This window comes from Microbacterium sp. AC035 (assembly GCF_979258485.1).
In genome coordinates this window covers 1417537-1472986 of sequence record NZ_OZ409858.1, presented here as the reverse complement: position 1 = coordinate 1472986, position 55450 = coordinate 1417537, and the positions used below count along the sequence as shown (strand labels likewise).

Genomic DNA, 55450 nt, shown 5'->3' with positions numbered 1-55450 from the left:
CGGCATCGACGATGACCGTCCGGCCGGTTGCGAGCTCGGAGGCGGATGCCGCCCCGACGATCGCGACGATGCCCTTCTCACGGGCGAGGATCGCCGTGTGCGAGGTCGGCCCGCCGTCGAACGTGACCAGGGCGAGCACCTGATCGAGGTTCAGCAGCGCGGTGTCCGCCGGGGCGAGGTCTCGCGCCACCAGCACGAACGGATGCCCCGGATCGGGGACTCCGGGTGCATCGACGCCGCGAAGACGCGCGAGCACCCGCTGAGCGATGTCATCGAGGTCGGCAGCGCGCTCGCCGAGGTAGCCGCCGACGGCTTCGAGCGTCGCGCGGAAACCGGCGAACGCGTCGTGCACAGCCCACTCGGCTGTGGCGCCGTCGTCGATGCGCGTGTCGACTTCGTCCTGCAGCGTCGGGTCCTCGGCGATCATCGCCTGCGCCTCGAGCACCTCCTGCGCCGAGCCGCCGGCAGCCTCACCGCGCGCGGTGAGCTCCTGGGCGACCGCGGCGACGGCCTCACGCACTCGTGTGCGCTCGGTGTCCGCGCCCTGGGTGCTGGGGGTGTTCTCGGGAGCGGGCAGCGACTCGGTCATCCGGACGACGACGCCCTGGGCGACCCCGAGACCGATCCCGACTCCTCTGAGCTCGCTCACGCGCCGGCGTCCTGGTCATGGTCGGTCGTGAGCAGCTCGGTGAGCGTGTCGAGCACGCTCTCGGCACTGTCGCCTTCGGCGGTCAGCGTGACGTAGTCGCCGTGCTCGATCGCGAGCGCGATGACGCCGAGGATGCTGGCCGCGTTGACCGCTTTGCCCGAGTCCTTGGCGATGGTCACGGGGATTCCCGAGTCCTTGGCCGCCTGAGCGAAGAGCTTCGCCGGACGGGCGTGCAGTCCGTGTGATGAGCCGATCCGGACGGTGCGAGAGACGGTCATGATGTTCCTTTCGGGGTGTTCCTGATATCGGCGATGATCGAGCGGGCGAGCGCCAGCGTGCGGGTACCGTCCCGATCAGCGAAGACGTCGTCGGGGAGCACCGCCACGCGAGCGGATGCGGCCAGTCGGATCGCCTCGAAGCGATCGGCGAGGTGCGGACCGACGAGGATCAGATCGTGGTCGCTGCCGGCGACGGACTGCTCCATGCCTGCGGCGGCGTCCCAGTCGAGGCCGGCCTCGGAGGCCGCCCGTCGGAGTCGTTGCGCGACGAACGTGCTCGACGCACCGGCGCCGCACACCACGAGGATCTTCATCGATGCTCACCTTTCCTGAGAACAGTCTGGGAAGAGTCGGCGGCGGTCGCCAACAGGTTCCTTTCCGCCCCTGCGGAACATCGGTTTCGGAGCGGCGCCCTCACCTTCCTGACATCATGGAAGTCACGTCAGGACAGTGCGGTCGGCACGGAGGAGGGAGCATCATGTCGCGACAGCGTCAGGACCAGCTCCTGTCATCCTTGCTCCGGCAGGAGAAGTGGGTGACGGCCGCGAATCTCGCCGATCAGCTGGGCGTCACACCTCGCAGCATCCGCTCGTACGTCGCCGCCCTGAACGCGAGGACCGGTGAAGCGGATGCCGTCGAGTCCGGCCCCGCCGGATACCGTGCCGGGCCGGGGGCGCGGCAGGCGCTGCGCGCCCGTCAGAACGGCGAGTCCGCTCCGCGGGACCGCCTGCACGGGCTCGTGCGCACCCTGCTCGATGTGCCGGACGGCGTCGACGTCTTCGCCACGGCGGATGCCCTCCACGTGAGCGAAGCCACGCTCGAAGCGGATCTCGCCCGTGTTCGCACGCTGCTCGACGGCACCGATCTCACCCTCGAGAGAGACCGTGAGATCGTGCGGCTACGCGGCAACGAGGCGGCCCAGCGCCGTCTGCTGTCGCGATTGGCTCACGACGAGATGGACGCCGCGTCGTTCCATCCCGAGACCTTCCGCCGGGCGCTCGCCGGGGGAATCATCGCCGCCGATGCCGTCGGACCCTTCAAGTCCGAGCTGGTGCGCGAGCTCGGCGAGCAGGGCTACTACGTCAACGAGCTCGCGATCTCCGATGTCCTTCTGCACATCGCGATCGCCGCCGAGAGGGTGGCGGCCGGCCACGCGCTCGAAGAAGGGCCCGCCGGTGCCCGCGAGGAGATCCCGCGGGTCGGCGCCGTGATCGCCCGTCTCGCCCAGCAGCACTTCTCCGTCGCGCTGGGAGACGGCGACAGCGGCCATCTCGCATCCCTCGTGCTCACCCGCATCGTGGCGCCGGGAGAGGACGCCGCGGGTGATGTCGCCCGCAGCGGCGTGGACCCACGGGTGGAGGCAGCCGTCCGTGCCGAGATCGCGAGGGCCGCGGACGACTTCCAAGTCGACCTGGTCGATGAGACCTTCGTCCTGCGTCTCGCCCTGCACGTGCAGAATCTGATGCGACGAGCCGAGGAGAGCGCGCTCACCCGCAACCCGCTGACGCGTTCGCTCAAGACCTCGTACCCGATGATCTTCGAGGTCGCCGTCTCGATCGCCAGCGGCCTGCACGATCGTCTCGGCACGCCTATCCACGACGACGAGATCGCCTACATCGCCATGCACGTCGGCGGACGTCTCGAGCGCAGCCGCAAGGCCGAGTCGATCCTCACTGCGACCATCGTGTGTCCCGGCTACTACGAGCTCCACGAGCTGCTCCGGTCGAGCGTCGACCGTTCGCTGGGATCGGCGATCGAGGTGACGAGTGTCATCACGAAGGTCGACCCGGATTGGGCGTCGTTCGACACAGATCTCGTGCTCAGCACGATCGAACCGGGAGCGGCCGGGGATCGCTTCGTGCGCATCCAGCCGTTCCTCACGGACGCCGATGTCGATCGGATCCAGCAGGCTGCCGCGCGTGTCAGGCGCGGCAGACGCCTGACCAGGCTCCGCGCCGAGCTCGCGCGCTACTTCGTCGCCGATGCGTTCCTCTACCCGCTGCCGGATGAGGGGGAGGAGTCGATCATCCGGCGACTGGGCGGACTGCTCGTGGATGCCGGTCTCATCGGCGACGACTACGTCGACAACACCATCCTCCGCGAACGGATGTCGTCGACGGCGTTCACCGATGCTCTCGCGGTGCCCCACGCGCTCCAGATGACCGCGACGCGCACCGCGATCGCGATCGGCGTCGCAGACGGATCGGCGGCCTGGGGCGAGGGACGGGTGCAGGTGGTCGCCCTCGCAGCGTTCAGCGAGAGCGACCGTGCCGCATTCCAGACGGTGTTCGAGCAGCTCGTCGAGGTGTTCAGCGAACGCGACAGCGTGCAGCGCATCCTCCGTCGAGGCACGACCTTCGAGGCGTTCCTCGACGAGCTCGTCGCCGTCATCGACGGCTGAGGGCCGGCTCAGCCCCGAGGATCCAGCACACCGGCCAGGGTGTCGAGCACGAATTCGGCATCCGCCGACTCCGCGGTCTCGAGCACCACCGCATCGCCGGGCGCGAGTCCGAGGTCCATCAGCGCGAGAACGCTGCTGAGGTCCACGATCGCGCCCGACGACGTGCGCAGGGTCACGGCGTGCGGGTGCGCCTGCACGAGACGCACGAGCTCGGCGACGGGGCGCGCATGCACCCCGTTGTGGGCGCTGATCACGACATGTCTTCTCGGCATGCGGCCTACGAGCGTTCTTCCAGGAGCACGCGCACCGCGGCCTCGAGCTCGCCGACCGTCGCGCTCGCCCGCTCAGCGGAGTCGGCGGTGGCGTCGATGTAGACCTTGAGCTTCGGCTCGGTGCCGCTCGGACGCACGATGATGCGCGAGCCGTCCGCGAGCCGGTACCGCAGCACATCTCCCGAAGGCTGCCCCTCACCGGCGCGCAGCAGATCCTCGGCAGAGGTGATGGTGTGGCCGCCGAGTTGCTGCGGTGGAAGCGTGCGCAGCGAGAGCATCACACTGCCGATGACCGACAGGTCCTGCACGCGCACGGACACCTGCCCGCTGGCGAAGTGGCCGTAGGTGTCGCCCAGCTCGGACAGCAGGTCGGCGAGAGACTTTCCGCGCTCATGGGCTTCGGCCGCGAGACCGAGCACCGCGACGGCTGCTGAGATGCCGTCCTTGTCTCGCACTGTCTCCGGGTTCACGAGGTAACCGAGGGCCTCCTCGAATCCGAACACGATGCCGGGAGCCCGGGAGATCCACTTGAAGCCCGTGAGGGTCTCGTGGAAGTCGAGACCGTGGTGCGCGGCGACGGCGCCGAGGCCGGGGGAGGAGACGAGCGAGCAGGCCAGCGAGGCGCCCGGAGTGCCCGCAGCCTTCCGCGCGGCGCGCGCGCCGAGCAGGAGTCCGACCTCGTTGCCGGTGAGGCGACGCCATCCGCTCTCGGAGGACGCATCGGGGATCGCCACGGCGAGTCGGTCGGCGTCCGGATCGTTCGCGATGATGAAGTCCGCCTGCACACGACGCGCGCGAGCGAACGACAGGTCCATCGCCCCGGGCTCCTCGGGGTTGGGGAACGACACGGTGCGGAACGTCGCGTCGGGCTTCAGCTGCTCCTCGACGACCATCGGCTGCGGGTAGCCGGCGGCCGATACGATCTTCGACAGCGTCTCCCATCCGACTCCGTGCATCGCGGTGTAGACCCACCGCAGGTCGCGCCCTCCCGCAGGCGCCGGAGCCACCGCGGCGGTCGCGGCCACATACGCCTCGACCACGTCCTCGCCCGCCGTCTCGTAGCCGGCGGAGCGAGGCAGGGTCGAGACATCATCCGCGTCGGCGATCCGCTGGATGTGCGCAGCGATCTCGGCATCGGCGGGTGCGACGATCTGCGAACCCTGGTCGGCGCCACCCAGATAGACCTTGTAGCCGTTGTCGTTCGGGGGGTTGTGTGAGGCGGTGACCATGACACCCGCATCCGCACCGAGGTGCCGCACCGCGAAGGCGAGCACCGGCGTCGGCAGCAGTCTCGGGAGCAGGATGGCGCGCAGTCCTGCTCCGGCGAAGAGCTCGGCGGAGTCGGTCGCGAACACCCGGGAGTTGCGGCGCCCGTCGTAGCCGACGATCACGGTCGGCGTGCGCCCGTGCGACTTCTCGCGCAGGAAGGCGGCGAAGCCGGCGGCGGCCTGCGCGACGAGAACGCGGTTCATGCGGTTGCTGCCGGCCCCGAGTGCTCCGCGAAGCCCTGCGGTGCCGAAAGCGAGTCGGGTGCTGAAGCGGTCGTCGAGATCGGCTGCTGCCGCCTCGTCACCGGCCGCGGCGCGAGTGATGACCGCGGCGAGTTCGTCGCGGGTCTCGTGATCGGGGTCCTGTCTCATCCAGGCGCGCGCCTGCGCCAGGCGCTCGTCGTTCACAGCGCCTCGACCACTCGGGCCAGCAGTGCCGAGATCACCGGTTCGGCCTCACGGCCGGCCTCGATGACCTCCGCGTGGCTGAGCGGTGTCTTCTGGATGCCGGCGGCGAGATTGGTGATGAGCGAGAAGCCGAGGATCTCCATGCCGGCCTCACGTGCGGCGATGGCCTCGAGCGCGGTCGACATGCCGACGATGTTGCCGCCGATGTGCTTGGCCATCTGCACCTCGGCCGGCGTCTCGTAGTGCGGCCCGCGGAACTGGGTGTACACGCCTTCGTCGAGGGTCGGGTCGACGCTGCGAGCGATGTCACGCAGGCGCTTCGCATAGAGATCGGTCAGGTCGATGAAGGTGGCGCCCTCGAGCGGGGAGTCGGCCGTGAGGTTGATGTGGTCGCTGATCAGCACGGGCTGGCCGGGGGTCCAGGTCTCGCGGACGCCGCCGGCGCCGTTCGTGAGGACCATGATCTTCGCCCCCGTGGCAGCGGCGGTGCGGACCGAGTGCACGACCCGACGGACGCCGTGGCCCTCGTAGTAGTGGGTGCGGGCGCCGATGACGAGCACGTTCTTGCCATCGGGGGTGCGGATGCTGCGCAGAGTGCCCACGTGCCCTTCGAGAGCGGGCTTCGAGAAGCCGGTCACTTCGGTGGCGGGGATGGTCGCGATGGTCTCGCCGATGATGTCGGCGGCCTTGCCCCAGCCGCTGCCGAGGGTCAGGGCGATGTCGTGCTTCTCGACTCCGGTCAGGCGCGCGATGTCGGCGGCTGCGTCGGCTGCGACCTCGAACGGGTTCGCATTCGGGTCGTCGAGGGGGTTGCTGTGTGTTTCAGACATGGATCCACTCTAGGAAGGTGCAGGCTCCGGGGCCAGGATTGCGGAAGAATGGAGATCATGTCTTCCACCCCTTTTGAGCGCACTCAGCGCGTCGCCGTCCTCGGTGGCGGTCCCGGCGGTTACGAAGCGGCCCTCGCGGCCGCTCAGCTCGGAGCCGAGGTGACCCTGGTCGAGCGCGTCGGCGTGGGTGGAGCGGCAGTGCTCACCGACGTCGTCCCCTCGAAGAGCCTGATCGCGACGGCCGATGCGGCCATCGCGATCTCCGAGGCATCCGATCTGGGCGTGCAGTTCTACGCGAAGGGCGAGCACGGCAAGCCGCTGAAGCCCGAGATCGCGATCAACCTCGCCGCGGTCAACAAGCGCCTCATCGCCCTCGCCGGACAGCAGTCCGAGGACATGCGCTCCGCACTGCTCGAAGCCGGCGTGCGGATCCTGTCCGGACACGGACGCCTCGAGGGGCCGAACGCGATCATCGTCTCGACCGGTCACGGCGGCACGGATTTCGACCGCATCGAGGCCGACACGATCATCGTCGCCGTCGGTGCGTCGCCGCGCGAGCTGGATTCGGCCAAGCCCGACGGCAAGCGGATCCTCACGTGGACGCAGCTGTACGACATGAAGGCTCTCCCCGAGCACCTGATCGTCGTCGGGTCCGGTGTGACCGGTGCCGAGTTCGCCTCCGCCTACATGAACCTCGGCGCCAAGGTCACTCTGGTGTCCAGCCGCGACCAGGTGCTTCCGGGCGAGGATCAGGATGCGGCGCGCGTGCTCGAGAAGGTCTTCAAGCGCGGCGGCATGACGGTGCTGTCCAAGGCTCGCGCCGAGAAGGTCGAGGTCACGAAGGACGGTGTGACGGCGACGCTGTCGGATGGCCGCACGGTCGACGGCAGCCACTGCCTCATGGCCGTCGGCTCGATACCCAACACCGCGGGCATCGGCCTCGAGGATGCGGGAGTCGAACTCGACGAGAGCGGACACGTCCGCGTCAACCGCGTGGCTCGTACCTCGGTGCCGAACGTCTACGCCGTCGGCGACTGCACGAACTTCTTCCCGCTCGCATCGGTCGCGTCGATGCAGGGCCGCACGGCCGTGTTCCACGCGCTGGGCGACATCGTGATCCCGCTCGAGCTGATCAAGATCACCTCGAACATCTTCACCGCTCCCGAGATCGCCACGGTCGGCTACTCGGAGAAGGACGTCGAAGACGGCGTGGCCGACGGGCTCGTCTACAAGCTGCCGCTCGCCGCGAACCCGCGCGCGAAGATGATGGGCATCAAGGACGGCTTCGTGAAGCTGATCGCACGCAAGGGCTCGGGCACCGTGATCGGCGGAGTGATCGTCGGACCGAAGGCATCCGAGCTGATCTACCCGATCGCCGTCGCGGTCGAGCGACGCCTGACCGTCGATCAGGTCTCCCGCGTCTTCGCGGCGTACCCGTCGCTGTCGAGCAGCATCACCGATGCGAGCCGTGCGATGCACCTCGTCAACGCGAAGATCTCCTGACGCTGACGAAGGCCATGCTCTCCGCTCATCCACTCCTGCTGCTCGTCGTCGTGGGAAGGGACCGGTGACGGACCTCAGCGAATTGCCGCCGCTGCAGGAGTGGCCGTCGCCGTGGGGTGCACGTCGACCCCGACGACGTGTCGGCATGCTCTGGGTCGGCCTCGCCCTCATCGCGGCCGCAGCTGCCATGATCGGCTTCTCGGGTGGTGCCGCTGGCCCGCTGTGGTCGGGTGCGTTCGTCGGCCTGTTCGGAATCACGGCGTTGGCGGTCGCGGGGCGCAGCCCGTTCGTCGACGGGCGCGCGCGGCTGGTCGACGCGGCGACACTGACGCGCGGGCGGATGGCGAGTCCCGATGCGCGCATGCACTTCGTGCCGGAGCGGCGGCCGGGCGTCGTCACCTTGACGCTGTGTATCGTGTGGGCCGTCGTCTTCACGGCTGCGACGGTCGTGGCGGTCGGAATCGGGCTGACCGGCCGTCCCGAGGCCTTCCTCGGAGTGGCGGTGCTCGCGGCGGCCGCCGCGCTGTTCGTCTACACGGCCGTGCGCGCGACCGTCACGCAATACCGCGCCGATTCCTTCGGGCGTCGACCGCTGGGCATGGGCATCGGCCAAGACGGGGTGCTCCTGATGCGTGTCACCGAGACCCTGTACGTGCCGTGGAGCGCGATCCGCCGCGTGGAGCCGGACACGACCGAGCCGCGACGCGGCATGGACGAGCTCCCGCTCATCAGACTCCGCGTGGATCCGAGTCGCGTGACCGCATCCGACGGGATGCGTGTTCCCGGCACGGTCACCGTGGCCCCGGCGATGCTGAAGACGCACCCGCAGGTCGTCTGGTCGGCGTTGCGTGAGTTCCACGATTCGCCGGCGGCACGCGCTGCTCTCGGCACCTCGGCAGGGCAGCGGATGTTCGACGAATGGTGCGCCTCCGCCCCTGCGGACTGAAGGAATGGCGAAGGCCCCCGCCTCGAGGCGGGGGCCTTCGCCATGACTCTCTGCGGTCAGCTGATCGTGAGCAGCTGGTGCCCGGCCGAGACCGTCGCGCCGGCTACCGCGCTGATGTTGCTGATCGTGCCGTCCTTGTGCGCCTGCAGCGGCTGCTCCATCTTCATCGCCTCGAGGACCACGACCAGGTCGCCCTTGACGACCTCCTGGCCCTCCTCGACGGCGATCTTCACGACGGTGGCCTGCATCGGCGACTTCACGGCGTCGCCCGACGCGCCGGCGCTGACCGAGGTCGCGTGGCTGCGGCGAGACGGCGGAACTGCGGCGGGGCGTCCGGCTGTACCGGCCGCGACCGCGACACGGTCCGGAAGGCTGACCTCGAGGCGCTTGCCGCCGACCTCGACGACGACTGTGTGGCGGTTCTCCGACGCTGCGGGCGACTCGAGCTCGCCGTCCCAGGCGGGGATGTCGTTCTCGAACTCGGTCTCGATCCAGCGCGTGAAGATGCCGAACTCGCCGTTCTCCGCGGTGAAGGCTGGGTCGCGGACGACCTTGCGGTGGAAGGGGATCACGGTCGGGAGTCCTGCGACCTCGAACTCGTCGAGAGCACGGCGTGACCGCTCGAGAGCCTCGGCGCGGTCCTTGCCCGTGACGATGATCTTCGCGAGCAGCGAGTCGAACGCTCCAGACACCGAGTCACCGGCGGTGACACCGGAGTCGAGCCGGATGCCGGGGCCGCCGAAGGTCTTGAAGACGTGGATCGGGCCCGGCTGGGGGAGGAAACCGCGACCGGGGTCCTCGCCGTTGATGCGGAACTCGATCGAGTGGCCGGTCGGCTTCGGGTCGTCGTAGTCGATGGTGCCTCCGGCGGCGATGCGGAACTGCTCGCGCACCAGGTCGATGCCGGTGACCTCTTCGGAGACGGGGTGCTCGACCTGCAGGCGGGTGTTTACCTCGAGGAACGAGACGGTGCCGTCGGCGCCGATCAGGAACTCGCAGGTGCCGGCGCCGACGTAGCCGACCTCCTTGAGGATGGCCTTCGACGCCGAGTACAGCAGGTCGTTCTGCTCGTCCGTGAGGAATGGCGCAGGCGCCTCCTCGACGAGCTTCTGGTGACGGCGCTGCAGAGAGCAGTCGCGGGTCGAGATGACGACGACATTGCCCTCGGCATCCGCCAGGCACTGGGTCTCGACGTGGCGGGGCCTGTCGAGGTACTTCTCGACGAAGCACTCTCCGCGACCGAAGGCCGCGACGGCCTCGCGGGTCGCGGACTCGAACAGCTCGGCGACCTCGTCGAGTTCGCGGGCGACCTTGAGGCCGCGTCCGCCGCCGCCGTACGCGGCCTTGATCGCGATCGGCAGGCCGAACTCCTTCGCGAAGGCGACGACCTCGTCGGCGCCGGCCACGGGGCCGGGGGTCCCGGGGGCGAGCGGGGCGCCCACCTTCTCGGCGACGTGACGGGCTGTCACCTTGTCTCCGAGCGCCTCGATGGCCTCGGGGGAGGGGCCGATCCAGGTCATTCCCGCACCGATGACTGCTCGGGCGAACTCGGCGTTCTCGGCGAGGAAGCCGTAACCCGGGTGCACGGCATCTGCGCCGGCACGGCGGGCGATCGAGAGGATCTTCTCGATCTGCAGGTAGGTCTCGGCGCTCGTCGCTCCGCCGAGGGCGTACGCCTCGTCGGCAAGACGTGTGTGCAGAGCGTCGCGATCCTGGTCGGCGTACACGGCGACGGAGGCGATCCCGGAGTCACGAGCGGCACGGATGATGCGGACGGCGATCTCGCCGCGGTTGGCGATGAGCACCTTGGCGATATCAGGCATGGTTGCCAGCCTAGCGAGAAGGCAGGCGTTCGCTTTGACGACTCTCCACAAGAAAGAGGCAGAAACGTCGAAGAGACCCTACGACCAGAGGTCGGTCCAGGTGACTCCGAGGTCCGCAGCGAGTCGGCGCACGGTCGACAGCGACATCCCGACCACCGTCGACGGGTCTCCGTCGACGCGTGTGATGAACGCTCCACCGAGGCTGTCCACCGTGAACGCGCCGGCGACGAGCAGGGGCTCGCCCGAGGCGACGTAGGCGGCGATCTCGGCATCGGTGATGTCCTCGGCGAATGTCACCGACGCCTCTGCGGTCGCGGTGGCCTCGACCGGTGCTGCGCCCGGCGAGACGCGGAAGATCGAGTGGCCCGAGTGCAGGATGCCGGTGGCTCCGCGCATCTCCTGCCAGCGCCTCGTCGCCTCCTCCGCCGTGTAGGGCTTGCCGTAGACGCGGCCGCCGAGCTCGAACATGGAGTCTCCGCCGACCACGATGCCGTCGAACGATCCGTCCTCGGCGAGCCGGTGCGCGACATCAGCGGCCTTCGCGCGAGCGAGCAGGAGCACGAGCTCCGCCGGCGCGAGCTCGGTGCCGCGTTCCGCCGAGGCGGCTGCTGCGACCGCATCCTCATCCACGTCGGGCGACTGGGTCAGCGGTTCGATGCCGGCCTGACGCAGCAGCATGAGACGGGCGGGAGAGGTCGAGGCGAGGCAGACGCGCATGTTCACCACCGTATCCTCGAAGAATGACTTCCTCCCCAGTCCTGCTCGATCTGGACATCACCGGCATCGCGCACGGCGGCACGTTCATCGCCCGACACGAAGGTCGGGTCGTCTTCGTCTCCGACGCCATCCCCGGCGAGCGTGTCCGCGCGCGCCTGAGCGAGGATTCGACGGGGGACTCGAAGAGCTTCTGGCGTGCTGAGACCGTCGAGGTGCTCGACGCCTCGCCGCACCGCCGTCCGCACATCTGGGCAGAGGCCGATGTCTCTCGCGCCCCGGAGGAGCGGCCGGGCGGTGCAGACCTGGGACACATCGATCTTGCTCACCAGCGCGTCCTCAAGCGTCAGGTCCTGACCGAGGCGTTCGATCGGTTCGCCGGGCCCGGACTCGAGGCCCCCGAGATCGAAGCCGTCGACTCGACCGACGGCACGGGCTGGCGCACGAGGGTCACGCTGCACGTCGACGACGAAGGCCGAGTCGGACCCTATGCCGCGCGCAGCCACCGGGTGATCCCCGTCAGCTCTCACCCGCTCGCCCGCCCCGCGATCGCGCAGGCGGCTCTGCGCCTCGCCGGCGGCGAGACCGGCAGCGTCGACCTGATCGAACCCGGCGACGGCGAGGTGCGGGTCATCCGGCGTGAGCGTCTCGAGGAGCGCCCGGCCCGAGGACAAGGCCGACGCCCCGCGCCCGAGGTCGTCTACGAACAGGTGGGCGATCGACGGTTCCAGGTCGACGCCGGCGGCTTCTGGCAGGTGCACCCCCGCGCCGCATCGGTGCTCGACGGGGCCGTCTACGGCATCCTCGACGGCCATGTCGACCCCGAGAAGAAGCACTTCGATCTGTACGGAGGCGTGGGCCTCTTCGCCGCATCGCTCGCCGATCTCGGCGGCACCGACATCGTCACGGTCGAGTCCAGCAGGCGCGCGACGGCTCACGCCCAGCAGAACCTCGCTCCGCTCGACGTCAGCGCCGTCACCGCACGCGTCGACCGCTATCTGGCAGGTGTCCCCGCCGGCACGAGCGCGGGCGCCGTGGTCCTCGATCCGCCGCGTGCGGGCGCAGGCCGCGCGGTGGTCGACGCTCTCGACGCGCTCGCCCCCGATGCCATCGCCTACGTCGCGTGCGACCCGGTCGCCCTCGCCCGCGACCTCGGCACGTTCCGTGCGCACGGGTGGAACGTGGGGACTCTGCGAGGCTTTGACCTGTTCCCGCACTCGCATCACTTCGAGGTCGTCGCGCTGCTCACGCGGTGACCGATGATCTCGAGACGCTGACTACTCAGTAGGCTGGGCGGATGAGCAGGGTCGCACTCATCGACGATCACGAGTCCGTCCGCCTCGGTCTCGAGGCGGCGTGCGCTCGTGACGGAGCGCAGACCGTGGTCTTCTCCGGCAGCACCGTCGTGTCATATCTCGAGTGGAGGTCGGCGACGTCAGCGCAGCCGGCCGACGTCGTGGTTCTCGACCTGACGCTCGGCGACGGCACCACGGTGACCGAGAACGTCCGCTCGCTGGTCGCAGACGGCGCGAGCGTGGTGATCCACAGCGTCGCCGATCGACCGGCGGCTGTGCGCGAGGCGCTGGCGGCCGGCGCTGCGGGCGTCGTGAGCAAATCCTTGGCGCTCGACGACGTGCTCGACGCCATCCGCACTGTCGCTCAGGGCGAGGCGCTCAACAACGTCGAGTGGGCGAGCGCCGTCGACGGAGATCGTGACTTCGCCGATGCGCAGCTGTCGACCCGTGAGCGCGAGGTCCTGCGGCTTTATGCCACAGGCCTGCCGCTGAAGGCGGTGGCCGAGAGACTCGGCGTCGCGTACTCGACCGCGAAGGAGAACATCACGCGGATCCGGGTCAAGTACGTCGAGGTCGGGAGACCGGCCCCGACGAAGGTCGACCTTCTGCGTCGCGCGATGGAGGATGGGATCGTCGCCGCAGACGGGGCGCCGAGTGGCCGCTGATCCGCTCAGCATCCGCGAGGCCTGGAGCAAGATCCCCTCTCCCGGCAGTGTGGAGACCGAGTTCGAGCGCTTCACGGGCAAGCGCATGGAACGCATCCTCGCGACCGTCGTCGCGATCGGATCGGGTGTTCTCGGAGCGCAGGCGCTGATCGCCGGCGTCACGACCACAGCCGGGTCGGATGCCGCACGGATCACGATGCTGCTCGTGGTCTTCATCCCGCTGATCGTGATGCTCATCGCCTGCATCATCGGCCGAGGTGTCAGGACCGCATCGGGAGCGTTCGCGATCGTCTACACGCTCGCGCTGGGGGCGTGGCCGAGTTTCGTCGAGCCGGTGGGCGAGGCTGCCGACCAGCCCTGGATCTTCTTCCTCGTGAATGTGGGCGTCGTGGCCGCGATGCTCGCATTTCCGCTATGGCTGCAGTTCGTGTGGGCCCTCTGCCTGCCCTTCGTCTACGGCTACGTCCGGCTCGTCGAGGGCGACTTCTCCCGCGACTTCTGGGTGACGACGGCCTTCGACGTGTCGTTCACGCTGATTCTCGGCTTCGTCATCATCGCGCTGGGCTGGATGTTCCGCTCGGTCGCCGCGGGCGTCGACGAGGCTCGCGCGCGTGCGGTCGCCTCGTATTCGGGGGCGGCGGCGGCAGCCGCGGCGGAGGAGGAACGGGCGGCGATGTCTGCCCTCATGCACGACAGCGTTCTCGCGGCATTGATCGCCGCCGAGCGTGCCGAAGGCGAACGGGCGCAGGACCTGGCCGTGGGCATGGCCCGCGAGGCTCTCACGCGTCTGGCTAACACGGAGGCGGCGGTCGCTGAGGAGGGGAGCGACGAACCGGTGGGTGCGGCGCAGATCGTCGTGGAGCTGCGCCGAGCACTCTCGGAGCTCGGAGCCGATGCGCTCGTCGAGGAGCGCGGCGGGATCGGCCTGATCCCCGGACGTGCCGCGCGAGCACTCGTGCTCGCTGCCAGACAGGCGCTCGGCAATGCCGTCACCCACGCGAGCGGGCGCGGGCTGCACATCCTCGTGGAGGGCCGAGGCGATGAGGGCATCGCCGTGACGATCTCGGACACCGGTCCGGGGTTCGATCTTCGGGCGATCGGTGCGGATCGCCTCGGCATCAGGGCCTCGATCTTCGCGCGCATGGCCGGGGTGGCCGGTACCGCGGAGATCGACTCGAGTGAGTGCGGCACCACCGTGACTCTGGGCTGGGAGCGTCCATGAACCGCACTGTGCGCAGTGTCGCGACCTCACTCGCTGTCGGCTTCGCGATGTACTTCGCGGCCAGAGGCGTCTGGTGGATCGAGCAGCCCTCCGCGCCCCTGATGATGGTCGCGGCGATCGCCCTGTATCTCGTCGTCGTCAACGTCGCGATCCTCTGGGACTCGGCGATCTCCGTGCGGATGCCTCTCTGGGCGGCGCTGGCGACCCTGGTCTCGAGCATCCTGATCCCGGTGCTCGCGACGTTGTCTCTCGATCCGCTCACGCGCACGGCCCCTTTCGCGACCTGGTACATCGGCGCGCTCGGCCTGATGGGTGTGGTGTGCATCGTGCGGCGTCGTTTTGTGATCGGCTGGCTGGTGGTGGCCATCCTCGTGGCCACCTCGTCGGCGTATCTGGGTTTCTTCGTCGCGCTGTCGCTCGGCCTCGTGGGTTCCCTCATGTGGGTCGTGATCGCTCATCTGCTGGTGATCTTCTGGGACAGGGCCGTGCGCGACACCGAGCGTCTCGCGGGGATCCAGCAGGCGGTCTCCGCGTGGCATGCGACCCAGCAGGTGCGTCAGAAGGAGCGCCGACTGCGCACGCAGTTCGCGCTCGCGGTCGCCGGGCCCGTCCTCAGCCGGACGGTCGCATCACGCGGCTCGCTGAATGAGGAGGAGCGTCTGCAGGCGCGCCTCGCAGAGGGACGCCTGCGCGACGAGTTGCGCGGCGCCGATCTGCTCAACGACGCCGTGCGGGATGCGATCGAGGACGCGCGTCGGCGGGGTGCCGTGGTCACGGTCTTCGACGAAGGTGGCCTGGCCGATGTCGACGAGGGGAGGCGTGCGGCGATCCGTGACGAGCTCGCACGGGTGCTGCGCGACGCCGATGCGGAGCGATGGATCATCCGCGCGGCTCAGGATCCTCGCATCGCCGTGACCGTGGTCGGTCGGGCCGGCGCAGGCGGGCAGAGCGACGATGACGCCGTCGATGTGTGGCACGAGATCCCGCGGGACGCGCCCGAAGCCTGATGAGTGACCCTGCCCTCGGCTCTGGCCGGGGGAGGAGGTCAGAGTCGAGGTCAGACAGAGTGGGCGAGGGGCGGCGATACCGCCAGCCCCCCGCCAAGCGGACCAGTTACCCGAAAACCGTCCGCTGGTGGCCGGTCTGCGTCTATCTACCCTGGGACAGAGAGACCAGCCGAACGCTGAGCGTCTTACTTAGTTTCTCGGTTATTCAAGTCGTTGTCTGTAGGTACTTTGGGGGACACGGATTCGACCCCGGTGCGAGATGATGGGGCATGGGATCGCGCCGAGGAACAAATCTCCCCCGTATGGGTGACTTCAATCAGTCGGTGATCCTCGAGGCCATCCGTCGATCCGGCGAAGGGCTCAGTCGGATCGAACTCGTCGAAGCGACGGGTCTCTCGGCGCAGACGATCACGAACATCACCCGGCGTCTTCTCGACGAGGGGCTCATCGCCGAAGCCGGGCGCACCATCAACGGACCGGGTAAGCCGCGGGTCACACTGCGGCTGGTGGCGGAGAGCCGTTTCTCGGTCGGCGTGCATCTCGACCCGGCTGTGATCACGTTCGTGCTGCTGAACATGACCGGTGCGGTGGTCGGTCGCCGGGTGGTGCGCACGCAGCACAGCGATCCGAGTCGCATCGTCGAGACGATGGCTCAGACGATCGATGTCCTGATCGATGAAGCGGGTATCGATCGCGCCCTGGTCGCGGGGGTCGGCGTCGCTGCTCCTGGTCCGCTCGACGCCGCGCGGGGCACCGTGATCGACCCTCCGAAGCTCGACGGGTGGCATCGTGTTCCGCTGCGCTCGGTGCTCGCGGCGGCGACGGGTTTCGAGGTCACGCTGGAGAAGGACACCACCGCCGCCGCGGTGGGGGAGCTGTGGACCGGCGATGCGTCGGCTGAGGCGTCGTTCCTGTTCGTCTACCTCGGTACGGGGCTGGGAGCGGCCGCCGCGCGAGAGGGGAGCGTGGTCGCGGGCAGCACTCACAACTTCGGAGAGATCGGCCACATCATGGTCGACCCCGACGGGCCGCCCTGCGACTGCGGCTCGCGAGGATGCGTCGAGGTGGTGTGCACGCCGCAGGCGATCGTCGAGCAGGCCGAGGCGTCCGGGGTGTTCGGGGACGACCCGGAGAGCGTCGGCGCGACCGGGGTCGACGAAAGGTTCAGGCGTCTGTGTGAGCGGGCCTCAGCAGGCGAGAAGCCTGCGCTCGAGGTGCTGCGTCGTTCTGCAGGCCACCTCGCGGTGCTGATCTCGGTGCTCACGAATGTGCTCGACGTCGATCGGGTCGTCCTCGGGGGCCCGTTCTGGGGACCGCTCTCGGACATCTATCTGCGCGAGATCCCCGAGCCGTTGCATCGGCGGAGTGCGACGCACGCCGTTCGCACGCTGAGCGTCGACGGCGCCCTCATCGGCGACGACGTCGGAGCGGTGGGCGCAGCCTGCGTCGTGCTCGACGCGGTTCTCACACCCCGGGCCTCGGACCTGTACCTCGAGGATTGAGCGTTCGTAATTCACATACCGGTATATCGGTTAGGCCCCGGAGTGATATCTCCAATCGATGTACTATCGAAGAGATGCGCCATCTGGGGTTACAAGGTGCCAGGGGCGACGGCCCCGCATCAATCGGAGGGTCGTCTGCGTGGCCCGGTAGCTGGGGGGCTCCGGGTCTCGCAGGCACTCCGTGCCCTCCGCATTCAGCGTGAGAAGCGGCCCCACGGGATGTCGCGTTGCAGCGGACGTCGCAGCGGTCGCTGAGTGCGAGCCCAGGCGGAGACGCGGGGCTCGTCGGCCACGGCCTCGGAGGCCTCCTGCGAGTAGGCGTCGCTGACCACCGCGATCAGCGCGGCGAGCTCCTCTTCGGTCGCCGCGCCCCGAGTGATCTCCATCGTCGGCAGCTGGTGCTCCTCCGACGTCGCGTCCTGCGTCGCGCGCACGGTCACAGCGGGATGTTCCCGTGCTTCTTGGGCGGCAGCTCAGCGCGCTTCCCGCGGAGCGCACGGAGAGCCTTGGCGATCGATACGCGGGTGTTCGCCGGTTCGATGATCCCGTCGATCTCGCCGCGCTCGGCGGCGAGGAAGGGCGAGGTCACACTGTAGGTGTATTCGTTGGCGAGGCGAGTGCGGACTGCGGCCACGTCTTCGCCGGCCTCTTCGGCGCGCTTGATCTCACCACGGTAGAGGATGTTGACCGCGCCCTGACCGCCCATCACAGCGATCTCCGCCGTCGGCCAGGCGAGGTTGACATCCGCGCCGAGCTGCTTCGAGCCCATCACGATGTAGGCACCGCCATAGGCCTTGCGGAGGATGACCGTGACCAGCGGAACCGTCGCCTCGGCGTACGCGTAGATGAGCTTGGCGCCACGACGGATCACGCCCGTCCACTCCTGGTCGGTGCCCGGCAGGTATCCGGGCACGTCGACGAGCGTGACGATCGGGATCGAGAAGGCGTCGCAGAAGCGCACGAACCGACTGGCCTTCTCGCCCGCCTCGATGTTCAGGGTTCCCGCCATCTGAGACGGCTGGTTGGCGATGATGCCCACGGAGCGTCCCTCGACGCGGCCGAAGCCGATCACGATGTTCGGCGCGAAGAGCGGCTGGACCTCGATGAAGTCTCCTGCGTCGACGACGTGCTCGATGACCGTGTGGATGTCGTACGGCTGGTTGGCGGAGTCGGGGATGATCGTGTTCAGAGCGCGGTCGGCATCTGTGGTCTCCCACTCGAAGCCGCTCTCGTAGGCCGGAATCTCCGCCATGTTGTTGTCGGGGAGGAACCCGAGCAGCGTGCGGGCGTAGTCGATCGCGTCGTCCTCGTCTTCGGCGAGGTAATGGGCGACGCCAGAGCGGGTGTTGTGCGTGAGGGCTCCTCCGAGCTCCTCCATGCCGACATCCTCGCCGGTGACCGTCTTGATCACGTCGGGGCCGGTGACGAACATCTGGCTGGTCTTGTCGACCATGATCACGAAGTCCGTCAGCGCCGGGCCGTAGACGGCGCCACCGGCGGCCGGACCCATGATCAGCGAGATCTGCGGGATGACGCCGGATGAACGGGTGTTCAGACGGAAGATCTCGCCGTACTTGCTGAGCGCGAGCACGCCTTCCTGGATGCGGGCTCCGCCCGAATCGAGAATGCCGATGATCGGCATCCCGCCGGAGAGTGCGAACTCCATGATCTTGATGATCTTGTCGCCCGACACCTCTCCCAGAGAGCCGCCGAACGTGGTGAAGTCCTGCGAGTAGACCGCGACCGTGCGGCCGTGGATCGTGCCGACTCCCGTGACGACCGAGTCGCCGTAGGGGCGGTTCCGATCCATCCCGAATGCTGTGGTGCGGTGGCGCACGTACTCGTCGAACTCGACGAAACTCCCCGGATCGACGAGCAGTTCGATGCGCTCGCGGGCGGTCATCTTGCCCTTGGCGTGCTGCTTCTCCTGCGCGACCTTCTCAGCGTCGACAACGGCTTCGTTGTAGCGAGCGCGGAGGTCTGCGATCCTGCCGGCGGTGGTCGAGAGTTCGGGCTTGTCCGTCACGGATTCCACCCTATCGTCGGGTCGGGCCCGTCCGTTGGATGCTCGCCACAACGGGTCGGCGGATCCTTTGGCGGCTGTCGTGCAGTCGACGGTGCCGGTCGCGGGTGACGAGCGGAGTCAGTCCTGGGCGACGTCAGACGCGACGGACCCGAGCTCGCCCGGTAGGTCGTGAGTTCCCGTCGTGCTTATCTCGCCGTCACCGGACTTGCGGTGTCGTCCCACGGATGCGATCCGCCGCCCCGCCCAGCCGACTCCGCGCACTGCCGACCCGGCGGCGCCCGCCACGGCACCTCCGACGAACTGCGCGCCGTGCAGCATCCTCAGTTCGAGCTTCTCCGCGCCGTCGACCGGTTCGAGCTCGAGGGGGAAGTCCATCGGGGCTGCGCCGAAGGCGTGATGCGACGTCGTGAGAACCCGGCGTCCGAGGATGTGGTTGCCGGCGCCGCCCACTGCGGCACCCACTCCGAACGGGAGGGCCTTGCCGATGAAGGATGCCCCGCCCTTCGCCGCGAACTGCTTCACGAAGCGGGTCTTGAGCTGATCGACCAGAGGTCCGACGGCGGCCCGCGGGAGCGACTTGGTCACCGTCTCGCCCCAGTACGACGATCGCGTGCCTCCGCGGCCCGACGCCTGTCCTGCCAGCTGTCCGACGAGCGCCACGCCCTCTTTGCCGAGCATCAGGGTCATGACGAGCGCCCGGGCCCTGTCGGGGTTGGACACGGCGATCCCGTGGACCTCGGCGACCGATTGCGCGAACAGTGCTGTCGATTCGACGAACCCCACGGTCTCCACCCCCGAGAGGGCCAGGGTGATGCCTGTGCCGATGCCGGGAACCACGGCGGTCGCGCCGACTGCTGCGCCGCCGGTCGTGACAGCGGCGAGGTAGCGCCGTTCGAGGATGCGCACGATCTGCTCTGGAGACGCCTGAGGGTTCCTCAGGCGGATGCTGCGGATGTGCGCCAGCACGAGAGGGCGCTGGATGGCGAGGACACGGTCGAGCCCTCGGACCATGAGCGGGTGCTCCGCCGAGCCCACCGGTGGCACCCCCTTGTCCCACGCGGCGTCGTCGGGGAGGGAGTGGATCTTGTGCACCTTGGGGGCCATGACTCGATCCTAGGAAACCAGGCCGCGAAAACGCCGAAAGCCCGGCACCCTTGACGGGGCCGGGCTTTCGTGAAACGAGATCAGACGAACAGGTTCGCCCGCTCGAGGTCTTCGGCGAAGTCGACCTCGACCGCGTAGAGGTCGGAGACGTCCATCGGCTCGAGCAGCAGGCCGTCTTCGGCGATCGCGAGTTCGAGGCCGCGCTCGAAGTAGTCCTGGTCCTCGACGCGCTGCAGCTGGCGCATGAACGCCTTCTTGTTCGCGGACGAGATGTAGTTGATGCCCACGGCCTCGCCGAGTCCGCCCTTGACGGTCTTCGAGAGCTCGTTGATGAAGCCCTCGGCCGTGACCGTGTACTTCACCTCTTCGTCGCTCACCTTCGAGGTGTTCACCGTGACGAACGACTGGTCGCGCTCGATGTACGCGGCCGCACGGCCGAGGATCATCGGGTCGAAGACGACGTCGCCGTTCATCCAGAGCACGCCGGACTTGCCCGTGGCGCCGAGGGCGCGCAGCAGGCTCTTCGAGGTGTTGGTCTCGTCGTAGCGCTCGTTGTGCACGTAGTTGACGTTCGGGAACGCCTCGATGATGGTCTCGGCGCGGTATCCGACGACGGACGTGATGCGGGCGTCCGAGCCGAAGGCGGCGCGGATGTTGTCGTGCTGCTGGCGCATGATCGTGCGGCCGTCGCTCAGCTCCGTGAGCGGCTTCGGCAGCGCGCGGCCCAGGCGAGAGCCCATGCCTGCTGCGAGGATGACGGTCTGAAGAGTCACGAGTGCTCCTAAATGAAGTATGTGTTCACGGTCGGTTCACCGACCAGACACTTCGTCGTGCCGAGAGTCATGCTAGCGATCAAGCCTGGGAAGCCACGGGGGTTGACGTCGCTGTTGCCAATTCGTGATCCAGTACACACCCAACACTCAGATTCGTCCAGATCCGGGCGAGAAGAGGTGAGTAAGGCGATCCTATGGGCGATTTGTTGCGGCGACCCGAAGAAAGTCGGCACCCGTTGATACCGTAGGACGGTGACTCCTTCTTCCCCCGACGACCGCACCGATCAGGTGGCTGACGCCGCGCCCGCCGCCCCGAAGAAGACCCCCGCTCGCAAGACGCCCGCTCCTCGCGAGACGCCCGTCAAGAAGCCGGGCGGCAGACGAGCTCCGTCGAAGGCTGCGGCCGACAAAGCGGCTGCGACCGTCGAAGTGGTGGCTGAGCCCGCACTGAAGATCGACCGGAGCGCCGAGAGCGCCGGCCCGCGATCCGCAGCACCGAAGAAGACGACCGCGGCCGCGGCGCGCGCAGCCGCCGCCAAGAACTCGACACGCGACACGACGGGTCGTGCAGCCGCAGCGAAGTCCGCTGCGGCGCGATCCGCTGCGACCAAGACGACGGCCGCGAAGACTGCGGCTGCCAAGACCGCGGCTGCAGCCGCATCGAGCGCGTCGGCATCGAAGACCGCTGCTGCAAAGGCCGCGGCGGCCAAGGCCACGGCGGAGAAGAGCGCCGCGACGAAGTCCGCTGCGCGCACGTCGGCTGCGAGAGCCGCGGCCGCGAAGGCGGCTGCGACGAAGGCAGCTGCGGCGAAGGCGGCGGCGGCGAAGGCGGCGGCAACCGACGCAGAGGAAGACGCACAGGAGACTGCCTCGGTCGAGGCCGTCGTCGCGGATGCCGAAGCGCGCGAGTTCGACGCCGACGCGTCGGGCGCGACGGACGAGGCTGCCGAAGAGAGTCCGCAGGTCGCGATCGGGACACCGATCGAGCAGCAGCCGCCGACGACCGAGTCGGACGTATCCTCAGACGCACCCGCCGTCGGGAGCGACGCCGCGGAGCCGGTGGCACCCGTCGAGTCGTCGTCGGAGACGCGCGCCGCGGACGAAGCGCCCAGCGATCCCGCCCTTGACACCGCGCCGGTGGAAGACACCACCCCGCTCGAAGACACCACGGCAGATGTCGCGGCGGATGAGGCGCAGGTCGCCGAACCCACCGAGGAGGCGTCCGTCGACGGGATCGCCACCTCCGAATCGGTCGACGCGGTGTCCGATTCGGACGAGACGGATGAGGCCGTCGGCGGTGTCGAGGCGGCATCCGGCTCGGAGGCCATCCGCATCCGCGGCCTCGTGAAGAGCTTCGGCGACCACACTGCTGTCAACGGCATCGATCTCACGGTGCCCGCGGGGTCGTTCTACGGCATCGTCGGCCCCAACGGGGCGGGCAAGACGACGACGCTCTCGATCGTCGCGGGCCTGCTGCGCGCCGACGCGGGCGACATCTCGATCTGCGGCATCGACCAATCGGCGAAGCCGCTCGCCGCGAAGCGCATGATGGGTGTGCTGCCCGACCGTCTTCGCACGTTCGACCGGCTCACCGGGCGGCAGCTCCTCTATTACTACGGGCTCCTGAGGGGGCTCGCCTCGGCGGTCATCGAGAAGCGCGTCGCCGACCTCGCACGAGCCTTCGACCTCGGAGAAGCGCTGAACCGCGTCGTCTCGGACTACTCGGCCGGAATGACGAAGAAGATCATGCTGGCGGGTGCGATGATCCACTCGCCGAGGGTCCTGGTGCTCGATGAGCCGTTCGAGGCCGTCGACCCGGTGTCCTCCGCCGTGATCCTCGACATCCTGCGTGCCTACGTCTCGCACGGCGGAACGGTGGTCCTCTCGAGCCACGGCATGGATCTCGTCGAGCGCGTCTGCTCTCGCGTCGCGATCATCGTCGGGGGAGAGGTGCTCGCCGAAGGCACGATCGATGAGGTGCGCGCCGGACAGACGCTGGAAGCGCGCTTCGTCGAACTCTCCGGCGGCATCGGCGAGGTGGAGGGGCTCGAGTGGCTGCACACGTTCTCCGACTGAGGGCGGCGCTCCTGATCGGTTCGCTTCGCGGCGAACGTCGGGTGCGCACTCTGGTCATGCTCGCTGTCGTGGTCATCCTGACCGCTGTGGTCTGCGCTGCGGTCCTCAGCCTCGACGACGCGCCCGTAGCCGTCGCGCGCACGGTCATCGTGCTGGGCAGCGCCGCTCTGCTTCTGGGGTTCCTGGTCGGGCCGATCCTCGTGGGTGCCGCAGACCAGCTCGATCCCCGGCGCTTCGCGGTGTTCGGAGTCGACGAACGGCAGATGCCCTGGATCCTCGCGCTCGCCTCATTCGTCAGCGTTCCGAGCCTTGCTCTGGTCGCGGTGAACATCAGCGTGTGCATCGTCGCGATCAGGCTCGGTGCGCCCTGGTTCACCGCGGTGCTGATGAGCTTCGTCAGCCTGCTGTCGACGATCCTCTCGGCACGCATCGGGATGGCGGTGAACGCGCTGCTGCTGCCGGAGCGCCGGTCGCGAGAGCTCACCGCCCTCTTCGCGCTGGCCGTGATCGTGATCGCATTCCCCGTCGCCGTGTTCCTCGCCTCGCTCAAGTGGGACGGGCAGGTTCCTGCGGCCGTCGCGGCGCTCACTGCGACGATCGGGTTCACCCCCTTCGCCGCGTCGTCGCGGTTCCTCTTCTCGTTCTCGAGTGACGACGTCGCCGGAAACTGGATCAGCGGCATCGTGACGCTCGTCACCGCCGTGGCGCTCTGGGCAGCGTGGACATGGCTCGTGCGCAGGCTGCTCACCACGACCGAGCGGCCCGTGACCTCTCGAGAGCGCTCAGGGCTCGGATGGTTCGGCCTGCTCCCGTCGAATGCGTTCGGGGCGATCGCGTCTCGGAGTCTCGTGTACTGGCTGCGCGATCGCCGCTACATCATGAACCTCATCGTCGTCCCGGTCGCCGGGGTCCTCACCGTGCTGCCACTCCTCGTGGCCGGGGTGCCGCTCGAGATCGCTGCGCTCGTCCCGGTCCCAGTGATGGCACTGTTCTTCGGGTGGCTCCCGCACAACGATGTCGCCTACGATTCCACGGCTTTGTGGACGCACGTGGCGAGCGGTGTCCGCGGCATCCCCGATCGTCTGGGGCGACTGGTCCCGGTCATGCTCGTGGCTGTTCCCGTGCTGGCCATCGCCGTTCCCCTCACCCTGCTGTGGATCGACGACTGGCGTCTGCTTCTTCCCCTCACGGGTCTCGGGGCCAGCCTGCTGCTGTCGGCGCTCGGACTCTCGAGCATCGTCTCGGTGATCGCTCCCTACGCCGTGTCCCGCCCCGGCGACAGCCCGTTCCAGCAGCCGCAGCGTCCCACGTCACGGGGTGCATACGGCCCGGCGGCGGCGTTCCTGGGCGCGATCGTCGTGAGCGTCCCGACCGTCTGGCTGCTCGTGCTCACGATGCTCGAGGGATCGCAGTTCGCGCCCGCGACATTCTGGGCTGGACTCGCGACGGGCATCGCCGTCTTCGCGATCGGCGTCGGTGTGGGCGGGCGGATCTTCGAGCACGAGGGCGAGCGCCTCATGGAGTTCGTCGAGACGGCATGACAGCCGCCCAACCCGGCGCTACCGCGGCTAGACTCTCGGCATGAGTACTCCGCTGGACAGCCCCGATCAGGGCGGCGTGGCAACGCTTGATCGCGAACTGGAAGAACTTCTCCGCGAGGAGAACCTCGAGCCGGGCGACCACGAGCGCTTCTCCCATTACGTCAAGAAGGACAAGATCCTCGAATCGGCGATCACCGGAAAGCCGGTGCGTGCGCTGTGCGGCAAGAAGTGGACTCCGGGGCGCGACCCCGAGAAGTTCCCGATCTGCCCCACGTGCAAGGAGATCTACGAGACGATGGTCGGCTGAGCCTGCACCGCCTCAGCGGCATTCAGCTCGCGTCGACGAAGACGGTGGGGATCGCCGGGTCCGACTTGCTGAGCGCGAGCGCCCGCACGGGAAGCTCCTCACGCACCCGAAGGTGATGTGCTCGCGCAGAGGCGGTGCCCTCGGGACCTTCGAACGCGGTATCGATCTCGCCGCGCTCGACGAATGTGGTCTGCAGTGCGCGCCCGTCCGCATGCTCCGCCGGGGTGTCGAGCTCTTCGAAGCCGTCCGAGACCACGACGGTCTCCGTCTCGGCCACGCCATCGACGAGAGTGCGGAACGCGGCCTTGCGCCCGCCGTGCGACGCCTTGTCGGTCGAGGCCTTCGCGACTCCGATCCATGCTCCGCTCGGATCCTGGCGGGCCACCAGCTTGTAGACCATGCTCGCCGTCGGGTAGCCGGAGCCGGTGACCACCGAGGTGCCGACACCGTACGCGTCCACGGGTGATGCCGCCAGAGCGGCGATCGCGTATTCGTCGAGATCGCTCGTCACCGTGATGCGAGTGCCCGTCGCTCCGAGCTCGTCGAGCTGCGCCCGGACCTCTGCGGCGACGATCGGGAGATCGCCCGAGTCGATCCGCACACCGCCGAGGCCGGTGCCGGCCACGCGGATGGCCGTCTCGACGCCGGTGCGGATGTCGTAGGTGTCGACGAGCAGGGTCGTGTCGGTCCCGAGGCTGTCGATCTGCGAACGGAAGGCGTCTTCCTCGGTCTCGTGCAGAAGGGTCCAGGAGTGCGCGGCGGTGCCCATCGTCGGGATGCCCCACCGGCGCCCGGCCTCGAGGTTGCTCGTCGCGCGGAAGCCGGCGATGTAGGCGGCGCGCGCGGCGGCGACGGCGGACTGCTCGGCTGCTCGGCGGGAGCCCATCTCAGCCAGCGGGCGCTCACCTGCAGCGATGCTCATGCGGGATGCGGCGGTTGCGACGGCCGAATCATGGTTGAGCACGCTGAGAGCGAGCGTCTCGAGCACGACGGCGTCGGCGAAGCTGCCCTGGACCGTCAGGATCGGAGACCCGGGGAAATACAGCTCGCCCTCGCGGTAGCCCCGGATCGAGCCGGTGAAGCGGTAGTTCTCGAGATAGGTGAGCGAATCGGCATCGACGACGTCGTTGTCGCGGAGGAAGCGGAGCTCGTCCTCTCCGAAGCGGAAGTCGCGCAGCAGAGTGAGCAGGCGGCCGGTGCCTGCCACGACGCCGAAGCGGCGGCCTCCGGACAATCGCCGCGAGAACAGTTCGAACACACTCGGCCGTGATGCCGTGCCATCGCGAAGCGCGGCCGCGAGCATGGTGAGTTCGTAACGATCGGTCAGAAGCGCCGTGGACGTCGTCATCCGCTCAGCTTAGTGACGACACCCGCACGCGTTGCTGAGCGTGACGCGGTCGCACGCGGGTAGGCTGGGTAGTCATGAACGACGCCCCGATCGGAATCTTCGACTCCGGTGTCGGCGGACTCACGGTGGCACGTGCCATCCGAGCCCAGCTGCCCCGGGAATCGTTCGTCTACATCGGCGACACGGCCCATTCCCCGTACGGCCCGAAGCCGATCGCCGAGGTTCGTCGTTACAGCCTCGAGGTCCTCGACACGCTGGTCGACCAGGGTGTCAAGATGCTCGTGATCGCCTGCAACACCGCGTCCGCCGCCATGCTCCGCGATGCCAGGGAGCGGTATGACATCCCTGTCGTCGAAGTGATCGGTCCGGCAGTGCGCCGAGCCGTCTCGACCACGCGAAACGGCCGAGTCGGTGTCATCGGAACAGTCGGGACGATCGGCTCGCGTGCGTATCAGGACATGCTCGAGGTGAACGAGCGTCTCGAGGTGTTCACCGCGGCATGCCCCCGCTTCGTCGAGTTCGTCGAAGGGGGCATCACCGGCACCCCAGAGGTCCTCGCCACAGCCGAGGAGTACCTGGCCCCGTTGCGCGATGCCGGCGTGGACACCCTGGTGCTCGGGTGCACGCACTACCCGTTCCTCCGCGGCGCGATCAGCTATGTGATGGGGGAGGGCGTCACGCTGGTCTCGAGCGACGACGAGACCGCGGGCGACGTCTACCGTCAGCTGGTCCGTGGAGACCTTCTTGCGTCCCCTGATGCCGCTGCGTCGTACGTCTACGAGGCGACGGGGGACTCGACGACCGAGTTCACCGCCCTCGCCAACCGTCTGATGGGCCGGGAGGTGCGCGACGTGCAGCTCGTGCAGACCGGTGTCATCACCCTCCCAGCGACGGCCTCAGGCTCGTAGCTCTCCTGCAGCACCCGCTTCATCCACCTCACCCGAAGGAATCCCATGACCAGCATCGTCCGCGCCGACGGCCGCTCCACCGACCAGCTCCGCGAGATCACGATCGAACGCGGATGGAGCAGCCACGCCGAGGGATCCGCGCTGATCAGCTTCGGTGGCACCAAGGTGCTGTGCACGGCCTCGTTCACGAACGGCGTGCCTCGCTGGCTCACGGGCAAGGGCAAGGGGTGGGTCACCGCCGAGTACTCGATGCTGCCTCGCGCGACCAACAGCCGCAACGACCGTGAGAGCGTCAAGGGCCGCATCGGCGGACGCACCCATGAGATCTCCCGCCTGATCGGGCGCGCGCTCCGCGCCGTGGTCGACACCAAGGCTCTCGGCGAGAACACGATCGTCATCGACTGCGACGTGCTGCAGGCCGACGGAGGGACGCGCACCGCTGCGATCACCGGAGCATACGTCGCGCTCGCGGATGCGATCGAGTGGGGCCGGGAGAAGAAGTTCATCGGCAAGAACGCCACGCCGCTGCTCGATTCGGTGGCCGCGATCTCGGTGGGCATCATCGACGGCGAGCCCATGCTCGATCTCGCATACGTCGAGGACGTCCGCGCCGAGACCGACATGAACATCGTCGTGACCGGCCGCGGGCTCTTCGTCGAGGTGCAGGGCACCGCAGAGGGGGCGCCCTTCGACAAGCGCGAGCTCGATGCTCTGCTCGAGCTGGGTGTCGCGGGATGCGCCGACCTGAAGGACCACCAGCTGAAGGCGCTCGCGGGCTGATGAAGGTCGTTCTGGCCACCCACAATCCCCACAAGGTCGCGGAGTTCCAGCAGATCGTCGCGTCGACGCGCCCCGATCTCGAGATCATCGCCTACGACGGCCCGGAGCCGGTCGAAGACGGCGTCACCTTCGCGGAGAACGCTTTGATCAAGGCGCGCGCCGCGGCGCGGCACACGGGTCTCGCTGCCCTCGCTGACGACTCGGGCATCTGCGTCGACGTTCTGGGCGGGTCGCCCGGGGTGTTCTCGGCGTACTGGGCGGGACAGAAGAAGGATGCTGAGGCGAACCTCGAGCTGCTGCTCGACCAGCTGCACGACGTCGCGGATCCCCACCGTACCGCCCACTTCACCTCGACCATCGCGCTGGTGACCCCCGAGGGTGCGGAGCGCGTGGTCGTGGGGAACTGGCCGGGACGACTTGCCACCGCGGCATCCGGCGGGGGTGGGTTCGGCTACGACCCCATCTTCATCCCGGACGACCAGCCGGAGGGTGCCGAACGCACCGTGGGAGACTTCACGGCGGACGAGAAGCAGGCGCAGTCGCACCGCGCGCGTGCGTTCGTGGAACTGATGCCGTTGCTCGCCGATCTCTGACACGGGGATTAACCACTACGCTTGACGTACTTCATGCGTAGTGGTTAACCTGATCGACATGCGAGAACTCACCTACTACATCGGCGTGACCCTCGACGGGTTCATCGCGGGACCCGCCGACGAGGTCGACTTCTATCCGATGACCCCGGCCTTCGCCGAGACGCTCGGCACGGAACTCTCCGACATCCAGCCCGCATTCGTCCGCGCCGGTCGGGGAGGCGCCGACGAGCCGCTCATCCGGTTCGACACCGTAGTGATGGGGCGTCGAACATACGAGCCCGCTCTGCAGGCGGGCATCACCGACCCGTACTCGCAGTTGCGCACAGTCGTCTTCAGCGGCTCGCTCGACGACCCTGGTGAGGCGAACGTCGAAATCGTGCGCCGGGATCCTGTCGCGCGGGTGCGTGAGCTCAAGGCTGAGCCCGGTCTGGGCATCTACCTGGCGGGAGGGGCGGTGCTCGCGGGGGTGCTGCTCGACGAGATCGATCGCCTGATCGTCAAGAAGTACCCGGTGATCGCCGGCTCCGGCATCCCGATGACGAGCCACCCCTTCGCGCCGACGCACTTCGGCCTCGATCAGGTGCGCGCCTTCGACAACGGCTGTGTCGTGCTGGAGTACACCCGCCTGCGCTGAGAACGCGCGGCTACTGAGAATCATCACCATTCCCGACTGCGCCCAGACCCGCCGAACCGCCCGATCCCCGGTCTAGCCTGGAGGCATGCACGATCACGCGCCCGCCGCCGGCGGCATCCGCTCTGCGAGTCATCGCCGTCTTCTGGCGATCTCCCTGAGTCTGACCGCGACCATCATGGTCGTGCAGGTCGTGGGTGCGATCTTCACCGGCTCGCTCGCGCTGCTGGCGGATGCTGCTCACATGTTCACCGATGCGTCGGCGCTCGTGATCGCGCTCATCGCCGCGGCGGTCGCCGCGCGCCCTGCGGATGACCGACGCACCTTCGGATATCAGCGAGCCGAGGTGTTCGGAGCGCTGATCAACGCGATCATCCTGATCCTGCTTGCAGGCTGGGTCGCATTCGAAGCGGTGGGACGGCTGGTGAATCCGGGTGAGACCGAGGTCGTGGGTGGGCTGATGCTCATCGTCGCGATCGTGGGCCTCGTCGCCAATGCGATATCGATGTGGCTGCTGAGCCGTGCCCAGCGCACCAGCATCAACGTCCGCGGCGCCTACCTCGAGGTGATGGGCGACCTGATCGGCTCGGCGATGGTGATCATCGCGGCGATCGTGATCGTGATGACCGGATGGATGCCGGCTGATGCGATCGCGTCGTTGATGATCGCGGTGCTGATCATTCCTCGCGCGATCTCGCTTCTTCGTGAGGTGTTCTCGGTGCTCTCCGAATCGGCGCCGGAGGGCACCGCGGTCAGCGACATCCGCCAGCACCTCCTCGACTACGACGGGGTCGTCGGAGTGCACGATGTGCACGTGTGGCAGCTGACCCGCGGTGCTCCGGTGTTCAGCGCGCACGTCAGCGTCGATCCGGCGCTCCTCGCCGACGGGCGATCCGCGAAGCTGCTGAACGACCTGCAGTCCTGCCTGTCGCACCATTTCGACGTCGCGCACTCGACGTTCCAGATCGAACCGGCCGAGCAGTCGGACTGCGAACCGCACCACGCGTGAGGTGTCAGGCTTCGACGACGACCTCTGCGGGTGTCTTGTCGGGGCGCAGCCCTCGCCAACGCGAATGGCGGAGCACTCCGTCGGGAGTCCAGTTCGCGAACTCGACTTCGCCCACGAGCTCCGGCTCGACCCACAGAGCATCCGAGGCATCGAGGGCCGGGACCCCGTCGAGCGGCGCAGACTCGACGCGCAGGGTCGCGAGGCGGGCCAGCAGGTCGCGCAGCATACGATCGGTGAATCCGGTGCCCACGCGGCCGACGTACCTCAGTCGGCCGTCGTCGGGAACAGCGAGCAGCAGTGAGCCGAACGTCCCCTCCCGGTCGCCCTTGCCGGGGCGGATGCCGACGATGACGACCTCCTGCATCCGCGTGTGCTTGAGCTTGAGCCACGACGGCGAGCGCTGACCCGGGCGATAGCGCGACGCCGGATCCTTCACGACGACACCTTCGAGGCCGAACTCGTCGCTCGCAGCGAGGGCCGCGTCGAGGTCGTCGAACACGGGCGGCACCTGCACCGGCGCATCGAGGTCGGAGATCACGTCTTCGAGCAGGGTGCGTCGCTGCGAGAGCGGCATCGAGCTGAGGTCATGGCCGTCGAGGCGCAGCAGATCGAAGGCCATGTAGACGATCGGGGTGCGCACGACCTCGCGCTCGATCTCGCGGGGCCGAGTCAGGTGCATGCGGTTCTGCAGCATCGAGAAGCTCGGCCGGCCGTGCGGGTCGAACGCCACGATCTCGCCGTCGATGATCGCGTCGGCCACCGGCAGGAAGGGTGCTCCGTCAGCCGTGAGCTCGGGATAGCGGGCGGTGATGTCCGTGCCGCTGCGGGCATGCAGCAGCATCCGTCCATCGGCCCAGGTACCGATCGCGCGGATGCCGTCCCACTTCACCTCGACCCACGAGGGGGAGCTGAGGCTGCGGGCGATGGCCGGGGTGCCGTTCTCGGCGAGCATGGGGGAGACGGATGCGGGGGAGCCTGGTGTGGAGGCGCTCGGTGCCCCGGAGATGCGCTGTCGGTGACGCGCGGTGGCTGGTCGCGCGGCTCTCGCGGTGGGGTCCTGCTCCGACTTCGCCTCGACTCGGCGCGGGCCCTCGGGGGGGTGTCCGGTGCGCAGCGGCGCGATCGGATCGATCCCGGATCCCGCGCGCTCCAGCACGGTCGCGAAGTCGAGCTGCGCCAGGTCGGGGTCGTCGAGCTCGTCCCAGGTGCGGGGAGCGGCCACCCACGGCTGCGCGCGGCCGCGCATCGAATACGGGGAGATGGTCGTCTTCTTGCCGTTGTTCTGACTCCAATCGAGGAAGACCTTGCCTCCGCGGGCAGCCTTCGCCATGGTGCTGGTGGCGAGGTCGGGATGCTCGGTCTCGATGAGTCGGGCGATCTCCTTCACGACGGCGGAGATCTCGTCGCTGGTCTGCTGACCGGGAAGAGCGGCGTACAGGTGGATGCCCTTACTGCCACTGGTGACGGGCACCGGGTCGAGGCCGATGTCGGTCAGCAGGGCGCGGGCGATGCGGGCGACCTCGGCGCACTGCGCGAGTCCGACGCCGGGGCCAGGGTCGAGGTCCAGCACGAGGCGGTCGGGCATGCCGGGCAGTCCATTCGGAGCGAAGCGCCACTGGGGCACATGAAGCTCGATCGCTGCGACCTGCGCAAGCCAGACCAGAGTCGGCACGTCGTCGACGAGCGGATACTCTTTCGGGCCGTCGGAATGCTGGATCTCGTGCCGCGGGATCCAACTCGGCGCGCCGGGCTCCAGCTGCTTGGTGAAGAAGGAATCGGCGGGGGCGCCGGCAGTTCCCACCCCCTCGACCCAGCGCTTGCGGGTGACCGGGCGACCCTCGAGGAGGGGGAGGATATGGGGCGCGATCGCCGTGTAATAGGCGATGATCTCGCCCTTGGTGGTGCCGGTCTCGGGGTAGACGACCTTGTCGAGGTTGGTGATGCGCAGCCGACGGCCGTCGATCTGCACGTTCTGCGCCTCCGGAGCCATAGCGCCAGCGTAGTCAAGGTACTGGCCCCCACCCGGGCGGCTGGTGTTCACTGGGGTCATGAGAACGATCTGGAAGGGCGCGCTCACCTTCGGCCTCGTGAACGTGCCGGTCAAGGTGTACTCCGCCACCGAGGACCACGATGTGCCGCTGCATCAGGTGCATGAGAAGGACGGCGGGCGCATCCGGTATCAGCGCACCTGCGAGGTGTGCGGCGAGACCGTGGCCTACGCCGACATCGACCGCGCCTACGTCGACGAGGGGCAGACGGTCGTTCTCACCAAGGACGACCTGGCGGCACTCCCCGCGGAGAAGAGCCGCGAGATCGACGTCGTCGAGTTCGTGCCCTCCGACCAGGTCGATCTGCTGACCCTCGACAAGCCGTATTACCTCGAGCCCGACTCGAAGTCGCCCAAGGCGTACGTGCTGTTGCGCAGGACCCTCGAGCAGACCGACCGCACGGCGATCGTGCGGTTCACGCTCCGTCAGAAGACCCGCCTCGCTGCGCTGCGTGTGCGTGGCAAGGTGCTCGTGCTGCAGACGCTGCTGTGGGCCGATGAGGTGCGCGAGGCGGCGTTCCCGGCGCTGGACGAGGACGTGCGGATCTCGAAGAAGGAGCTCGAGCTCTCGGCATCCCTCGTCGACAGCTACTCGGCGGACTTCGACCCCGAGTCGTTCGTCGACGAGTATCAGAAGGAGCTGCGCACGCTGATCGACGCGAAGATCGAGGCGGGCGACACATTCGACGTCTCGGAGACGTTCGGTGAGGCCGACGGCGAAGGCGATGCCAAGAGTGGCGAGGTCATCGACCTGATGGAGGCGCTGCGTGCCAGCGTCGCTCGCACGAAGGCCGCGCGATCGGAGTCGTCAGACGAGAAGGCGAGCTCCAAGAAGAACCCGAGCAAGAAGAAGGCGGGCTGAGTCCTCAGCCCGCCTTTCTCAGTCGTTCGAGATCAGTGCTTGCCGTCGCCGTCGAAGTCGGGAGCGCGGTCGAAGACCTCACGGTCGAGGGCGAGCTCTTCGGCCTCGGCGGCGTCGGTCTCTCCCTCGCCGGCCGCCGCCTCCTTCTTGGCCTTGTGACGCTCTGAGAAGTAGTGCCAGACGGTGATCAGCGCCGTGCCGCCGACTGCGGCGAGCAGGATCAGGTCGATGTAGCTCTCGACGAAGTGCGCGACCGGCGGAATGAACCCGATGGCGTAGCCGAACATGGTCAGACCGAAGCCCCAGAGGATCGCGCCGATCAGGTTGTACAGCGTGTAGCGGCGCCACGGCATGTGGCCCACACCGGCCGCGACCGGCGCGAAGGTGCGCACGATCGGCACGAATCGGGCGAGGATGACGGTGATGCCCCCGAAGCGCTCGAAGAAGGCGTTCGTCCGCTCGACGTTCTTCTTGCTGAAGAGCCCCGATTCCTTGCGCTCGAAGACAGCTGGTCCGCCCTTGTGACCGATGAGATAACCGACTTCACCGCCGACGAATGCCGAGAGGCCGATGAGCAGGGCCACGATCCACACGTTGATGCCGAAGACCCCGTGCTCCGAACCCGCGAGCGGGTGCGACAGCAGCCCCGAGATCACGAGCAGCGTGTCGCCGGGGAGCAGGAACCCCACCAGCAGACCCGTCTCGGCGAAGACGATGAAGCACACCACGAGAAGCGCCCACGGCCCGGCCGATCCGATGATGGTGGCGGGGTCGAGCCAGGGGATGAGAGCGGCGTGATGCATGGAATTCCCGTCGTCGTGCGCTGTGCGGCGGTCAGGTCGTCGGTCGCGTGGGGATGCGACAGATCGGTGCGGAAGGTGGGACTTGAACCCACACGCCCTAGGGCACAGGAACCTAAATCCTGCGTGTCTGCCAATTCCACCACTCCCGCGCGGTGAGATAAGTCTACTGATCGGGGGATCGTGCGTTGCTGGGGATCCGCCCGCAGACCGCGCCCTGTTGCTGTGGATAACTCCGACGGGCGGGGTTCGATCCTTGCGAGGATGCTCGGGTGATCCAGCCGTCCGTCCTCGTCGCAGAGCGCGTTCGGCAGCGACTCCGCGCTGAGGGCACTGATCCGACCTTCGACTCGGCGGCGGCGCGCACCGTCACGCTGGCGGAGGTGCGCAAGTTCAACGATCTGGCGCTCGCGCGCGGTGCGGTGATGATCGACGACGAAGCCGCATGCGTGCGCGACGTGCTCGCAGCAGTGAGCGGCTTCGGCGCATTGCAGTCGCTGCTCGACGACCCGGAGATCGAGGAGATCTGGCTCAACGGACCCGAGAGCATCCACATCGCGCGAGGCGGAGTCGCCGAACACATCGAGCTGCGTCTCACCGATTCGGCTCTGCGCGACCTCGTCGAGCGGATGCTGCAGTCCACCGGCCGCCGTGTCGACATCAGTCAGCCGTTCGTGGATGCATCCCTTCCCGATGGGTCGCGCCTGCACGTCGCCATCGCAGATGTGGTCCGCGGATCCTGGTCGGTCAACATCCGGAAATTCTTGCCCCGCTTCCGCACCCTCGACGCGCTGGTCGAGCACGGTGCTCTGCCCGCAGAGCTCGGCGACGCACTGCGCCAGGCGATGCTCGCGGGCAAGAGCGTCGTCGTGTCGGGCGCCACCCACGCGGGCAAGACCACCTTCCTCGGTGCGCTGCTCGCGTCGTGCTCCGACCGCCAGCGGATCATCACAGTCGAGGAGACCTTCGAGCTCGCTGTGCAGGGACCCGATGTCGTCTCGTTGCAGGGGCGTCAGGCGAGTCTTGAGGGAACGGGAGAGATCACACTCCGGAGACTGGTGAAAGAGGCGCTCAGGATGCGGCCCGATCGTCTGGTGGTGGGCGAGGTCAGAGACGCGGAGGCGCTCGACCTCGTCCTCGCCCTGAACACCGGTGTGCCGGGAGCAGCGACCGTGCACGCGAACTCCGCTGCAGAGGCGCTCGACAAGCTCACCCTGCTGCCGTTGCTCGCGGGGCGGAACATAGATCGTTCGTTCATCGTGCCCGCGCTCGCGGGAGCGGTCGATCTCGTCGTGCACTGCGTGCGCGGTGACGATGGAGTCCGGCGGGTGCACGAGGTCATAGCGCCGACGGGAGAGGTGAGAGACGGGCGGATCGTCTCGCGAGAGGTCTACACCCGGGACGGCGTGCTGACCCGGGGCGGCGGGCGCACCCGGGACGGCGTGCCGACCGTCTCAGACGGGACCGCATGGCGACGCGGCGAGCGGCATCGTGCAGGAGGCACTCGGTGACGGTGCTGCTCGGCGCGATGTTCGCCGCCGGCGTGCTGCTGTGCGCGTCGCCATGGCTGTGGCCTCCCCGTCCGGAGGAAGAGACAATCAGGCGCCGCGGGTATCTGTCTCGACTGCTCGAAGAGGGCGGCTTCGGATCCGTCAGTCCGCGCACGCTCCTTGTGGTGATGGCGACGGTCGCGCTCGCCGCGGCCTCTCTCGTCTGGCTCCTCACAGCCATTCCGGTCCTCGTCGGCCTTGCGGGCGCGACCGCCGCTGTATCGCCGATCGTCTTCGTACGCTCCCGCCGCATGCGGCTGCGCAAGCTGCGGCGACAGCTCTGGCCCGACGTCTGCGATCTTCTGATCGCTTCCATTCGGGTCGGACTGTCGTTGCCCGACGCCGTCGCGAGCCTGGCCGAGTCCTCGCCTTCTATGATCCGGCCCGCCTTCGTGGTCTTCGCCAAGGATCTGCGTGCCACCGGCCGATTCGACACCAGCCTCGATCGGCTGAAGTCCGCGCTGGCCGACCCCATCGCCGACCGGATCATCGAAACGCTGCGCATGGCGAGACAGGTCGGCGGAACCGAGCTCAGCGGCGTTCTGCGCGCGCTGTCGTCATCGGTTCGTGCAGACGCCGTGCTCCGAGGTGAGGTCGAAGCTCGGCAGTCCTGGATTCGCGGCGCGGCCGTGCTCGGGGCTGTCGCGCCCTGGGTGATCCTCGGTCTGCTCGTGCTGCGCCCCGAGGGAGCTGCCGCTTACGGCACAGCGGAGGGCATGCTGGTGATCTGCCTCGGGGCTGCCGTATCGGTGATCGCGTACCGCGTCATGATCCACATCGGGCGCCTGCCCGAGCCGGGGAGGTGGTTCGGATGAATCCCGTCTCCGCGGTGGCGGTCGCGGTTCTCGGCGGTGTCGCGCTCGGATCTGGCGTGCTCTGCATCCTCGCCGCACTGCCGCACTGGTCGGCATCGTCGCTGGCGCTGCGGATCGCACCATACGTACGGGACGTCGTTCCGGATGGCGACCTGCCTGACGGAGCACTCCCACGGGTCGGAGTGCTCTCCGCAGGGGACAGGACGGTCTGGCTCCGATCGCTGACGGCCTTCGAGCGTCTGCTCGGCGGTGGCGAAGCGCTGAGCCGCCGTATCCAGCAGGCCGGGCTCAGCCTGGAGCAGGGCGCTTTCCGCGGGCGCCAGCTCGGCTGGGTGCTCGCAGGCATCGTGACCGGCGCGATCGCTGTCATCGTCCTCGCCATCGCGGGACGGATGTCTCCGCCGATCGCCTTGCTACCCGGCATCCTGGGTGCCGCTGCGGGGTTCGGATACGACATGCAACTGACGGCGCGAGTCTCGTCCCGTCGAGCTCGATTGACCGACGAACTGCCGACGACGCTCGAATTCCTCGCTCTCTGTCTGTCGGCGGGTGAGGGCTTCCTCGACTCGCTGCGGCGGGTCGCCGCAATCGGCTCCGGAGAACTCACCGGTGAGTTCGGACGCGTGGTACTCGCCGTTGGCACGGGATCACCTCTCGCTGACGCCCTCGCCGAGATGGGCGTTCGACTGCAGCTTCCGGGCCTCTCCCGCGCGATCGACCAGGTGATCGCCGCGCTCGAGCACGGCGCCCCGCTCGCTGCCGTTCTGCACGCGCAAGCCGGCGACGCGCGCGAAGACGCCAAACGGATCCTCATCGAACAGGCCGGTCGCAAGGAGATTCTGATGCTCCTGCCACTGGTGTTCCTGATCCTCCCGCTCTCGGTGCTCTTCGCCATCTACCCGGGCCTCTTCATTCTGCGACTCGGCATCGGCTGAGCGATCACGAAAGGACGACATGAACACTTCTCAGCTCGGGAGGGCGCGCTTCGCGACCTCGCGCCCTCACGATCTTCTCCAGGATCTCGTCGACGACGAATCCGGAGACGTTCCAGGATGGGTGCTGGTCACATTGATGACGGCCGGACTTGTCGTGGTGATCTGGGCGGTCGCCGGCCCCGCGCTCAGTGCGCTGTTCGAGCAGGCCATCCAGCGTGTGTCGGGGCTCTGACTGGCGTTCCCGATGCCTGATGCATCTGTACGAATCTCCCTCGCGGACCACCGCGGATCGAGCCCGGTCGAGTTCGTGCTCGTGGGCACGCTGCTCACTCTCCTCACCCTCGGTGTGATTCAGCTCGCGCTCGCCGTCTACGTGCGTAACGTCGTGCACGATGCGGCGATCGACGGTGCCTATTACGCCGCTCTGGCAGACACGAGCCCAGAGGAGGGGGCCGAGCGGGCACGGCAGGGCATCATTCGCGCAGTCGGCGAGGCATACGCCGAAGATGTGACGGTCGTTCGCTCGATGTCGCTCGCTCAGCCGACTATCGAGGTTCGCATCCGCACGACGCTTCCGCTGATCGGGCTCCTCGGCGTGCCCTTCGCGCTGGAGGTGCAGGCGCATGCACCGGAGGAGTCCTTCGATGATGGATGACGACGGGTCAGCGGCCCTCGAGTTCATCGCCGTCGGCGTCATCCTGCTCGTGCCGCTCGTGTATCTCATCATCGCGCTCGGGGCCATCCAGGAGCAGGCGCTGGGAGTCGAGGCCGCGGCACGCCATACCGCGCGAGCGATCGCGCTCGCTCCGGATGCCGCCGCGGCCGCCATCCGGAGCGAACGAGTCCTCGCGAGCATCTCTGAGCAGTACGGCATCGATACCGAATCGATCGACGTGTCCGTGACCTGTACGCCGATCGAGGTGGCGTGTCCGTCCGCGGGGGCGACAGTGACCGTCGTGGTCGCGACGTCGGTCGCACTGCCGCTCATCCCGCCGATCCTCGGACTGGACGAGACCGCATCGATCGGAGTCGAGGGTTCGGCGGTGCAGAAGATCTCCCGTCTGTGGGGCGGCGGATGAGGCGGGCAGACGACGACGGAAGCGTGCTGCTCATGACTCTCGGCTACGCGCTGCTCGCACTCGCCCTCATCTTCGTGACCGTGTGCGCGACCGACCTCTACATCTCGCAGCGGAGACTCGATGCCATCGCCGACGGAGCAGCGCTCGCCGGAGCGGACGGATTCACGCTGGCAGTCGACGATGGGACTGCGCGCGCCGATCTCACCGATCAGGGCGTCCGAGATCAGGCCGAGGCGCTGCTCGCAGCGCTCCCTGCACCGGTGACTCTGGAGTCCGCGTCGAGCCCGGACGGCCAGTCCTCGCGGGTGAGAGTCGCCATCGTGTGGAGGCCGCCGCTCGTGTCACCGTTCGTTCCCGAAGGGATACGCCTGGAGTCGACAGGGACGAGCAGGACCGCTCTGCGCTGACCGTGCCTGACCGCGCCTTCGCGAGCCAGCGGTGCGGAAAGGTCGTGAGCACGCGAGACCGTCAGGTCGTCAGAGTCGGCTCACCAGTCGGTCCCGCAGCCGGCGCACTCGCCCCGGAAATCCATCAGGCACCTGCGCGGGCAGCCCTTCGATCGGCCACCAGCGCACGTCCTCCGACTCCTCGCTCACGATGAGGTCGGCGTCGTCCCCGACGACCACCGCCACCCCGATGTCGAGGTGCGAGGCGCAGCGTCCGAAGGCCGATGAAAGGGCGTGGTGATCGAGGTCGCACACGAGGGGCTCGACGAGAGCGGGCACGTCGACACCGGTCTCCTCCCGCAGCTCACGCAGAGCGGCCTGCGCGATGGACGTATCGTGGGGCTCGAGATGCCCGCCGGGCTGCACCCAGAACTGCCCCTTGGCGTGGAAGACCAGCAGCGTGCGGGTGAGCGACGGGTCGAACACGAGCGCCGACGCCGTGGCGTGGCGCGGGCCGTCGTCTCGGGAGACGGGTCCGTGATCGTCGGGAAAGAAGCGCGCGAAGTCGACCTGGCTCGCGCGCTCGCGCTCGGAATACACCGCGGCACCCAGAACGAGGCGGTGCACGTCGGCGCCGAGAGCGCTCACGAGGGGTCCTGTTTCGTGCGGGGCACGAACCGCGGGATCCAGCGGATGAACCCGCCCGCACCGACGAGGCCGATCACTCCCATGGCCGCTGCCGCCACCGGCAGGGAGGCGATCGCCACGATCGCCGACACCATCAGGGGAGCGACGGCTCCTCCCGCATCCGTCAGGGTGCGCCACGAGCCGAGGAACGCAGCAGGCTCGCTCTTCGGGGCGACGTCGGCCCCGAGCGTGAGCAGGATGCCGCTCGAGAGCCCGTTGCCGACCCCGAGCACGGCGGCGAACATGCCGAACCACAGCACGGCGGCATCGAGATCATGCGTGAAGGAGAGCGCGAGGAACCCCGCACCCATCAGCACCATCGCCGGCATCGCCGCCCAGAGGCGTCCGAACCGGTCCATCACCTGGCCGCTCGCATAGAACAGTGCGAAGTCGATCGCCCCTGAGATCCCGACGACCAACGCGATCGTCGAGGCGTCGAGACCGAGCGAGAGGCCCCACAGCGGCAGCACGACCTGTCGCGCCGACCGCACGGCCGACAGCGATGCCGCGGCGAGTCCCAGCCGGCCGAGCACGCTGCGCTGCTGCCACATGGTGCGGAAGATGCCCGCGCGGGCGGCCGTGGGAATCGAGCCCGTGACAGGCTCGCCCGAATCATCCGCGAGCGCCGCGGTGCGCACAGCGGTCGTCGGCGCGATCGTCTTCTCAGGATCGGGACCGAGCAGCACGAGCAGCACCATCACGACGAGACAGCCGAGGAAGAACCAGATCGCCGCCGACTCCGAGCCGAACAGCTGCAGCAGTCCGGCCGCGACGAAGGGTCCGATGAAGATCCCGAGGCGGAAGCTCCCGCCGAGCAGTGAGAGGGCTCGAGCGCGGAAGGCGATCGGCACCCTCGTCGTCATGAAGGCATGACGGGCGAGTCCGAAGGCCGCCGCGCAGAAGCCCAGGAGGAAGACGGATGCCGCCAGCACGCCGAGCGTGGGGGCGAAGACCATGCCCACGCCGGCGCCGATCGCGATCACGCCGGCGATCACCATCGTGAAGCGCTCGCCGATGCGTCCCACGGCCCAGCCGGCAGGGAGGTTTCCGCAGAGCTGGCCGACCACGAGCGCGGATGCCACGAGTGCGGCGAAGGCGATATCTGCGCCCATTCGAGCGGCGATCACCGGAATGAGCGGGATCACCGCGCCCTCGCCGAGCGAGAAGAGCACGGTCGGGAGGTACACCATCGGCCCGAACCGCCTCAGGACCGTGGATGCGCTGCTCACACGTTTCACGCTACTCCCGTTCGAACGCCGTACCCGCCCGCACAGGCGGCACGTTAGGCTGGACGCGACATGCTCGAACTCGATCTCTCCGCCGACATCCAGGCCCTGCGACTCACCTACGGTGACATCCGCGAGGTCATCGATGTTGAGACCCTCCGCTCCGACATCGCGCGTCTCAGTGAGGAAGCCGGCGTGCCGGACCTCTGGGACGACCCCGAACGCGCCCAGAAGGTGACCAGCGCGCTGAGCCACCGCCAGTCGGCGCTCGCCAGGGTCGAGGGCATCGGTCGTCGACTCGACGACCTCGAGGTTCTGGTCGGCCTCGCGAACGAGATGGGCGACGAGGAGTCGGCTGTCGAGGCTCGCGCCGAGCTCAACGCGCTCACCGACATCATCAACCAGCTCGAGGTCCAGACGCTGATGGACGGCGAGTACGACGAGCGATCCGCGATCATCACGATCCGCTCGGGTGCCGGAGGCGACGACGCCACCGACTTCGCCGAGATGCTCATGCGCATGTACCTGCGTTGGGCCGAGCGTCACAAGTATCCCGTCAAGGTGCTCGACACCTCCTACGCCGAGGGCGCGGGCATCAAGTCGGCCACGTTCGAGATCGACGCACCCTACGCCTTCGGCACTGTGTCGGTCGAGGCCGGCACGCACCGCCTCGCGCGCATCAGCCCGTTCGGCTCCGCCGACAAGCGTCAGACGTCGTTCGCGGCGGTCGAGGTCATCCCTCTCATGGAGGAGGCGACCGAGGTCGACATCCCTGAGAACGACATCCGCGTCGACGTGTTCCGTTCGTCGGGGCCCGGTGGCCAGTCGGTCAACACGACCGACTCCGCGGTGCGTCTGACCCACCTGCCGACCGGCATCGTCGTGTCGATGCAGAACGAGAAGTCGCAGATCCAGAACCGCGCGGCGGCCATGCGCGTGCTGCAGACCCGCCTTCTGCTCCTGCAGAAGGAGGAGGAAGCCGCGAAGAAGAAGGAGCTCGCCGGCAACATCACGGCGAGCTGGGGCGACCAGATGCGCTCATACTTCCTCTACGGCCAGCAGCTCGTGAAGGACCTCCGCACCGGGCACGAGTCGGGCAACCCGGCCGCCGTGTTCGATGGCGATCTCGACGGGTTCATCTCGGCGGGCATCCGCTGGCGCAAGCGCAAAGACGAGGACTGAGCGAAGGCTCCACTCTCAGCGGGCAGCCTCCTCGAGGCGGCCCGCTTTCGTGTCTGCCCCCGCGCCGATGCACGGGCCCGCTCGACACTCCATCCCGAGTGGATCGAACTCCGACGGTTGCACGCGGCAACGCGGCGAACGTGACCGGAACAGAAGCGGGCCCGTGCCGGATGTCGAAGCATCGTGGCACGGGCCCACCTGCGATACGAACCGCCCGGCACCGCCGGCCGGTTTCGTTCTGCGCCGCGTTTAGCCGGCAGACGGGGTGACGGTGATTCGCGTGACCTCCTGCAGGAGCTCGTCGGTGAAGATCACGTCGTAGGACTCGCTCTGAGCGACGTCGAAGGTGATCTTGCCGTCGACCGTGTCGCCGGGCTCGAGTTCTTCCGCCACGATCCCGTCGACGTAGTAGTCGTAGGTCCCCTCGACACCCTCAGCGGTCTCGATGCCGAAGTTGAACGCGCTCAGGTAGCTCGTGCCCGAGACGCCGGTGAAGGTGACGTCGAGGATCACGTAGCCGCCGTTGGTCGAGGGGATGCTCGAGCCGTCGCTCGTCGCCCACGTGGCGGAATGGATCGTGACCTCGCTCGTGGCGGACATCTGAGTGATCGGCACGGGGGAGCCCATCTCGCCTTCGGCGACCTCGGGCGTGCCCGTGCCCTCATCAGTGCCGGGGTCCGTTTCGGTGCCGGTGTCGGAATCGCTCGAGGGCGGTGCGGTCGGCAGATCGCGGACGGCCTCGGACACCGTCGCGAAGACGATGACGAAGAACATGACGACGGCGATGATCGCACCGATCACCGCGAGGATGAGGCCGGAGATGCCCGGCCACTTCTTGCCCTTGAGGAACAGGGAGATCAGGGAGACGATGAATCCCACGCCCAGCAGGAGCCAGCCGAGCCAGAAGATCACGGGGATGCACGACAGGATGGTGCCGAGCGCCGCGAGCCCGAGCCCGACGAGGCCGAGGATCGATGGACCCGACGGCGCCGCGGGCGCCGCGGGCGCCGTCGCCCCGTAGGCGGGCGGGTAGCCTGCGGGGGCGCCGTACTGCTGTCCGGCGGGCGCGTAGGCTGCGGCGCCCGGGTAGCTCGGCGCTGCGGACCCCGGGTAGCCGGCGGTGACGGGGTACTCCTGGGGCTGAGCAGGAGCAGCGGCACCGGGGTACGAGGGTGTGCCCCCGCCATACGGCTGCACGGCGTCGTCGACAGGCGTCGCGGTGCCCGGTGCGGTGAACTCGGGCTCCTGCGCGTTCCCGGGCTCGTCTGCGGAAGCCGGGGAGGCCGACCAGGACGATGCGGGCTCAGGATCCACGACCCCGTCGGCAGGCGCCTCGGCCGGAGACTGGGCCGCCGAATCGGCGCCGGACGGCGCGGGAGTGTTCCAGGACTGGCTCTCGACGGCAGCGACCGACTCGATCGACGCGGCGGTCTCGGCATCGGCCGCGGACTCCGGGACCCCGACGGATGAGGCATGAACTGCGCTCTCCGAGGAGTCGGAGTCGGAACCGGCGCTCGTCGCTTCATCGCCGGTCGAACCGACGGTCGATTCGCCCGCGGTGGATTCGGCGGATTCGACGATCGGTGCGAAATGCTCGGTCCACTGGGTGCCGTCCCACCAGCGCTGGCGTCCGGATCCGTCGTCGTACCAGCCTGCAGGCGTCGTCATGGTTCCCCCTCGAGTCTCGTCCACGCTGATCGCATGGATCGGCACCTCCATGTATAGCAGTGCGGTGCGACACCCAGGGGGCTCCCGCGGGGTGTCGCTCGCGAGCAGACGAACGGGCGCGCTTAGGCTCGAATCGCCATGATTCGGTTCGAGAACGTCACGAAACGCTATCGCGGGACCTCACGGCCCGCTCTGTCCGATGTCGACTTCGAAGTGCAGCGCGGGGAGTTCGTCTTCCTCGTGGGCGCTTCAGGGTCGGGCAAGTCGTCCTGCCTGCGGCTGATCCTCCGAGAGGACGTGCCGACGACCGGTCGTGTCGCCGTGCTCGGGCGGGACCTGCGTTCGCTCGCGAACCGCAAGGTGCCGTACTTCCGCCGCCACATCGGATCCGTGTTCCAGGACTTCCGACTCCTGCCTTCGAAGACCGTCTACCAGAACGTCGCGTTCACGCTGCAGGTGACGGGCTCGTCGCGCGGTTTCATCCAGCAGGCCGTCCCCGAGGCGCTCGCCCTGGTCGGGCTCGACGGCAAGCAGAAGCGGATGCCGCACGAGCTCTCCGGTGGAGAGCAACAGCGCGTCGCGATCGCTCGAGCGCTCGTCAACCGCCCCCAGGTCCTGCTCGCCGACGAGCCGACCGGAAACCTCGATCCGGCGACGTCGGTCGACATCATGCAGCTTCTCGCGCGGATCAACGCGGGCGGTACGACCGTGCTCATGGCGACTCATGAGGCAGGCTTCGTCGACCAGATGCAGCGGCGAGTGATCGAGCTCCGCGATGGCGAGATGGTGCGAGACGAGGTGCACGGCGGATACGGCGATACATCGAACATCCCGCGCCTCGTCCCTGAGGAGGTTCGGGGTGCCGCAGCTGCCGCCGCCCTGACCGCCGTGCAGGAGGTACAGCGCCAGACGGCCGACCTCTCCGTCGTCCGTGCGGCGCTCGCGGAGGAGCTCAGTGCGCAGCGCAAGGCCGCGGGAGCATCCGCTGACGCCGTGCCGACCGCATCCGAGACCCCGGAGGCCCAGGCAGCGCCGATCGAGCCGCCCGTCGCCGAAGAGCAGCCCATCGTCGTCCAGCCGCCGGCCGCGCCTCGGACGCATCCCATCGTGATGCCGCAGGTCGACGTCGCCGAGCTCGGCGTGGCCGACCGCCTCGGCCTCTCCGACGAGGGCAACGAGGAAGTGGGGCCGACATCATGAGAATCGGACTCATCCTCACAGAGGCCCTCGGGGGTCTTCGGCGAAACATCTCGATGGTCATCTCCGTCGTGCTCGTCACCTTCGTGTCTCTGACGTTCGTCGGCGCCGCGATCCTGATGCAGGCGCAGATCGGCACCATGCGCGGCTACTGGACCGAGCGGGCCCAGGTCGCGGTGTACATGTGCTCCGACATCTCCGAACAGGACACCTGCGTCGATGGGGGAGCCTCGGAAGAGCAGGTGGACGCGGTCCGAGCCCAGCTCGAGGGCGAGGCGCTCGCTCCTCTGATCAGCGAGGTCAGCTTCGACTCCAAGGAAGACACCTACGCCAAGCTCGTCGAGCAGCTCGGCGAAGACCAGGCGAGCGTGATCACCCCTGAACAGGCGTTCGAGGTCTTCTTCGTCACCATGAAGGACCCCGGCCAGTCGCAGGTGATCTCCGAGGCGTTCAACGGCGTCGCGGGCGTCGAGCAGGTGCAGGACCAGTTGCAGTACCTCGAACCGCTCTTCTCGGCCTTGACGGTCGCGACGTACATCGCCGTGGGCATCGCCACGCTGATGCTGATCGCTGCGATCCTGCTGATCGGCACGACCATCAGGCTCTCCGCCTACGCCAGGCGCAAGGAGATCGGGATCATGCGTCTGGTGGGCGCATCCAACCGCTTCATCCAGACGCCGTTCGTGCTGGAGGGCGTGTTCGCGGCTTTCCTCGGCTCCGCTCTCGCGAGCGCGGCGGTCGTCGCCGGTGTGCATTTCGGCGTCGACGGATACCTCCGAGGACGTGTCCCGTTCATCACGACCTGGGTGTCGATGCAGGATGCGATCGTCGTCGTCCCGGTGCTGATCGGCATCGGCGTCGTGCTGGCCGCACTCTCCGCGGGCTTCGCGATCCGGCGCTGGCTTCGCACCTGACGGGTTCGCCGGTATAGACTGACAGGCTGTCGTGCGCCCGGATCGGGCTCTGAAATCACCGCACGACACGGATCAGGAGAGAATCATGCCCAGGGAACGCGGGGAGAAGGTCATCGCGACCAATCGTCGCGCACGTCACGACTACAACATCGAGAAGTCGTACGAGGCGGGGATGGTGCTCACCGGCACCGAGGTCAAGTCGTTGCGCCAGGGGCGCGCGAACCTCAGCGACGGGTATGCATTCGTCAAGGGCAACGAGGTCTTCCTCGATTCCGTGCACATTCCGGAGTACTCGCAGGGGCATTGGACCAACCACTCCGCCAAGCGCGTCCGCAAGCTGCTGCTGCACCGCGAGGAGATCGCGAAGCTGCAGCATGCCGTGTCCGCGGGCGGATACACGCTGATTCCACTCAAGCTGTACTTCTCCGACGGTCGCGCCAAGGTCGAGATCGCGCTCGCCAAGGGCAAGAAGGAATACGACAAGCGTCAGACGCTGCGGGAGCGTCAGGACACCCGCGAGGCCGACCGCGCCATGCGCCTGCGCAACCGCGTCGGCGAGTGATCAGCGCGCGGGCGTGAAGCCGAACACGCGTCCGAGAAACGCCAGCTCCCGCTCGAGGGCGTCGCCGATGGTCTCGCTCGCGCGGAAGCCGTGGCCTTCACCCGGGTAGAGGACGTACTCGTGTTCGACGCCTCGGCGCGCCAGCGCATCGCGGATCGCCTCGGACTGCGACGGAGGCACGACACGATCCTCCGCTCCCTGCATCAGCAGCACCGGCACGTCGATCCGATCGGCGTGGGTCAGGGGCGAACGATCGACATACACAGCCTCGGCTTCTGGCAGCGGCCCCACCAGTCCCTCGACGTAGTGGGCCTCGAAGTCGTGCGAGTGCTCGCTCAGCATCCGCAGGTCGGCCACGCCGTACCTGCTGATGCCTGCGGCGAACGTCCCGCCCCGCACCAGCGACGAGAGCACCGTCCAGCCTCCGGCCGAGCCACCGCGGATCGCGATGCGATCGGGGTCCGCGAGTCCTGCGCCGGCGAGGCCCCGCGCGGCGGCGATCACGTCGTCGACGTCGACCACACCCCACCCGCCGTCGAGGCGCTCTCGGTACGAGCGTCCGTAGCCGGTGGATCCGCCGTAGTTGACGTCGAGCACGCCGACGCCGCGGCTCGTCCAGAACGCGATGGCTGCTGATGCCGCGCCCGTCACGTGGGCGGTGGGGCCGCCGTGCACCAGCACGATGTACGGCGGGAGCTCGCCTTCCGGCGCTGACTCCGATGGATTCGTCGGCGGGTAGACGAAGGCGTGGACGCGGCCGTGCGCGCCATCGACCAGGAACTCGGATGCTGCGGGCATCCATGCAGGATCCGCCGCAGCCCCTCCCGTGACCACCTCGACATCGCCGGATTCTACGTCGACGCACCAGACCCCGGGCGTCGTCGTCGAGCTGTTGCCAGAAAGCAGAACACGGGAGTCCGCGACATCGTCGATGCTGACATGGCCGTCGGCGGGGACGAGGATGCGGCGGGCGCTGCCGTCCCGTTCGATGACGACCACCTCGTCGCGTCCGTTCGTGCGCACCGCCACGATGCGGCCGTCTGCGAGAGGCCGGTACCAGCGATTGCCGAGCACCCAGAGTCCGTATCCCGTGTCGGCGTCGGTGTGATGGATCTGCTCTGCGCGACCGAGCGCGTGCAGACCGTCCACGCGCTGACGGTGCAGCGCCCACCGACCAGAGGGGTCATCCGCGTACAGGATCTCGCCGTCATCCGTCCACTCCGGCTGGAGCGCAGCGCGCGTGGCCAGTTCCGTGCGTCCGAGACCGTCGGAGAGCACCAGCGAGGCGTGCTGCCACGGCATCGTTTCACCGCCCCACTCGACCCACGAGGCGCGAGTCCCATCCGGAGACAGCGCCGGATGTGCGTAGAAAGACTCTCCCTGCACCAGCAGCTGCAGCAGCGCCGGATCGTCCGACGCCGATCCATCGGTCGGGATCTCGACGATTCCGCGCTGGTGAGGATCGACGGAGAGGTCCTCCCGGACGGCGAACAGCCGACCGTTCTGCAGGCGCAGGCCGCCATGTGCCGGTCCCGCGGGAGTGAGGGGCTCCGGGGCGCCCCCGCGTGGCATTCGGTGCACACGCTGGTCCTTGGCGTCGACGAAGTACAGCGTGCCGTCGGCATCCGCCGTCCACGCTCCGCCCCCGTACTCGTGCACCCGCGAACGGGCGCTCCAGGGTGCGGGAAGGATCTCGGCGCCGCTCGAGCTGCGCACGGTCAGGCGCCCGCCCTCGGAAGGCACCGACTCGCCCCACCAGATCTCATCGCCGACGAACGCAGCGCCGTCGATCCTCGGAGAGGATGCGGCGATCCGGTCGGGAGTGAACGGAGAGGGCCAGGTACCGAACGGCGACGACATGCTTCGAGCCTATGGTGCACCGGCGCGCAGCGTCATCCATGGCGGACCGAGGCGGCATTGCCGGAGTTTCCGGGTGCGGCCGATTCGCGGGACCCGGGTGACGGGGTTCAGACGGCCCTGAGCACCGCGACGATCTTGCCGAGGATGACGGATTCGTCGCCGAGGATCGGCTCGAACGCTGAGTTCCGGGGGAGCAGCCAGGTGTGGCCGTCGCGTCGGCGGAGCACCTTGACGGTGGCCTCGCCGTCGAGCATGGCGGCCACGATCTCGCCGTTCTCAGCGCTGCTCTGCGAACGGACGACGACCCAGTCGCCGTCGCAGATCGCGGCGTCGATCATCGACTCGCCCGACACCTTGAGCATGAAGAGGTCGCCCTTGCCGACGAGCTGACGGGGGAGCGGGAAGATCTCCTCGACCTGCTGGTCGGCCGTGATCGGGACGCCGGCGGCGATGCGGCCGACGAGAGGAACGAGCGCGGCGTCTCCGACGGGCGTCGCCACGTCAGCGGGGTTCTCACCGCTCGTTCCGGGAAGGTCGATCAGGACCTCCATCGCGCGGGTCTTGCCGGGATCGCGCCGCAGATAGCCGCTGAGCTCGAGCTGACCCAGCTGATGGGTCACGCTGGACAACGACTTGAGCCCGACGGCGTCGCCGATCTCGCGCATGCTCGGCGGGTACCCATGCCGGCTGATCGACGTCTGGATCACTTCGAGGATCGCCATCTGCTTGGGGCTGAGGCTCTTCCGGCGGCGAGTGCGCGGAGCCTCGGACTCGGTGGCGGAGTTGTCGCTCATGGTGCTCCTCAGGTGTGCGATCCGGCGTCTCAGTTCGAATGTCGGAGGCCCGTGGTGGGGTGTTCTCATCGAAACCGTATCCGAGAATCGCGCCGAAGTGGAAGATCTGTTCGAGCGTGTCGGTCGATTCCCGCACATCTGTTTCGAAGAACGCTTGACAGATGTTCGAATTCGAAGATAACTTCGGAACGTAGCTTCGCATCCACGGCTCCCGGCCGAGGCGCGGATGCGAACGCTACGCCAACTTCACCGCCCACGCGGTAGATGCAGAGGAGCACGACATGAGCACCATCACCTTCAGCAGTGCAGCAGTCCTTCCGGTTCGTCCGGCGACGCGGCTCCGGCTGACGGCGCGTGGTCGACGCGTCGTGCTCGCCGTCGCCGCAGTTCCCCTCGCCGCGGGAATCGCATTCGCCGCACTCAGCGGTGGCAGCGCCATGGCGTCGGGCGAGCAGGTCGCCACGGCGTCGTTCGCGACCGTGACCGTGATGCCCGGCGACACACTCTGGTCGATCGCAGAGGGCATCGCACCCGAGGCCGACCCGCGCGAAGTGATCGGTGACATCACGCGTCTCAATCTGCTGCGCGGCGGAGAGCTGCAGATCGGTCAGGAGCTCGCGATTCCGGCGCAGTACTCGGAGTGAGGCACGCGGCCGCCGGTCGGTCGAGCGACGCGGGTGAGGTCGGCTTCATACTCGGTCGCCACGGGCGTCCACAGAGCGAACGCGGCCTACCATGGGAAGGGTGACTGCATCACTCGACGACCTGCCGCTTCGCGACGACCTCCGGGGGCTCACGCCGTACGGAGCGCCTCAAGCGCCTCTCCCCATCGCACTGAACGTCAATGAGAACACGCATCCGGTTCCGGACGCCGTAGCGAGCGACATCCTCGACGACATCGCGGTCGCCCTCCGCGACGTCAACCGTTACCCCGACCGCGAGTTCACCACCCTGCGCGAGGGCTTTGCCGAGTATCTCGGCCACGGGCTCGAGGCCGAGCAGATCTGGGCGGGCAACGGGTCGAACGAGGTCCTGCAGCACATCCTCCAGGCTTTCGGAGGGCCGGGTCGTACCGCGTTCAGCTTCAGCCCGACGTACTCGATGTACCCCCTGATCGCGAAGGGGACCGGAGCGCGCTGGGTGGCGGGCACCAGGCAGCCCGACTACACGATCACTCCCGACGAGGCGGCGGCGCAGGTCAGGGACGTCGACCCCGATGTCATCCTCCTGTGCTCCCCGAACAATCCGACGGGCACGCCTCTCGGCCTCGACGTGGTCGAGGCGGTGTACGAGGCATCGACGGGGGTCGTGGTCGTAGACGAGGCGTACCAGGAGTTCGCACCGCGCGAGGCGGCATCCGCTCTCACTCTGCTCGAAGGGCGGCCTCGTCTCGCGGTGTCGCGCACCATGAGCAAGGCGTTCGCGTTCGCGGGTGCGCGCGTGGGCTATCTCGCGGCCGATCCTGCGTTCATCGACGCTCTGAGGCTCGTGCGTCTGCCCTATCACCTCAGCGCTCTGACTCAGGCGGCGGCGGTGGCTGCACTGCGGAACTCCGGCGTGATGCTGGGCATGGTCGAGGAGATCGTCGAGCAGCGCGACCGCCTCTCTGCGACGCTCGAAGCCCTCGGCTACACGCCGCACGAATCCTGGTCGAACTTCGTCCTGTTCGGCGGGGTCGCAGAGCCCGCGAAGGTCTGGCAGCAGCTCTATGAGCGGGGAGTCCTCATCCGCGACGTCGGGATCCCCGGTCACCTCCGCGTCACAGCGGGCACCGAGGGCGAGACCACCGCGTTCCTCGATGCTCTCGCCTCGATAGGATCGGCTTCATGAGCACCCCCGCCCAGACCCCGCGCACCGCCACGCGTGTGCGCAGCACATCGGAGTCCACCGTCGAGCTGGAACTGAACCTCGACGGCAGCGGTGCAAGCCGCATCGACACGTCGGTGCCGTTCTTCGATCACATGCTGACGGCGTTCGCGAAGCACTCGCTGACGGACCTCACCGTCCGCGCTTCGGGCGACACCCACATCGATGCGCACCACACGGTGGAAGACGTCTCGATCGTGCTCGGCCAGGCGATCCTCGAAGCACTGGGCGACAAGTCCGGTATCTCCCGCTACGGCGACGCGCTCGTGCCGCTCGACGAGGCGCTCGCGCAGGCGGTCGTCGACATCTCGGGCCGCCCGTACCTCGTTCACACCGGGGAGCCGGCGGGCTTCGAGCACCACCTGATCGGCGGCCACTTCACCGGGTCGCTGGTGCGCCACTCCTTCGAGGCGATCACTTTCAACGCAGGGCTGACGGTGCACGTGCGCGTGCTCGGGGGCCGCGATCCCCACCACATCGCCGAAGCCGAGTACAAGGCGTTCGCTCGGGCATTCCGTCAGGCCAAGGCGCTCGATCCGCTGGTCGACGGCATCCCGTCGACGAAGGGCGCGCTGTGAGTTCGGCACCCAGGGTCGCCGTCTTCGACTACGAATCCGGCAACGTCCACTCCGCAGTGAAGGCTCTCGTCGCAGCGGGTGCTGACGCGGTGCTGACGCGCGATCGCAAAGAGGCGCTCGAGGCGGACGGTCTCGTGGTGCCCGGTGTCGGTGCATTCCAAGCTGTCCGGGATGCGCTCTTCGCGCACGGTGGCGACGAGATCATCGACCGCCGCCTCGCAGGAGGGCGCCCCGTGCTCGGCATCTGCGTGGGGATGCAGGTTCTCTTCACTCATGGTGTCGAACGAGGACACGACTCCGAGGGCCTCGGCGAGTGGCCCGGCGCTGTCACCGAGCTGAACGCGCCTGTGCTGCCGCACATGGGATGGAACACGGTCGAGCCCGGAGCTGATTCCGTGCTCTTCAAGGGCATCGAGAACGAGCGCTTCTACTTCGTCCACTCGTACGCCGCGCAGTCGTGGGAGCTCGACGTCATTCCGCCGTTCCCGCAGCCGGTGCTCACGTGGTCGACGTACGGGGATCCGTTTCTCGCCGCCGTCGAAAACGGGCCGCTCTCTGCGACCCAGTTCCACCCCGAGAAGTCGGGGGAGGCCGGAATCCAGCTGCTCCGCAACTGGGTCGACAGCCTGCGAGCCTGACGGGCGCACCAGAACACTCCGTTCCGATGGGTCGAGCGCGTCTCAGGTGACGCCGCGATCGGTGATCAGCTGTGGTGCGCCGCTCAGAAACCGCGTGCGACTGCGGCGGCGGCCGAGAGCCAGGATCGCTGCGTCGGCGCCGCGAGTGCCCGGAGACGAAGGTGGCCGTCGACCATCTCCCGGTCGAAGGGGATGCCGACGACTTCGCGCGCGAGGGGCTGGTAGCCCGCGATGACATCCGTGACCTCTGCGGGGGATGCCTTCGGATCCGCCTGGCTGACGACGACCACTGACTCTCGGGCAAGCCGCGCCGATCGCTCATCGCGGTCCTCGAGCGCCTCCAGCAGCAGAGCACCGGCCTCGGCGTGGTCATCCCGCGTCGTCGTCGCGACGACGATCTGGTCGGCGAGGTCGATCATCCGCAACCACATGGGGTCGGATTCGTCGTTGCCGGAGTCGATGATGATCAGACGGTAGAACTTGGCCGCGATGGCGTGGATGGAGTCGACATCAGTGGGACGGAGTCGATTCTCGTGCGCGAGTCGGATCGGCTTCGACCGCAGGACGTCGTACTTCTCCTGCGGCTGGTGGTGCACGAAGTGCGCGAGATCCGCGGACTGTCCCTGAGCTCCCAGCAGACGCTGCGTCTGGGGGAGGAGCTCGAGCAGCGTGCGGTCATGAGAGCCGGTCTCGGTGCGCCAGCCGAGCGTGCCGCGCGTCTGGTTGTTGTCCCAGGCCAGCACCCCGGCTCCGCCGTATTGAGCGAAGACCGCTGACAGCAGCACGGTGGCCGGCGTCTTGCCTGCCCCGCCTTTGCCGTTGACGACCGCGACCGTGCGGGGCCCCGGCCAGTGACGGCTCACCGCGTGCTCGTCGTCGCGGACGGCTCGCTCGCGGGCGTTCGGTCCGAGGGAGAATCCGACGCGATTGAGCAACCCTCGTCCGCCCTGACGCGCGGGCTCTTCGCGGCGCTCTTCCTGCAGGAAGGAACGGCGTCCCACGCCTTGCTCACGCTGCTGGCGACGCGATGATGCCGAGGACGCCGACTCGGCGGCTGCGGCGTTCGGAGCCGACGGAGCCACGGTGGTCGACAGTGGCAGCGGCGGGGTGGGCGGCACACCGGGGGCCTGGTTCTGCGGTGCGGTGCTCACGGGCGCCGTCGCAGGCGGGATGCTCGGGAGCGGGGCCGGAGCCGGGTTCGCGGTTCTCGGCGCAGGATGTGGCGCGGCAGTGGCGTCAGGGGCGCCGGCGCCCGGAACGACGGTGGCCGGCGGCTCCGACCACGCGGCGGAAGAAGGGCGGGGAGTCGAGGGTGCGGCCGGTGCGGCCGGTGCTGCCGGTGCTGTGGGCGGGCGGGAGACAGGAGCCGAGGGGCTGGCCGGTCGTGGAGCGCCGGTCGGCGGAGTCGCGGCGGAGGCTGCCGCCCACGCGGCCGCTGCTGCTGCGCGTGTGCCCGGCACGGGCGGGATCGATGGTTCGTCTCCGGTCACCGCCCGGGGCCGTTCGTCGACGGGCACCGCGTCTGGCGTGACCGGCAGCTGTGCGCTCTCATCCGGAGTCTCGGGAGGCAGCGAATTCCCGCGCCGCAGGGGTCTGCCTCCTCGCGCTTCCGCATCGCGCACCATGCAACATCTCCTCACCGACCGAACAGGGGCGTCATCGAGGCTACCGCGTGGCACACGATGTTCTCAGCCGTCATCGTTTTGGAGCGGGCGGATGCGCGGGCTAGTGTCGATTCTCGTGCCGGTGAATCGGCTATCCATCTCACCTGAGGATGTCATGAACGACTTCGCGCAGTCACCTTCTCTCACTCTGCTTCCCGCCGTCGATGTCGCCGGGGGTAAGGCAGTCCGTCTCACCCAGGGTGAAGCCGGCACCGAGACCAGCTACGGCGACCCGCTGGACGCTGCGGGGGAGTGGGTCGAGCAGGGCGCGAAGTGGATCCACCTCGTCGACCTCGATGCGGCCTTCGGTCGCGGCAGCAACGCCCCGATCCTGCGCAAGGTCATCAAGCAGTTCAAGAACGTCAGCGTCGAGCTGTCGGGAGGCATCCGAGACGACGCGACGCTCGAGGCGGCTCTCGAGAGCGGAGCGACCCGGATCAACCTCGGCACGGCCGCGCTGGAGAACCCCGAGTGGGCCGCCGATGTGATCGGCCGCTTCGGCGAGGCGATCGCCGTCGGCCTCGACGTCCGCGGCACGACGCTTGCCGCGCGCGGCTGGACGAAGGAGGGCGGCGACCTCTGGGAGGTGCTCGAGCGCCTCGAGGATGCCGGCTGCAGCCGTTACGTCGTGACCGACGTCACCAAGGACGGAACCCTCAAGGGCCCGAACCTCGAGCTTCTCCGCGAGGTCACTGCACGCACTCCGAAGCCCGTCGTGGCTTCCGGGGGCATCTCGAGCCTCGACGACATCGCCGCGCTCCGCGAGCTGGTGCCGCTGGGCGTCGAAGGTGCGATCGTGGGCAAAGCGCTCTACGCCGGCGCCTTCACGCTGGCTGAGGCTCTGGATGTCGCAGGAGACTGACGACGCCTGCGGCCACGGCTCGCAGGGCCACGGCGCGCCGGAGCAGGGCGACTCAGCGGGGGTGCCCTGGGAGGGGCGCAGCTTCGAGCCGAATCCTCATGCGGCGGACGATGGCTCCGCCGACCCCGCGCTTCTCGACGCCCTTCTGCGCTTCCGTGCGGGGGAGGGCGCTCAGACGGAGGTCGTGGACGCCTTCCGCACGGCCCGGGTGCTGATCCCACTCATCGCCGAGAAGGGAGAGGAGGGCGTCGCCCCGAACGGTCTCTCGGTCGACAAGACGCAGGAGCTCTCCATCGTGACCGTCGCCGCGCCGGACGGTCGTCGGGTGCAGCCGGTGTTCTCGTCCGTCGAGGCGATGCAGCGCTGGGACGCCACAGCCCGACCGATCCCGGTCGAAGCTACGCGCGCCGCACTCGCAGCATCCGCAGAGGACACGGACCTCATCGTGCTGGATCCTACGTCCGACACGGAGTTCGTCTTCCGTCGTCCGGCCGTGTGGGCGATCGCGCAGGGGCATCGCTGGGAGCCGAGTTTCCTCTCTCCCGAGGTGTTCGTCGCCCTGCAGGAGAGCGTCGCACACGAGCTCGCCGTGATCGACGTGGCTGTCGCAGCGGGCGACCCCGATGCCCGTCTGCGGGGCCCGGAGCTGATCGTCGTCCTGGAGCTGGTCGACGGACTCGAGCGCGGAGTGCTCGATTCGGTCCTCGCGCGTCTCGCGCAGCGGTGGGCGGCAGATGACCGCATCGCCGTGCTCGCGGACTCGCTCACGGTGAAGCTGCGCCGCTCGGCCTGACCGGCTCGGCGATGTCGCCGGCCGGCCCCAGCCGTGCGGAGTCGCTAGTTGACCGGCCCGGTCCACTTCTCGCCCGGCCCCTTGCCGATCGGGTCGGGGATGGTCGAGGCCTCGCGGAACGCGAGCTGCAGCGAGCGGAGTCCGTCACGCAGCGAACGCGCGTGCATGTCGCTGATCTCGGGCGCTCCGGCGGTGATGAGACCGGCGAGAGCGTTGATCAGCTTGCGGGCCTCGTCGAGGTCGAGCTGTTCTGCCGCGTGGGGGTCGTCGGCGAGCCCGAGCTTGACCGCCCCTGCGCTCATGAGATGCACGGCCGCGGTCGTGATGACCTCGACCGCAGGCACATCTGCGATGTCCCGAGTGGCGGAGGACGCAGCCTCCTCCTGTCGTGCCCAGCGCTCGTCGCGCTCGCGTGCAGCCTCATCCGATGCCTGGTTCGTCACTTCGCCTTGCCTTCTGTTAGACTGTGTCGGGCTCCGGAGCGTCATGCTCCGGTACGAAAGAGGATTCACTTCCCACCCGCGCTTGCCGTTCCAGGCTACCGGGTCTTGCACTCCACCGGATCGCGTCGTCAGACTCATCCGGCAGGCAGGGTGCGGAGCCGGC

General features: G+C 68.4%; 56 protein-coding genes and 1 tRNA gene (1 of these 57 cut by a window edge). 34 read left to right on the top strand and 23 right to left on the bottom strand.

Annotated elements, in window-relative coordinates; all coding sequences use genetic code 11:
• The 3 genes in view from ptsP to ACZ0AA_RS07145 are tightly spaced (each overlapping or abutting the next) and all read right to left on the bottom strand, a layout consistent with a single transcriptional unit that may run on beyond the window.
• On the bottom strand, positions 1-649 hold the 5' end (the start) of the coding sequence (ptsP, locus tag ACZ0AA_RS07155) for a phosphoenolpyruvate--protein phosphotransferase (protein ID WP_463512526.1). It extends 1037 nt beyond the left edge of the window; only the first 649 of its 1686 coding nucleotides appear in the window; the start codon lies at positions 647-649; the stop codon falls past the left edge of the window.
• Complete coding sequence (locus tag ACZ0AA_RS07150) at positions 646-927, bottom strand: HPr family phosphocarrier protein (protein ID WP_400865036.1); 282 nt, start codon at positions 925-927, stop codon at positions 646-648. The genes ptsP and ACZ0AA_RS07150 overlap by 4 nt, the downstream gene beginning before the upstream one ends.
• Positions 924-1241, bottom strand: a complete 318-nt coding sequence (locus tag ACZ0AA_RS07145; protein ID WP_463512525.1) for a PTS sugar transporter subunit IIB — start codon at positions 1239-1241, stop codon at positions 924-926. The genes ACZ0AA_RS07150 and ACZ0AA_RS07145 overlap by 4 nt, the downstream gene beginning before the upstream one ends.
• Before the next feature lie 164 nt (positions 1242-1405).
• Here ACZ0AA_RS07145 and ACZ0AA_RS07140 point away from each other — a divergent pair, with 164 nt between their 5' ends.
• Complete coding sequence (locus tag ACZ0AA_RS07140; protein ID WP_400865030.1) at positions 1406-3328, top strand: BglG family transcription antiterminator; 1923 nt, start codon at positions 1406-1408, stop codon at positions 3326-3328.
• Between the two features lie 8 nt (positions 3329-3336).
• Here ACZ0AA_RS07140 and ACZ0AA_RS07135 read toward each other — a convergent pair whose 3' ends face one another.
• Genes ACZ0AA_RS07135 through ACZ0AA_RS07125 form a run of 3 tightly spaced genes read right to left on the bottom strand, consistent with a single transcriptional unit; the run spans position 3337 to position 6106 of the window.
• On the bottom strand, positions 3337-3600 hold the full coding sequence (locus ACZ0AA_RS07135) for an HPr family phosphocarrier protein (RefSeq protein WP_400865027.1): 264 nt from the start codon (positions 3598-3600) through the stop codon (positions 3337-3339).
• Positions 3601-3605: 5 nt separating this feature from the next.
• Entirely contained in the window at positions 3606-5276 is a 1671-nt protein-coding gene (locus tag ACZ0AA_RS07130) for a phospho-sugar mutase (RefSeq protein WP_463512524.1), read from the bottom strand.
• A complete protein-coding gene (locus ACZ0AA_RS07125) occupies positions 5273-6106 on the bottom strand; it encodes a purine-nucleoside phosphorylase (protein WP_463512523.1) in 834 nt (277 codons plus the stop codon). Before ACZ0AA_RS07125 ends, ACZ0AA_RS07130 begins: the two co-directional genes overlap by 4 nt.
• 48 nt (positions 6107-6154) lie before the next feature.
• Between ACZ0AA_RS07125 and ACZ0AA_RS07120 the strand changes: the two genes are divergently transcribed.
• Positions 6155-7609 (top strand): NAD(P)H-quinone dehydrogenase, encoded by a 1455-nt coding sequence (locus tag ACZ0AA_RS07120; protein WP_194285947.1) that lies wholly within the window; start codon positions 6155-6157, stop codon positions 7607-7609.
• Positions 7610-7673: 64 nt separating this feature from the next.
• Positions 7674-8555: a hypothetical protein gene (locus ACZ0AA_RS07115; RefSeq protein ID WP_463512522.1), complete on the top strand. Its 882-nt coding sequence runs from the start codon at positions 7674-7676 to the stop codon at positions 8553-8555.
• A 56-nt stretch (positions 8556-8611) separates the two neighbouring features.
• Here ACZ0AA_RS07115 and ACZ0AA_RS07110 read toward each other — a convergent pair whose 3' ends face one another.
• Entirely contained in the window at positions 8612-10378 is a 1767-nt protein-coding gene (locus ACZ0AA_RS07110) for an acetyl/propionyl/methylcrotonyl-CoA carboxylase subunit alpha (RefSeq protein WP_463512521.1), read from the bottom strand.
• A 78-nt stretch (positions 10379-10456) separates the two neighbouring features.
• A complete protein-coding gene (locus tag ACZ0AA_RS07105; RefSeq protein WP_463513832.1) occupies positions 10457-11095 on the bottom strand; it encodes a Maf family protein in 639 nt (212 codons plus the stop codon).
• A gap of 23 nt (positions 11096-11118) precedes the next feature.
• Here ACZ0AA_RS07105 and ACZ0AA_RS07100 point away from each other — a divergent pair, with 23 nt between their 5' ends.
• The 5 genes from ACZ0AA_RS07100 (at position 11119) to ACZ0AA_RS07080 (ending at position 16783) form a co-directional block, all read left to right on the top strand.
• Positions 11119-12348, top strand: coding sequence for a class I SAM-dependent RNA methyltransferase (locus ACZ0AA_RS07100; RefSeq protein WP_463512520.1), 1230 nt, complete (start codon positions 11119-11121; stop codon positions 12346-12348).
• 41 nt (positions 12349-12389) lie between these two features.
• Positions 12390-13052, top strand: a complete 663-nt coding sequence (locus ACZ0AA_RS07095; protein ID WP_463512519.1) for a response regulator — start codon at positions 12390-12392, stop codon at positions 13050-13052.
• Positions 13042-14274 carry a sensor histidine kinase gene (locus ACZ0AA_RS07090; protein ID WP_463512518.1) on the top strand — a complete coding sequence of 411 codons (1233 nt, stop codon included), beginning with the start codon at positions 13042-13044 and terminating at the stop codon, positions 14272-14274. Before ACZ0AA_RS07095 ends, ACZ0AA_RS07090 begins: the two co-directional genes overlap by 11 nt.
• Positions 14271-15281, top strand: a complete 1011-nt coding sequence (locus ACZ0AA_RS07085; protein ID WP_463512517.1) for a hypothetical protein — start codon at positions 14271-14273, stop codon at positions 15279-15281. The genes ACZ0AA_RS07090 and ACZ0AA_RS07085 overlap by 4 nt, the downstream gene beginning before the upstream one ends.
• Before the next feature lie 302 nt (positions 15282-15583).
• Positions 15584-16783, top strand: a complete 1200-nt coding sequence (locus ACZ0AA_RS07080) for an ROK family transcriptional regulator (protein WP_463512516.1) — start codon at positions 15584-15586, stop codon at positions 16781-16783.
• 194 nt (positions 16784-16977) lie between these two features.
• Here ACZ0AA_RS07080 and ACZ0AA_RS07075 read toward each other — a convergent pair whose 3' ends face one another.
• From ACZ0AA_RS07075 to ACZ0AA_RS07060, 4 genes are all read right to left on the bottom strand, one after another.
• Complete coding sequence (locus ACZ0AA_RS07075; RefSeq protein WP_463512515.1) at positions 16978-17223, bottom strand: acyl-CoA carboxylase subunit epsilon; 246 nt, start codon at positions 17221-17223, stop codon at positions 16978-16980.
• Positions 17220-18809, bottom strand: a complete 1590-nt coding sequence (locus ACZ0AA_RS07070) for an acyl-CoA carboxylase subunit beta (protein WP_400864994.1) — start codon at positions 18807-18809, stop codon at positions 17220-17222. The genes ACZ0AA_RS07075 and ACZ0AA_RS07070 overlap by 4 nt, the downstream gene beginning before the upstream one ends.
• A gap of 117 nt (positions 18810-18926) precedes the next feature.
• Complete coding sequence (locus tag ACZ0AA_RS07065) at positions 18927-19913, bottom strand: hypothetical protein (RefSeq protein ID WP_463512514.1); 987 nt, start codon at positions 19911-19913, stop codon at positions 18927-18929.
• 80 nt (positions 19914-19993) lie between these two features.
• A complete protein-coding gene (locus ACZ0AA_RS07060; RefSeq protein WP_400864988.1) occupies positions 19994-20686 on the bottom strand; it encodes a phosphocholine cytidylyltransferase family protein in 693 nt (230 codons plus the stop codon).
• A gap of 252 nt (positions 20687-20938) precedes the next feature.
• Between ACZ0AA_RS07060 and ACZ0AA_RS07055 the strand changes: the two genes are divergently transcribed.
• The 3 genes from ACZ0AA_RS07055 to ACZ0AA_RS07045 are packed head-to-tail and all read left to right on the top strand — an operon-like array spanning position 20939 to position 24610.
• Complete coding sequence (locus ACZ0AA_RS07055) at positions 20939-22762, top strand: ABC transporter ATP-binding protein (protein ID WP_463512513.1); 1824 nt, start codon at positions 20939-20941, stop codon at positions 22760-22762.
• Positions 22738-24303, top strand: a complete 1566-nt coding sequence (locus ACZ0AA_RS07050; protein ID WP_463512512.1) for a hypothetical protein — start codon at positions 22738-22740, stop codon at positions 24301-24303. The genes ACZ0AA_RS07055 and ACZ0AA_RS07050 overlap by 25 nt, the downstream gene beginning before the upstream one ends.
• A gap of 40 nt (positions 24304-24343) precedes the next feature.
• On the top strand, positions 24344-24610 hold the full coding sequence (locus ACZ0AA_RS07045; RefSeq protein ID WP_042536500.1) for a DUF3039 domain-containing protein: 267 nt from the start codon (positions 24344-24346) through the stop codon (positions 24608-24610).
• Positions 24611-24632: 22 nt separating this feature from the next.
• Here ACZ0AA_RS07045 and ACZ0AA_RS07040 read toward each other — a convergent pair whose 3' ends face one another.
• Positions 24633-25958 carry a nicotinate phosphoribosyltransferase gene (locus tag ACZ0AA_RS07040; protein ID WP_463512511.1) on the bottom strand — a complete coding sequence of 442 codons (1326 nt, stop codon included), beginning with the start codon at positions 25956-25958 and terminating at the stop codon, positions 24633-24635.
• 74 nt (positions 25959-26032) lie between these two features.
• Here ACZ0AA_RS07040 and murI point away from each other — a divergent pair, with 74 nt between their 5' ends.
• The 5 genes from murI (at position 26033) to ACZ0AA_RS07015 (ending at position 29879) form a co-directional block, all read left to right on the top strand.
• Entirely contained in the window at positions 26033-26866 is an 834-nt protein-coding gene (gene murI, locus ACZ0AA_RS07035) for a glutamate racemase (protein ID WP_400864975.1), read from the top strand.
• A gap of 45 nt (positions 26867-26911) precedes the next feature.
• The gene (rph, locus tag ACZ0AA_RS07030) at positions 26912-27646 is read left to right on the top strand and encodes a ribonuclease PH (protein WP_400864972.1); all 735 of its coding nucleotides are present in this window, start codon (positions 26912-26914) and stop codon (positions 27644-27646) included.
• A complete protein-coding gene (gene rdgB / locus ACZ0AA_RS07025) occupies positions 27646-28239 on the top strand; it encodes an RdgB/HAM1 family non-canonical purine NTP pyrophosphatase (protein ID WP_463512510.1) in 594 nt (197 codons plus the stop codon). Before rph ends, rdgB begins: the two co-directional genes overlap by 1 nt.
• 58 nt (positions 28240-28297) lie before the next feature.
• Positions 28298-28873: a dihydrofolate reductase family protein gene (locus tag ACZ0AA_RS07020; protein ID WP_463512509.1), complete on the top strand. Its 576-nt coding sequence runs from the start codon at positions 28298-28300 to the stop codon at positions 28871-28873.
• A gap of 85 nt (positions 28874-28958) precedes the next feature.
• Positions 28959-29879, top strand: coding sequence for a cation diffusion facilitator family transporter (locus ACZ0AA_RS07015; RefSeq protein WP_463512508.1), 921 nt, complete (start codon positions 28959-28961; stop codon positions 29877-29879).
• Positions 29880-29883: 4 nt separating this feature from the next.
• On the opposite strand, the gene ligD is transcribed toward ACZ0AA_RS07015, so the two are convergent.
• Positions 29884-31869, bottom strand: coding sequence for a non-homologous end-joining DNA ligase (gene ligD, locus ACZ0AA_RS07010; RefSeq protein WP_463512507.1), 1986 nt, complete (start codon positions 31867-31869; stop codon positions 29884-29886).
• A gap of 58 nt (positions 31870-31927) precedes the next feature.
• On the opposite strand from ligD, the gene ku reads away from it, so the two are divergent.
• On the top strand, positions 31928-32788 hold the full coding sequence (gene ku, locus ACZ0AA_RS07005; protein WP_463512506.1) for a non-homologous end joining protein Ku: 861 nt from the start codon (positions 31928-31930) through the stop codon (positions 32786-32788).
• A gap of 32 nt (positions 32789-32820) precedes the next feature.
• Here ku and ACZ0AA_RS07000 read toward each other — a convergent pair whose 3' ends face one another.
• Positions 32821-33591: a DedA family protein gene (locus ACZ0AA_RS07000; protein ID WP_400864954.1), complete on the bottom strand. Its 771-nt coding sequence runs from the start codon at positions 33589-33591 to the stop codon at positions 32821-32823.
• A 67-nt stretch (positions 33592-33658) separates the two neighbouring features.
• Positions 33659-33740: transfer RNA gene (locus ACZ0AA_RS06995), tRNA-Leu, on the bottom strand.
• Positions 33741-33860: 120 nt separating this feature from the next.
• On the opposite strand from ACZ0AA_RS06995, the gene ACZ0AA_RS06990 reads away from it, so the two are divergent.
• The 7 genes from ACZ0AA_RS06990 to ACZ0AA_RS06960 are packed head-to-tail and all read left to right on the top strand — an operon-like array spanning position 33861 to position 38374.
• Entirely contained in the window at positions 33861-35099 is a 1239-nt protein-coding gene (locus ACZ0AA_RS06990) for a CpaF family protein (RefSeq protein ID WP_463512505.1), read from the top strand.
• Positions 35096-35953, top strand: coding sequence for a type II secretion system F family protein (locus ACZ0AA_RS06985; RefSeq protein WP_463512504.1), 858 nt, complete (start codon positions 35096-35098; stop codon positions 35951-35953). Before ACZ0AA_RS06990 ends, ACZ0AA_RS06985 begins: the two co-directional genes overlap by 4 nt.
• Positions 35950-36888 (top strand): type II secretion system F family protein, encoded by a 939-nt coding sequence (locus ACZ0AA_RS06980; RefSeq protein WP_463512503.1) that lies wholly within the window; start codon positions 35950-35952, stop codon positions 36886-36888. The genes ACZ0AA_RS06985 and ACZ0AA_RS06980 overlap by 4 nt, the downstream gene beginning before the upstream one ends.
• Positions 36889-36907: 19 nt before the next feature.
• Complete coding sequence (locus ACZ0AA_RS06975; protein WP_463512502.1) at positions 36908-37120, top strand: hypothetical protein; 213 nt, start codon at positions 36908-36910, stop codon at positions 37118-37120.
• 12 nt (positions 37121-37132) lie between these two features.
• On the top strand, positions 37133-37543 hold the full coding sequence (locus ACZ0AA_RS06970; protein ID WP_463512501.1) for a TadE/TadG family type IV pilus assembly protein: 411 nt from the start codon (positions 37133-37135) through the stop codon (positions 37541-37543).
• The gene (locus ACZ0AA_RS06965) at positions 37533-37967 is read left to right on the top strand and encodes a TadE family protein (protein ID WP_463512500.1); all 435 of its coding nucleotides are present in this window, start codon (positions 37533-37535) and stop codon (positions 37965-37967) included. Before ACZ0AA_RS06970 ends, ACZ0AA_RS06965 begins: the two co-directional genes overlap by 11 nt.
• Positions 37964-38374, top strand: coding sequence for a hypothetical protein (locus ACZ0AA_RS06960; protein WP_463512499.1), 411 nt, complete (start codon positions 37964-37966; stop codon positions 38372-38374). The genes ACZ0AA_RS06965 and ACZ0AA_RS06960 overlap by 4 nt, the downstream gene beginning before the upstream one ends.
• Before the next feature lie 69 nt (positions 38375-38443).
• Here the strand turns inward: ACZ0AA_RS06960 and ACZ0AA_RS06955 are convergent, their stop codons facing one another.
• Complete coding sequence (locus ACZ0AA_RS06955; RefSeq protein ID WP_463512498.1) at positions 38444-39001, bottom strand: NUDIX hydrolase; 558 nt, start codon at positions 38999-39001, stop codon at positions 38444-38446.
• Positions 38998-40230, bottom strand: a complete 1233-nt coding sequence (locus tag ACZ0AA_RS06950; protein WP_463513831.1) for an MFS transporter — start codon at positions 40228-40230, stop codon at positions 38998-39000. The genes ACZ0AA_RS06955 and ACZ0AA_RS06950 overlap by 4 nt, the downstream gene beginning before the upstream one ends.
• A 108-nt stretch (positions 40231-40338) precedes the next feature.
• Here ACZ0AA_RS06950 and prfB point away from each other — a divergent pair, with 108 nt between their 5' ends.
• Positions 40339-41448, top strand: a complete 1110-nt coding sequence (gene prfB / locus ACZ0AA_RS06945; RefSeq protein ID WP_400864927.1) for a peptide chain release factor 2 — start codon at positions 40339-40341, stop codon at positions 41446-41448.
• A 249-nt stretch (positions 41449-41697) separates the two neighbouring features.
• Here prfB and ACZ0AA_RS06940 read toward each other — a convergent pair whose 3' ends face one another.
• Positions 41698-43116: a DUF2510 domain-containing protein gene (locus tag ACZ0AA_RS06940; protein WP_463512497.1), complete on the bottom strand. Its 1419-nt coding sequence runs from the start codon at positions 43114-43116 to the stop codon at positions 41698-41700.
• A gap of 138 nt (positions 43117-43254) precedes the next feature.
• Here ACZ0AA_RS06940 and ftsE point away from each other — a divergent pair, with 138 nt between their 5' ends.
• From ftsE to smpB, 3 genes are all read left to right on the top strand, one after another.
• The gene (ftsE, locus tag ACZ0AA_RS06935; RefSeq protein WP_400864921.1) at positions 43255-44316 is read left to right on the top strand and encodes a cell division ATP-binding protein FtsE; all 1062 of its coding nucleotides are present in this window, start codon (positions 43255-43257) and stop codon (positions 44314-44316) included.
• Positions 44313-45227, top strand: coding sequence for a permease-like cell division protein FtsX (gene ftsX / locus ACZ0AA_RS06930; RefSeq protein WP_400864918.1), 915 nt, complete (start codon positions 44313-44315; stop codon positions 45225-45227). Before ftsE ends, ftsX begins: the two co-directional genes overlap by 4 nt.
• A gap of 85 nt (positions 45228-45312) precedes the next feature.
• Positions 45313-45789 carry an SsrA-binding protein SmpB gene (gene smpB, locus ACZ0AA_RS06925; RefSeq protein ID WP_042536531.1) on the top strand — a complete coding sequence of 159 codons (477 nt, stop codon included), beginning with the start codon at positions 45313-45315 and terminating at the stop codon, positions 45787-45789.
• Here smpB and ACZ0AA_RS06920 read toward each other — a convergent pair whose 3' ends face one another.
• The gene (locus tag ACZ0AA_RS06920; protein WP_463512496.1) at positions 45790-47649 is read right to left on the bottom strand and encodes an alpha/beta hydrolase family protein; all 1860 of its coding nucleotides are present in this window, start codon (positions 47647-47649) and stop codon (positions 45790-45792) included.
• A gap of 107 nt (positions 47650-47756) precedes the next feature.
• The gene (gene lexA, locus ACZ0AA_RS06915; RefSeq protein ID WP_400864912.1) at positions 47757-48443 is read right to left on the bottom strand and encodes a transcriptional repressor LexA; all 687 of its coding nucleotides are present in this window, start codon (positions 48441-48443) and stop codon (positions 47757-47759) included.
• 281 nt (positions 48444-48724) lie between these two features.
• On the opposite strand from lexA, the gene ACZ0AA_RS06910 reads away from it, so the two are divergent.
• The 4 genes from ACZ0AA_RS06910 to hisH all read left to right on the top strand — a co-directional run bounded on the left by ACZ0AA_RS06910 (position 48725) and on the right by hisH (position 51525).
• Complete coding sequence (locus tag ACZ0AA_RS06910; protein WP_463512495.1) at positions 48725-49087, top strand: LysM peptidoglycan-binding domain-containing protein; 363 nt, start codon at positions 48725-48727, stop codon at positions 49085-49087.
• A 91-nt stretch (positions 49088-49178) separates the two neighbouring features.
• Entirely contained in the window at positions 49179-50273 is a 1095-nt protein-coding gene (locus tag ACZ0AA_RS06905; protein ID WP_463512494.1) for a histidinol-phosphate transaminase, read from the top strand.
• Entirely contained in the window at positions 50270-50887 is a 618-nt protein-coding gene (gene hisB, locus ACZ0AA_RS06900) for an imidazoleglycerol-phosphate dehydratase HisB (protein WP_463512493.1), read from the top strand. The genes ACZ0AA_RS06905 and hisB overlap by 4 nt, the downstream gene beginning before the upstream one ends.
• Positions 50884-51525 (top strand): imidazole glycerol phosphate synthase subunit HisH, encoded by a 642-nt coding sequence (gene hisH / locus ACZ0AA_RS06895; RefSeq protein ID WP_400864900.1) that lies wholly within the window; start codon positions 50884-50886, stop codon positions 51523-51525. The genes hisB and hisH overlap by 4 nt, the downstream gene beginning before the upstream one ends.
• 83 nt (positions 51526-51608) lie before the next feature.
• Here the strand turns inward: hisH and ACZ0AA_RS06890 are convergent, their stop codons facing one another.
• Complete coding sequence (locus ACZ0AA_RS06890; RefSeq protein ID WP_400864897.1) at positions 51609-52676, bottom strand: MinD/ParA family ATP-binding protein; 1068 nt, start codon at positions 52674-52676, stop codon at positions 51609-51611.
• 628 nt (positions 52677-53304) lie between these two features.
• Here ACZ0AA_RS06890 and priA point away from each other — a divergent pair.
• Positions 53305-54051, top strand: coding sequence for a bifunctional 1-(5-phosphoribosyl)-5-((5-phosphoribosylamino)methylideneamino)imidazole-4-carboxamide isomerase/phosphoribosylanthranilate isomerase PriA (priA, locus tag ACZ0AA_RS06885; protein ID WP_400864894.1), 747 nt, complete (start codon positions 53305-53307; stop codon positions 54049-54051).
• Positions 54035-54844 carry an SseB family protein gene (locus ACZ0AA_RS06880; RefSeq protein WP_400864891.1) on the top strand — a complete coding sequence of 270 codons (810 nt, stop codon included), beginning with the start codon at positions 54035-54037 and terminating at the stop codon, positions 54842-54844. The genes priA and ACZ0AA_RS06880 overlap by 17 nt, the downstream gene beginning before the upstream one ends.
• A gap of 44 nt (positions 54845-54888) precedes the next feature.
• On the opposite strand, the gene ACZ0AA_RS06875 is transcribed toward ACZ0AA_RS06880, so the two are convergent.
• Entirely contained in the window at positions 54889-55287 is a 399-nt protein-coding gene (locus tag ACZ0AA_RS06875; protein WP_463512492.1) for a DUF1844 domain-containing protein, read from the bottom strand.
• Positions 55288-55450 lie beyond the last annotated feature (163 nt).

What these genes read in the sequence shown, in the direction of transcription:
- ACZ0AA_RS07150 (WP_400865036.1), bottom strand. Translation starts at nt 927, where the DNA reads ATGACCGTCTCTCGCACCGTCCGGATCGGCTCATCACACGGACTGCAC.
- ACZ0AA_RS07145 (WP_463512525.1), bottom strand. Translation starts at nt 1,241, where the DNA reads ATGAAGATCCTCGTGGTGTGCGGCGCCGGTGCGTCGAGCACGTTCGTC.
- ACZ0AA_RS07140 (WP_400865030.1), top strand. Translation starts at nt 1,406, where the DNA reads ATGTCGCGACAGCGTCAGGACCAGCTCCTGTCATCCTTGCTCCGGCAG.
- ACZ0AA_RS07135 (WP_400865027.1), bottom strand. Translation starts at nt 3,600, where the DNA reads ATGCCGAGAAGACATGTCGTGATCAGCGCCCACAACGGGGTGCATGCG.
- ACZ0AA_RS07125 (WP_463512523.1), bottom strand. Translation starts at nt 6,106, where the DNA reads ATGTCTGAAACACACAGCAACCCCCTCGACGACCCGAATGCGAACCCG.
- ACZ0AA_RS07120 (WP_194285947.1), top strand. Translation starts at nt 6,155, where the DNA reads ATGGAGATCATGTCTTCCACCCCTTTTGAGCGCACTCAGCGCGTCGCC.
- ACZ0AA_RS07110 (WP_463512521.1), bottom strand. Translation starts at nt 10,378, where the DNA reads ATGCCTGATATCGCCAAGGTGCTCATCGCCAACCGCGGCGAGATCGCC.
- ACZ0AA_RS07105 (WP_463513832.1), bottom strand. Translation starts at nt 11,095, where the DNA reads ATGCGCGTCTGCCTCGCCTCGACCTCTCCCGCCCGTCTCATGCTGCTG.
- ACZ0AA_RS07100 (WP_463512520.1), top strand. Translation starts at nt 11,119, where the DNA reads ATGACTTCCTCCCCAGTCCTGCTCGATCTGGACATCACCGGCATCGCG.
- ACZ0AA_RS07095 (WP_463512519.1), top strand. Translation starts at nt 12,390, where the DNA reads ATGAGCAGGGTCGCACTCATCGACGATCACGAGTCCGTCCGCCTCGGT.
- ACZ0AA_RS07085 (WP_463512517.1), top strand. Translation starts at nt 14,271, where the DNA reads ATGAACCGCACTGTGCGCAGTGTCGCGACCTCACTCGCTGTCGGCTTC.
- ACZ0AA_RS07080 (WP_463512516.1), top strand. Translation starts at nt 15,584, where the DNA reads ATGGGTGACTTCAATCAGTCGGTGATCCTCGAGGCCATCCGTCGATCC.
- ACZ0AA_RS07065 (WP_463512514.1), bottom strand. Translation starts at nt 19,913, where the DNA reads ATGGCCCCCAAGGTGCACAAGATCCACTCCCTCCCCGACGACGCCGCG.
- ACZ0AA_RS07045 (WP_042536500.1), top strand. Translation starts at nt 24,344, where the DNA reads ATGAGTACTCCGCTGGACAGCCCCGATCAGGGCGGCGTGGCAACGCTT.
- ACZ0AA_RS07040 (WP_463512511.1), bottom strand. Translation starts at nt 25,958, where the DNA reads ATGACGACGTCCACGGCGCTTCTGACCGATCGTTACGAACTCACCATG.
- murI (WP_400864975.1), top strand. Translation starts at nt 26,033, where the DNA reads ATGAACGACGCCCCGATCGGAATCTTCGACTCCGGTGTCGGCGGACTC.
- rph (WP_400864972.1), top strand. Translation starts at nt 26,912, where the DNA reads ATGACCAGCATCGTCCGCGCCGACGGCCGCTCCACCGACCAGCTCCGC.
- rdgB (WP_463512510.1), top strand. Translation starts at nt 27,646, where the DNA reads ATGAAGGTCGTTCTGGCCACCCACAATCCCCACAAGGTCGCGGAGTTC.
- ACZ0AA_RS07020 (WP_463512509.1), top strand. Translation starts at nt 28,298, where the DNA reads ATGCGAGAACTCACCTACTACATCGGCGTGACCCTCGACGGGTTCATC.
- ACZ0AA_RS07015 (WP_463512508.1), top strand. Translation starts at nt 28,959, where the DNA reads ATGCACGATCACGCGCCCGCCGCCGGCGGCATCCGCTCTGCGAGTCAT.
- ligD (WP_463512507.1), bottom strand. Translation starts at nt 31,869, where the DNA reads ATGGCTCCGGAGGCGCAGAACGTGCAGATCGACGGCCGTCGGCTGCGC.
- ku (WP_463512506.1), top strand. Translation starts at nt 31,928, where the DNA reads ATGAGAACGATCTGGAAGGGCGCGCTCACCTTCGGCCTCGTGAACGTG.
- ACZ0AA_RS07000 (WP_400864954.1), bottom strand. Translation starts at nt 33,591, where the DNA reads ATGCATCACGCCGCTCTCATCCCCTGGCTCGACCCCGCCACCATCATC.
- ACZ0AA_RS06980 (WP_463512503.1), top strand. Translation starts at nt 35,950, where the DNA reads ATGAATCCCGTCTCCGCGGTGGCGGTCGCGGTTCTCGGCGGTGTCGCG.
- ACZ0AA_RS06975 (WP_463512502.1), top strand. Translation starts at nt 36,908, where the DNA reads ATGAACACTTCTCAGCTCGGGAGGGCGCGCTTCGCGACCTCGCGCCCT.
- ACZ0AA_RS06970 (WP_463512501.1), top strand. Translation starts at nt 37,133, where the DNA reads ATGCCTGATGCATCTGTACGAATCTCCCTCGCGGACCACCGCGGATCG.
- ACZ0AA_RS06965 (WP_463512500.1), top strand. Translation starts at nt 37,533, where the DNA reads ATGATGGATGACGACGGGTCAGCGGCCCTCGAGTTCATCGCCGTCGGC.
- ACZ0AA_RS06960 (WP_463512499.1), top strand. Translation starts at nt 37,964, where the DNA reads ATGAGGCGGGCAGACGACGACGGAAGCGTGCTGCTCATGACTCTCGGC.
- ACZ0AA_RS06950 (WP_463513831.1), bottom strand. Translation starts at nt 40,230, where the DNA reads ATGGTGTACCTCCCGACCGTGCTCTTCTCGCTCGGCGAGGGCGCGGTG.
- prfB (WP_400864927.1), top strand. Translation starts at nt 40,339, where the DNA reads ATGCTCGAACTCGATCTCTCCGCCGACATCCAGGCCCTGCGACTCACC.
- ACZ0AA_RS06940 (WP_463512497.1), bottom strand. Translation starts at nt 43,116, where the DNA reads ATGACGACGCCTGCAGGCTGGTACGACGACGGATCCGGACGCCAGCGC.
- ftsE (WP_400864921.1), top strand. Translation starts at nt 43,255, where the DNA reads ATGATTCGGTTCGAGAACGTCACGAAACGCTATCGCGGGACCTCACGG.
- ftsX (WP_400864918.1), top strand. Translation starts at nt 44,313, where the DNA reads ATGAGAATCGGACTCATCCTCACAGAGGCCCTCGGGGGTCTTCGGCGA.
- smpB (WP_042536531.1), top strand. Translation starts at nt 45,313, where the DNA reads ATGCCCAGGGAACGCGGGGAGAAGGTCATCGCGACCAATCGTCGCGCA.
- ACZ0AA_RS06920 (WP_463512496.1), bottom strand. Translation starts at nt 47,649, where the DNA reads ATGTCGTCGCCGTTCGGTACCTGGCCCTCTCCGTTCACTCCCGACCGG.
- lexA (WP_400864912.1), bottom strand. Translation starts at nt 48,443, where the DNA reads ATGAGCGACAACTCCGCCACCGAGTCCGAGGCTCCGCGCACTCGCCGC.
- ACZ0AA_RS06910 (WP_463512495.1), top strand. Translation starts at nt 48,725, where the DNA reads ATGAGCACCATCACCTTCAGCAGTGCAGCAGTCCTTCCGGTTCGTCCG.
- ACZ0AA_RS06905 (WP_463512494.1), top strand. Translation starts at nt 49,179, where the DNA reads ATGGGAAGGGTGACTGCATCACTCGACGACCTGCCGCTTCGCGACGAC.
- hisB (WP_463512493.1), top strand. Translation starts at nt 50,270, where the DNA reads ATGAGCACCCCCGCCCAGACCCCGCGCACCGCCACGCGTGTGCGCAGC.
- priA (WP_400864894.1), top strand. Translation starts at nt 53,305, where the DNA reads ATGAACGACTTCGCGCAGTCACCTTCTCTCACTCTGCTTCCCGCCGTC.
- ACZ0AA_RS06880 (WP_400864891.1), top strand. Translation starts at nt 54,035, where the DNA reads ATGTCGCAGGAGACTGACGACGCCTGCGGCCACGGCTCGCAGGGCCAC.